The organism is Candidatus Zixiibacteriota bacterium (genome assembly GCA_034003725.1).
In the GTDB taxonomy this organism is placed as follows: domain Bacteria; phylum Zixibacteria; class MSB-5A5; order GN15; family FEB-12; genus WJMS01.
Map to the genome: position 1 here is coordinate 1 of JAVEYB010000006.1, position 57,671 is coordinate 57,671.

46 protein-coding genes (1 of these 46 running past the window's edge) are annotated in these 57,671 nt (G+C 59.0%); 23 read left to right on the forward strand and 23 right to left on the reverse strand.

Translation table 11 applies throughout. The features are described 5' to 3' along the window. Window positions 1-273: 273 nt before the first annotated feature. Complete coding sequence (gene xth / locus RBT76_08285) at window positions 274-1,041, forward strand: exodeoxyribonuclease III (protein ID MDX9857771.1); 768 nt, start codon at window positions 274-276, stop codon at window positions 1,039-1,041. Between the two features lie 687 nt (window positions 1,042-1,728). Here the strand turns inward: xth and RBT76_08290 are convergent. Together RBT76_08290 and RBT76_08295 are read right to left on the reverse strand one after the other, a co-directional pair. Continuing rightward, window positions 1,729-2,787, reverse strand: a complete 1,059-nt coding sequence (locus RBT76_08290; GenBank protein ID MDX9857772.1) for an NAD(P)-dependent oxidoreductase — start codon at window positions 2,785-2,787, stop codon at window positions 1,729-1,731. 108 nt (window positions 2,788-2,895) lie between these two features. Continuing rightward, window positions 2,896-3,420 carry a glutaredoxin family protein gene (locus RBT76_08295; protein MDX9857773.1) on the reverse strand — a complete coding sequence of 175 codons (525 nt, stop codon included), beginning with the start codon at window positions 3,418-3,420 and terminating at the stop codon, window positions 2,896-2,898. A 255-nt stretch (window positions 3,421-3,675) separates the two neighbouring features. Between RBT76_08295 and RBT76_08300 the strand changes: the two genes are divergently transcribed. Further along, entirely contained in the window at window positions 3,676-4,194 is a 519-nt protein-coding gene (locus RBT76_08300; protein ID MDX9857774.1) for a DUF6265 family protein, read from the forward strand. A gap of 15 nt (window positions 4,195-4,209) precedes the next feature. Here RBT76_08300 and RBT76_08305 read toward each other — a convergent pair whose 3' ends face one another. After that, window positions 4,210-5,295: an AI-2E family transporter gene (locus RBT76_08305; protein ID MDX9857775.1), complete on the reverse strand. Its 1,086-nt coding sequence runs from the start codon at window positions 5,293-5,295 to the stop codon at window positions 4,210-4,212. A 580-nt stretch (window positions 5,296-5,875) separates the two neighbouring features. Between RBT76_08305 and RBT76_08310 the strand changes: the two genes are divergently transcribed. Next, window positions 5,876-6,268: a hypothetical protein gene (locus RBT76_08310; GenBank protein ID MDX9857776.1), complete on the forward strand. Its 393-nt coding sequence runs from the start codon at window positions 5,876-5,878 to the stop codon at window positions 6,266-6,268. Between the two features lie 671 nt (window positions 6,269-6,939). On the opposite strand, the gene RBT76_08315 is transcribed toward RBT76_08310, so the two are convergent. Together RBT76_08315 and eno are read right to left on the reverse strand one after the other, a co-directional pair. Further along, entirely contained in the window at window positions 6,940-7,530 is a 591-nt protein-coding gene (locus RBT76_08315) for a hypothetical protein (protein MDX9857777.1), read from the reverse strand. A gap of 132 nt (window positions 7,531-7,662) precedes the next feature. Then, window positions 7,663-8,961: a phosphopyruvate hydratase gene (gene eno, locus RBT76_08320; GenBank protein MDX9857778.1), complete on the reverse strand. Its 1,299-nt coding sequence runs from the start codon at window positions 8,959-8,961 to the stop codon at window positions 7,663-7,665. Between the two features lie 192 nt (window positions 8,962-9,153). Here eno and RBT76_08325 point away from each other — a divergent pair, with 192 nt between their 5' ends. The 6 genes from RBT76_08325 (at window position 9,154) to RBT76_08350 (ending at window position 15,490) form a co-directional block, all read left to right on the forward strand. Next, entirely contained in the window at window positions 9,154-9,417 is a 264-nt protein-coding gene (locus RBT76_08325) for an RNA-binding protein (protein MDX9857779.1), read from the forward strand. Between the two features lie 137 nt (window positions 9,418-9,554). After that, window positions 9,555-10,907 (forward strand): sodium:alanine symporter family protein, encoded by a 1,353-nt coding sequence (locus tag RBT76_08330; protein MDX9857780.1) that lies wholly within the window; start codon window positions 9,555-9,557, stop codon window positions 10,905-10,907. A 62-nt stretch (window positions 10,908-10,969) separates the two neighbouring features. Then, a complete protein-coding gene (locus RBT76_08335) occupies window positions 10,970-11,158 on the forward strand; it encodes a CPXCG motif-containing cysteine-rich protein (protein ID MDX9857781.1) in 189 nt (62 codons plus the stop codon). A gap of 5 nt (window positions 11,159-11,163) precedes the next feature. Then, on the forward strand, window positions 11,164-12,600 hold the full coding sequence (locus tag RBT76_08340) for a hypothetical protein (GenBank protein ID MDX9857782.1): 1,437 nt from the start codon (window positions 11,164-11,166) through the stop codon (window positions 12,598-12,600). 6 nt (window positions 12,601-12,606) lie between these two features. Beyond that, window positions 12,607-14,064: a glycosyltransferase family 39 protein gene (locus tag RBT76_08345; GenBank protein ID MDX9857783.1), complete on the forward strand. Its 1,458-nt coding sequence runs from the start codon at window positions 12,607-12,609 to the stop codon at window positions 14,062-14,064. A 382-nt stretch (window positions 14,065-14,446) separates the two neighbouring features. Then, complete coding sequence (locus RBT76_08350; GenBank protein MDX9857784.1) at window positions 14,447-15,490, forward strand: fibronectin type III domain-containing protein; 1,044 nt, start codon at window positions 14,447-14,449, stop codon at window positions 15,488-15,490. Window positions 15,491-15,618: 128 nt separating this feature from the next. Here the strand turns inward: RBT76_08350 and RBT76_08355 are convergent, their stop codons facing one another. Both RBT76_08355 and RBT76_08360 read right to left on the reverse strand, forming a co-directional pair. Then, window positions 15,619-17,652: an SLC13 family permease gene (locus RBT76_08355; GenBank protein ID MDX9857785.1), complete on the reverse strand. Its 2,034-nt coding sequence runs from the start codon at window positions 17,650-17,652 to the stop codon at window positions 15,619-15,621. 1 nt (window position 17,653) lies between these two features. Beyond that, window positions 17,654-18,226, reverse strand: coding sequence for a CBS domain-containing protein (locus tag RBT76_08360; protein MDX9857786.1), 573 nt, complete (start codon window positions 18,224-18,226; stop codon window positions 17,654-17,656). A gap of 547 nt (window positions 18,227-18,773) precedes the next feature. Between RBT76_08360 and RBT76_08365 the strand changes: the two genes are divergently transcribed. The 3 genes from RBT76_08365 to RBT76_08375 all read left to right on the forward strand — a co-directional run bounded on the left by RBT76_08365 (window position 18,774) and on the right by RBT76_08375 (window position 22,514). Further along, window positions 18,774-19,853 (forward strand): glycosyltransferase family 2 protein, encoded by a 1,080-nt coding sequence (locus RBT76_08365; GenBank protein MDX9857787.1) that lies wholly within the window; start codon window positions 18,774-18,776, stop codon window positions 19,851-19,853. A gap of 83 nt (window positions 19,854-19,936) precedes the next feature. Next, the gene (locus RBT76_08370; protein ID MDX9857788.1) at window positions 19,937-21,676 is read left to right on the forward strand and encodes a bifunctional sulfate adenylyltransferase/adenylylsulfate kinase; all 1,740 of its coding nucleotides are present in this window, start codon (window positions 19,937-19,939) and stop codon (window positions 21,674-21,676) included. Window positions 21,677-21,707: 31 nt separating this feature from the next. After that, a complete protein-coding gene (locus tag RBT76_08375; GenBank protein MDX9857789.1) occupies window positions 21,708-22,514 on the forward strand; it encodes a 3'(2'),5'-bisphosphate nucleotidase CysQ in 807 nt (268 codons plus the stop codon). A gap of 32 nt (window positions 22,515-22,546) precedes the next feature. Here RBT76_08375 and RBT76_08380 read toward each other — a convergent pair whose 3' ends face one another. Beyond that, the gene (locus RBT76_08380) at window positions 22,547-23,404 is read right to left on the reverse strand and encodes a hypothetical protein (GenBank protein ID MDX9857790.1); all 858 of its coding nucleotides are present in this window, start codon (window positions 23,402-23,404) and stop codon (window positions 22,547-22,549) included. 387 nt (window positions 23,405-23,791) lie between these two features. Here RBT76_08380 and RBT76_08385 point away from each other — a divergent pair, with 387 nt between their 5' ends. The 3 genes from RBT76_08385 to RBT76_08395 all read left to right on the forward strand — a co-directional run bounded on the left by RBT76_08385 (window position 23,792) and on the right by RBT76_08395 (window position 29,618). Next, window positions 23,792-25,867, forward strand: a complete 2,076-nt coding sequence (locus RBT76_08385) for a fibronectin type III domain-containing protein (GenBank protein MDX9857791.1) — start codon at window positions 23,792-23,794, stop codon at window positions 25,865-25,867. A 194-nt stretch (window positions 25,868-26,061) separates the two neighbouring features. Beyond that, entirely contained in the window at window positions 26,062-27,912 is a 1,851-nt protein-coding gene (locus tag RBT76_08390) for a FlgD immunoglobulin-like domain containing protein (GenBank protein ID MDX9857792.1), read from the forward strand. 197 nt (window positions 27,913-28,109) lie between these two features. Then, window positions 28,110-29,618 (forward strand): oligosaccharide flippase family protein, encoded by a 1,509-nt coding sequence (locus RBT76_08395; GenBank protein ID MDX9857793.1) that lies wholly within the window; start codon window positions 28,110-28,112, stop codon window positions 29,616-29,618. A 74-nt stretch (window positions 29,619-29,692) separates the two neighbouring features. Here the strand turns inward: RBT76_08395 and RBT76_08400 are convergent, their stop codons facing one another. Next, window positions 29,693-31,549 (reverse strand): asparagine synthase-related protein, encoded by a 1,857-nt coding sequence (locus tag RBT76_08400; protein MDX9857794.1) that lies wholly within the window; start codon window positions 31,547-31,549, stop codon window positions 29,693-29,695. A gap of 31 nt (window positions 31,550-31,580) precedes the next feature. Here RBT76_08400 and RBT76_08405 point away from each other — a divergent pair, with 31 nt between their 5' ends. Together RBT76_08405 and RBT76_08410 are read left to right on the forward strand one after the other, a co-directional pair. Further along, window positions 31,581-31,706 carry a hypothetical protein gene (locus RBT76_08405; protein ID MDX9857795.1) on the forward strand — a complete coding sequence of 42 codons (126 nt, stop codon included), beginning with the start codon at window positions 31,581-31,583 and terminating at the stop codon, window positions 31,704-31,706. A 742-nt stretch (window positions 31,707-32,448) separates the two neighbouring features. Further along, window positions 32,449-35,523 carry a fibronectin type III domain-containing protein gene (locus tag RBT76_08410; GenBank protein MDX9857796.1) on the forward strand — a complete coding sequence of 1,025 codons (3,075 nt, stop codon included), beginning with the start codon at window positions 32,449-32,451 and terminating at the stop codon, window positions 35,521-35,523. A 51-nt stretch (window positions 35,524-35,574) separates the two neighbouring features. Here the strand turns inward: RBT76_08410 and RBT76_08415 are convergent, their stop codons facing one another. From RBT76_08415 to RBT76_08475, 13 genes are all read right to left on the reverse strand, one after another. Then, on the reverse strand, window positions 35,575-36,336 hold the full coding sequence (locus tag RBT76_08415) for a GDSL-type esterase/lipase family protein (protein MDX9857797.1): 762 nt from the start codon (window positions 36,334-36,336) through the stop codon (window positions 35,575-35,577). Between the two features lie 16 nt (window positions 36,337-36,352). Continuing rightward, entirely contained in the window at window positions 36,353-37,492 is a 1,140-nt protein-coding gene (locus RBT76_08420; GenBank protein ID MDX9857798.1) for a glycosyltransferase, read from the reverse strand. A gap of 10 nt (window positions 37,493-37,502) precedes the next feature. Further along, window positions 37,503-39,260: a GNAT family N-acetyltransferase gene (locus RBT76_08425; GenBank protein MDX9857799.1), complete on the reverse strand. Its 1,758-nt coding sequence runs from the start codon at window positions 39,258-39,260 to the stop codon at window positions 37,503-37,505. After that, entirely contained in the window at window positions 39,257-40,273 is a 1,017-nt protein-coding gene (locus RBT76_08430; GenBank protein ID MDX9857800.1) for a polysaccharide deacetylase family protein, read from the reverse strand. Before RBT76_08430 ends, RBT76_08425 begins: the two co-directional genes overlap by 4 nt. 27 nt (window positions 40,274-40,300) lie before the next feature. Next, window positions 40,301-41,416, reverse strand: coding sequence for a glycosyltransferase family 4 protein (locus RBT76_08435; protein ID MDX9857801.1), 1,116 nt, complete (start codon window positions 41,414-41,416; stop codon window positions 40,301-40,303). Next, window positions 41,413-42,612: a glycosyltransferase gene (locus RBT76_08440; protein MDX9857802.1), complete on the reverse strand. Its 1,200-nt coding sequence runs from the start codon at window positions 42,610-42,612 to the stop codon at window positions 41,413-41,415. Before RBT76_08440 ends, RBT76_08435 begins: the two co-directional genes overlap by 4 nt. Before the next feature lie 51 nt (window positions 42,613-42,663). Next, window positions 42,664-44,061 carry a hypothetical protein gene (locus tag RBT76_08445; protein MDX9857803.1) on the reverse strand — a complete coding sequence of 466 codons (1,398 nt, stop codon included), beginning with the start codon at window positions 44,059-44,061 and terminating at the stop codon, window positions 42,664-42,666. A gap of 130 nt (window positions 44,062-44,191) precedes the next feature. Continuing rightward, the gene (locus RBT76_08450) at window positions 44,192-44,416 is read right to left on the reverse strand and encodes a hypothetical protein (GenBank protein ID MDX9857804.1); all 225 of its coding nucleotides are present in this window, start codon (window positions 44,414-44,416) and stop codon (window positions 44,192-44,194) included. A gap of 139 nt (window positions 44,417-44,555) precedes the next feature. After that, window positions 44,556-45,917, reverse strand: a complete 1,362-nt coding sequence (locus RBT76_08455; protein MDX9857805.1) for a hypothetical protein — start codon at window positions 45,915-45,917, stop codon at window positions 44,556-44,558. Between the two features lie 29 nt (window positions 45,918-45,946). After that, the gene (locus tag RBT76_08460) at window positions 45,947-47,251 is read right to left on the reverse strand and encodes a phenylacetate--CoA ligase family protein (protein MDX9857806.1); all 1,305 of its coding nucleotides are present in this window, start codon (window positions 47,249-47,251) and stop codon (window positions 45,947-45,949) included. Between the two features lie 160 nt (window positions 47,252-47,411). Next, window positions 47,412-48,869: an O-antigen ligase family protein gene (locus tag RBT76_08465; GenBank protein MDX9857807.1), complete on the reverse strand. Its 1,458-nt coding sequence runs from the start codon at window positions 48,867-48,869 to the stop codon at window positions 47,412-47,414. Window positions 48,870-48,905: 36 nt separating this feature from the next. Next, window positions 48,906-50,207 (reverse strand): UDP-glucose/GDP-mannose dehydrogenase family protein, encoded by a 1,302-nt coding sequence (locus RBT76_08470; protein ID MDX9857808.1) that lies wholly within the window; start codon window positions 50,205-50,207, stop codon window positions 48,906-48,908. Further along, window positions 50,204-51,166, reverse strand: coding sequence for a GDP-mannose 4,6-dehydratase (locus tag RBT76_08475; GenBank protein ID MDX9857809.1), 963 nt, complete (start codon window positions 51,164-51,166; stop codon window positions 50,204-50,206). Before RBT76_08475 ends, RBT76_08470 begins: the two co-directional genes overlap by 4 nt. Before the next feature lie 390 nt (window positions 51,167-51,556). Between RBT76_08475 and RBT76_08480 the strand changes: the two genes are divergently transcribed. The 6 genes from RBT76_08480 (at window position 51,557) to RBT76_08505 (ending at window position 56,976) form a co-directional block, all read left to right on the forward strand. Next, window positions 51,557-52,144 (forward strand): acyltransferase, encoded by a 588-nt coding sequence (locus RBT76_08480; protein MDX9857810.1) that lies wholly within the window; start codon window positions 51,557-51,559, stop codon window positions 52,142-52,144. Window positions 52,145-52,175: 31 nt separating this feature from the next. Beyond that, complete coding sequence (locus RBT76_08485; protein ID MDX9857811.1) at window positions 52,176-53,540, forward strand: glycosyltransferase family 4 protein; 1,365 nt, start codon at window positions 52,176-52,178, stop codon at window positions 53,538-53,540. 274 nt (window positions 53,541-53,814) lie between these two features. Further along, window positions 53,815-54,054 carry a phosphopantetheine-binding protein gene (locus RBT76_08490; protein ID MDX9857812.1) on the forward strand — a complete coding sequence of 80 codons (240 nt, stop codon included), beginning with the start codon at window positions 53,815-53,817 and terminating at the stop codon, window positions 54,052-54,054. Beyond that, window positions 54,055-55,245, forward strand: coding sequence for a hypothetical protein (locus tag RBT76_08495; protein ID MDX9857813.1), 1,191 nt, complete (start codon window positions 54,055-54,057; stop codon window positions 55,243-55,245). A gap of 24 nt (window positions 55,246-55,269) precedes the next feature. Further along, entirely contained in the window at window positions 55,270-56,274 is a 1,005-nt protein-coding gene (locus tag RBT76_08500; protein ID MDX9857814.1) for a hypothetical protein, read from the forward strand. Window positions 56,275-56,292: 18 nt separating this feature from the next. Next, entirely contained in the window at window positions 56,293-56,976 is a 684-nt protein-coding gene (locus RBT76_08505; GenBank protein MDX9857815.1) for an acyltransferase, read from the forward strand. On the opposite strand, the gene RBT76_08510 is transcribed toward RBT76_08505, so the two are convergent. Continuing rightward, window positions 56,945-57,671, reverse strand: the 3' portion of a protein-coding gene (locus RBT76_08510; GenBank protein MDX9857816.1) for a polysaccharide deacetylase family protein. Its footprint extends 338 nt past the window's final position; only the last 727 of its 1,065 coding nucleotides appear in the window; its start codon lies off the right edge, out of view — the gene reads right to left on this strand; its stop codon occupies window positions 56,945-56,947. The genes RBT76_08505 and RBT76_08510 overlap by 32 nt on opposite strands.

Sequence of the window (57,671 nt, forward strand, 5' to 3'; positions counted from 1 at the left end):
GATCGATCTCACAACGGGAGCATCGGTGACACTCCTCCAACCGGTGCAGAAACAGAAACTGTAACCAATGTCCTGACACAATATGTAACACATGTCTTGACACCGTACACCGTCTTCGAACCCGCCGGCAGGTGTCGCGCGCCTGCGGCGCCCAAGCACCTGCCGGAACTTCCACTGTTCTGTCGGATGCTTCTCGTCCGCCACGGCAAACGAGTACATCCGACAGCCACAACCACCCTTGTCCTGTCCGACTATCATTCATATCTTGGACCTATGAAAATCATAACCTGGAACGTCAATTCCATACGGAGCCGTCTCGCGAGACTGCTTGCCGTGCTGGAGCGTCATCAGCCCGATATCGTCTGCCTGCAGGAGCTGAAGACTATCGAAGACAACTTCCCGCGCGATGAGATTTCCTCGGCCGGTTATCATGCCGCCGTGTTCGGGCAGAAGACATACAACGGGGTCGCGCTGCTGAGCAAATCGGAGCCGGGCGACATTCGCCGAGGGTTTGATGACGGCTCCGATGATCCGCAGGCACGGCTGATCTCCGCCGACATCGACGGCGTGCGCGTAATCTGCGGCTACTTCCCGAACGGCGGGACGGTCGGCTCGGAGAAGTGGGAGTACAAGCTCGACTGGATGAAGCGGCTTCGCGCCAAACTCGACCGGGATTTTGATCCCTCGCAGCTTTTGCTGCTGTGCGGCGACACCAATGTCGCGATCGACGATTCCGATGTCGCCAACCCGGTAAGCTGGGCCGATTCGGTCTTGTGCGCACCGCCCGCGCGTGACGCGCTGGCGCGGATATGCGATTGGGGGCTGGTTGATGTCTTCCGTCGGAAGAGTCCCGACGGCGGCGTGTACTCGTGGTGGGACTATCGACAGTTGGCCTTCCCGAAAAACGACGGCCTCCGGATCGACCACATCCTTGCGACCGCGTCGCTCGCGAAGACGTGCGTGGCGTCTCAGATCGACCGCGATGAGCGCAAGGGGCAGCAACCCTCCGATCACGCCCCGGTGATCGCCGTGTTTGAGTGAGATGTCGAACATGAACGTGCTGTCAGGCGACCCCGCCTGACAGCCCCCGTAGGGCGGTTCCGTCTTCGAAACCGCCATGCCAATCTTTGTGCGTGGTGTACGTCCTCGTGCACCGCGCAACAAGCCCCCGTGGGGCGGTTCCGTCCTCGAAACCGCCATGTCGCACATCTCCCTGCAACAACTTCTTGACATCCAATCGGAGAAGTAACTTCCTGGGGGTATAGGCGGGGATCAAAGCGCAATCTGGGCGGGAGAGTGAAAACACAACTTTTTCGTTGTACAAACGTGAATCGCCGACAGTTACGGGGAAATAGGTTCGTTTTGTCATTTTTAGGGGGCCCCCATTTTTTGTTCTCCTTTTTTGGTGGCGCGGCGGCCATGCGGCACCGCAATCTCTACATAGGAGGAGGCGCCGTTTTTACCATCAAAGGTGTAGCGAAAGTGCGAGGGGATGGGTTTGAGGAAGCACGAGCGTCACGACCGAGAGGACGAGGGTCAAATCAGAGAACCCATAGCAGCTATGTGCGACCCCTGCCGGGCGGGAGGGTTGACGGGATCCCACCTGGAAGGTGGGCCACCCGGCCGAGGACAACGAGCTTAGTTAGCGATTGAAGCCAATCAGATCCCAGCGGCGGGTTCGAAGACGGACCCACCCTACAGGGCTTGCGGCGCCGCACGTTTTCTTCCCTACAAAAACCTCTTCACCAACTTCAAAATACCCTGGTCCCAGCCGACGCGGTGCGACACGCCCGACTTCACGTGCGCCAGTTCGTCCTTGTGTTCGAGGTACCACCTGTGCGACGCAATCAGCGCGTCCTGATTCGAGAAACGCGATTTCCAGCCGAGCCTTTCCTCGATCTTCTGCGTCGACACGTACGAGTCTTTGTCCGCCGTGCCGTACACCCATTTGTACAGCGGCGAAATCCGCAGAAATTCAAACACGGCCAGAGTCCCTTTCACGAGCGCGGCCGGAGTGGGCTGCACCCGGGCGCCGTTGCCCGCGAAATCGCACAACGCCCCGACATCCGTTTTCACCTTGTCGAAATGCTGCGCGCCGACATTGAAGACGTCGTTGGCCAGCGCCGGATCGACCGACCCCGCAAGATAAATGGCATCGATCAGATCGGTGACCTCGAGCAGCTGGTACAGATTTTCGCCGCTGCCGATCACCGGGATGCGCTTGCCGGAGTCGACCCAGTCATACAGGATCTGAAACACCCCGAGCCGCGCGGTCCCGATAAAGGTCTTGGGCCGAATCACCGGCACGCACATGCCGCGCTCCCGGTACTGCGCGCACATGCGCTCCGACTCGATCTTGGTCGTCCCGTACGCCCCGACACCGACCAGCGGGTCGGATTCCACCAGGGGGTGTTTGTCCGGGACCCCGTAGACCGCGGTCGACGAGATATAGATCACGCGTTCGACGGCGAGTTCGGCCGCCAGTTCCAGTACGTTGCGCGTGCCGTTGATATTGGTCGACATGATTTCCTGCCTGGGCCAGAGCGGCAGCGCCGCGGCGGCGTGCACGATGATGTCGATTTTGTTGTCGCGGATCAGCGCGCGCATCTTCTCCTTGTCGCGCACGTCGACATTGACCAGCAGGCTGCCTTCGGGGTATTCGTTTTCGAAAAACGGCGCGATATCGTTAAACGCCAAAAACGCAACCCCTTTCGATGGGAGCTGCTGGGCGAGATGGTACCCGAGAAATCCGGCGCCGCCGGTGATAAGGACCCGCTTACCTTTCATCCGTCACCCTCTCTTAAAAATCCGGAAGCCGCCCGGAAAGCAAGAACGGCCGACCCGACCGGCAATATAGCGATTAACCTCTTGAAGAGAAAGCCGCGATCCGCCCGGTTATCGACGAGCCAGATACCGGCTCATGAGGGGAATACCGGGATTGAACAGCCGCGAGGTGTGTTCGAACTCGACGGTCGGCACGATCCGTCGCCCGCCGGACCATCGTATCAGCCGGTCGGCGAGACCGTCGACGCGGTCGATATCGACGACGGTGAATTCGAGTCCGACCATGGCCAGCCAGCCGGTCAGCGCCCTGCAGCCGCCGCAGGTCGAGGTTGTGTAGATCGTCACGGCGCCGGAGGGAGCGGCCCGGTGGTCGATGGTATCGCCGAACAAGCGCACCAGCAGCGCGCCCCGTGGCGCAAAGAAGAAGCCTCGGATCTTTTCATCGCCGATACGAAGCAACGGCAGGTAGTCGCGCCTGTTGTCGACCCACTGCAAAACGTCGGCCTCGACCTGAGTCGTTTCCTTGAGATTGACAACCGCAAGGTCGAGCTTGTATTTCCGCGCGGTTTCGACAATATCAGTGACGCCCTCGGTCCGGTCCGGGTAGTAGTATAAAAACAGCTTTTCGTGCTGCATGGTTGATTCCTCGTTCGATTCCCGAAACACGCGGCGCGGTGTTTCGGTTCACAAACTCAACGTCCGCCACGGGAGAACCCCTGATAATTGTATCGGGTTTGCTGAAATAAACCCCACCGGGGAGCTACTGCTTTTCTCCGGTCAATTCTGCTTACTTTTATCAGCCGCTGCCCGGCCCGCGCCGCCGATTGACATTGGCGCTGGCAAAAGCGCGAGGCCCTGGCTACCTTGCATAGACAAAGGAGCAACACGAACATGAACCAATTGAGTGTTATCGGCCATCGGACAGGAAAGAGTCGAGCGGCGATGGTTATCGCGGCTGCGGCGGTGGTATCGTTCTGCTCTCTCGCCGCGGCGTTTACCGGACCCAAACAGATTGCACAGCTTCACTGGCTGGAGGGTCACTGGCGCGGCATGCTGGGGGAAAACGTCTTCGAGGCCATCTACACATCTCCCGAAGGCGGCCAGATTCTGAGTGTCAGCAAGGAGTTCCCGCCCGACCGGCCGGCGTTCGTGGAGTTCGAACGTTTCCACATGGTCGACAGTTTCGTGGTGATGACGCCGTATCCCGGCGGCCGGGAAAGCGTGTCATTCACGATGACGGCGTTCGATTCGGAGGCGCGTCTCGCGAAATTCAGCAATCCCGATCACGACTTCCCGAACGACATCATCTATCAGGCGATCGGCGGCGACAGCCTTGTGATCGAAGTGACCGGGGTCAAGGACGATGGAACGCGGACGGGCTTTACGGTGAATCTGAGGCGGATTCGGTAGGACAGATCGGCGCGGCTACACCTCTTCGGCGTCCGGAGTCGAGGTCGCGGCATCAGGGTGAAGCTTGATTTCGAATATCCTCAGCAGCGTCACGAATATCGCCGCCACAATGGGTCCGAGGATCACGCCGAGCAGCCCGAACATCGCAATCCCCCCCATGATGGAGAAAAACAGCAGCAGGGGGTGCATCGATGCTTTACCGGCGATCAGCATCGGACGGAGGATATTGTCGATCTGGCTAATGACGATGGTGCCGAACGCGAGCACGATCAGTCCCTTACCCCACGCGCCGGTGAGCGCGAGTATGAAGGCCGCCGGGATGAAGACGACAAACGCTCCGAGCACCGGGATGATCGATAGAAACGCCATCACCGCTCCCCAGAACACGGCCGACGGTATCCCGACCGCCCAGAACAGGATCCCGCCCAGCAGCCCCTGGATCAGCGCGACCACTATTCCCCCGTACATGGTCGCCTGAATGATGTCGTGCAACTGACGGAACGTTATGTTGATCTGTGTCGACGTCAGCGGCATGAGACGGCGGACGCGCTCGATCAACTGCGCGCCGTCTTTGAAAAAGTAGTACATCGTAAACATCATCAGCACGAAATAGAAGACCGCCTGCGCGCCGTTGGCGAGCAGGTTTCGGGTCTGCGCCACCAGTACGCTGGAGACCGCGTCGATCGCGTCCTTGGCGATTGCTTCGATATTGATCGTGCTCACGTCATAGTACTTGCTGAGCTGTTCCTTGAGCCCCTGCATCCACGGCAGGTTGAATGAAAACATCTGGTTCAACTGCCCGGACTTGTACATCTCGTTGATATAGGTGACCGCGTCGCCGGCCTCGGACACCAGCGCCACTCCCAGGTAGCCCACCGGACCTATAATCAGCAGCAGAATCATGATGCACATGATAAGCGACGCCACCCCCTTGCGGCGTACGCGTGGCAGCAGACGTTCGTACAGCGGGTAGAACAGGATCACAAACACGCCGGCCCAGCAGATCGGCACGAAAAACGGGACGATCACCCGGTAGAACAGGTAGAACGACGCAGCCGCAACGAGGAAGAACAGCGAAATGAGAACGTGTTCGCGTTTCATGATCTGTGTGATGATCTCGCCCTTTGCGGAATAAAGGATGCCGCCGTTGCCGGGGCAAGACTAAAACAGCACGGTGCGCCGCACGCGGTGGGGCGGGCGCTCGTGCGGTGGAAAGCGGCGGACGGCGCTACTGACCGATCGGGCCGTGCTAAATAATTGAACAAATTCCGCGCGTCGTTGCGGCGCGGTTCGGCGCGTCCCGGAGCGTGCGGTCTGTCCTGTCGGGTCCGGCCGGTGTCGGGGGTGGGCTGATGGTCAACACGGACCTATATATCTATAATTACTCGCAAGTCATTGTCCTGCAATACGAACGACTGTGTCGATGCGGTCCAACCACCGGATTGTCACGCGGCCGATTGGGGCCGCAGAGCGCCTGGAGCGGCTGTACCCGCTGGTCGGGTCCGGGGGACGACCGTGCGACCGGGGCCGGGGGTCCACTCGCAACGGCAAAAAAGGTAAGCGATTGCGGTCAAGGATTTTGCGGAGAGTCCGATGAAATTCAGTAAGTTGATACAGCGGCCGCGGCTCCGAGGGGGAGGCGACGGCTGCATGCTTTAACGACTCACAAAAGGAGTAACGCATGGCTACCAAGAGAACCAGAACCGCTAAGCGCAGCACGCCCCGCAAGCAGTATGGGCGTCGCGGTGTTGCCGGTAAGCCGTGGAGCAGGGAAGAGATCGCGTTCATCCGCAAGTACTACCGCAACAACGAGACGTCGTGGGTTGCTCGTCAGCTCGGTCGTTCGGTGTACTCCGTGCGCTACAAAGCCTGCGATCTGAACATCAAGAAGGCTAACCCGTCCGTGTGGAAGGGCAACAGCGGCGTCACGAAGACGAAGAAGTCCGCTCGTCGTCGCCCGGTTACCAGCCGCAAGGCCGTCAGCCGTCGTCAGGTCACGAAGCGCCGCTGGGCGTCCTCGCGCCGTCGCGTTGCTCGTCCGAGCACCCGTCGTCGCAGCTACCGTCGTCACTAAGCGACCATCGCTGTGCGATTCTGACATCAATCGCTTGACATAAAAGACCCGTCCGCGTCCGCGCGACGGGTCTTTTTGTTGCCCGTCAGGCGACTCATCTGATGCTGCTCTCTGTTCGCTGCGCACCCGAGCGCGCTCTCCCTGCTGTCATGCTGAGCGGAGTCGAAGCATAACCTCACCGCAAGGGGACGAGGCACGCTGCGGATCGGCGACACCAAGCACCAACCATGCGAGAATAACTTCGTGGTCGTCCCGTATCGCCGATATGATGTGTCCGGGGAGCTTCCTGAATCTCATCGGCGTCATACTGACCACGGTTGCGAGTGATACGATCCGCCGTTTTTTTCGACATCAGCCCCGGGGTGTTTCCCCTCCGGGCCGGTCAGTAGCTGTCTCGTGGGCAGGGTGTCACACAGCGCAGCTGCAATCCGACCGACGGTTTCACTGCAATCTTGAAGGGAAAAATGGATACGGCCCCTTACGTAGAGGGTGGTCGTCGGCACTCTAACCCTGTCCGGCGCCGGAGCTGCCCGGTCGCCCGGTTTGGTTCATCACAAGACGACGCATTGTCAGGGAACCCCGAAAATGACAAAACAAAGCCATTTCCGCGTAAGACGCCGGCTGTCAATCTTGTACGACGAAAAATCCGGTCGGAACGACTCCCCCGAGCCTCAAAAGGCGCGCGGAAATCTCAGTTTCGGCGGCAGTTCGGTCTCGTGGTAGCTCATGGGATGACCGTAGATGTCGCTCGGTTCTTTTTCGAGCGCGCTCAGGGCGGACAGCCTCCAACCTTTCGGGCTGGCGCGAAAGAGCAAAAACGTATAGCGGATACGGTCCGGGCCGCTGCCCCAGTACCGTCCGCGTCCCACCAGCGTGACCCGGGCGTTGAGGCTGTCGTGCACGAGATCGGTAAGGATCAGCGTGTCGGGATTGGGCCAGTCCCCGGCGTGGTTATGCAGATAGGCCATGAGCGATTGAAACCCGTAATGCTGCGTTCGAAGCTGCAGTTCGCCGCGCGCATCGGGATGCAAAAACGCCTGGAATACATCGGGCCGGTTATGGGTCACCGCCACCGACATGCCCCGGAAGATATCGAGCAGGCTGTCGGCCAGCGGCGTGTCGACCCGGTTGAACCGGGCCAACGGATCGTTCGTGATCGCAAGGCTGACCGTTTTGACGACCGGCGGCGGGCCGAACGTTTTCCAGTCCACCACCACCAGCGCCAAGACAACGGCAAAATACGCAAGGATTCGTGTTCTCATGGGCTTTCCGTGCTGTCTGTCTATGTATCGGCGTCGGCAAAGCCCGATCTTTATGAGAACGTCGATGGCGGGCAAAAAGAAGACCGGAAGCCATCGGGCTTCCGGTCGATCAAGCCGCGGAATTCGTTCGACTTAGGGTCGAATGTTGTAAAATGCCGTCATGCCGGGATATTGCGCGGCGGCGCCGATTGTCTCTCTAATGCGCAGCAGCTGGTTGTATTTGGCAATCCGATCCGACCGGCACATCGATCCGGTCTTGATCTGCCCGGCCCCGCTGGCTACGACGACATCGGCGATCGTCGCGTCCTCGGTCTCGCCCGACCGATGGGACACCACCGCCGTCCAGCCCGCCTTTTGCGCCATCGCAATAGCATCGAGCGTCTCGGTCAGGGTGCCGATCTGGTTCAGTTTGATCAGGATCGAGTTGGCCGATCCTTCTTTGATGCCGCGCGAAAGGCGCTTGATGTTGGTCACGAACAGGTCGTCGCCGACCAGCTGGACGCGCTTGCCGAGCCGCTCGGTCAGCTTGCTCCACCCGGCCCAGTCGTCCTCGGCCAGACCGTCTTCGATCGAAATGATCGGGTACGTATCGCAGAGCTTTTCATAGAAGTCGATCATCTGTGCCGAGCTGAGCTTGCGGTTCTCGGCGGCGAGATTGTACTTTTTGGACTTGGCGTCGTAAAACTCGGTTGAGGCCGGATCGAGCGCGATCATGACGTCCTTGCCCGCTTTGTAGCCGGAGTTCTTGATCGCCTCCATGATCACCTGCAGCGCCTCTTCGTTGGACTTCAAATCCGGCGCGAATCCACCCTCGTCGCCGACCGCCGTGTTGTACCCCTTGCCTTTGAGCACCTTTTTGAGATGTCCGAATATCTCGGCGCCCAACTGCAGCGCGGACGGAAAGTCGGCCGCGCCGACCGGCATGACCATGAACTCCTGCAGGTCGACGTTGTTGTCGGCGTGCCTGCCGCCGTTCAGAATGTTCATCATCGGGACCGGCAGGATCTTGGCGTTGCAGCCGCCGATATACTCGTACAGGAACCGCCCGCGGCTCTCGGCCGCCGCTTTGGCGGTGGCCAGCGAGACACCGAGCAGCGCGTTGGCGCCGAGTTTCCCCTTGTTCTCCGTGCCGTCGAGCTTGATCAGGTAGTTGTCCAGCGTCACCTGGTCGTACGGGTCGATCTCGTCGGCGATCAGCGCGGGCCCGATCTTCTCGTTGACGTTTTTGACGGCCTTCTCGACGCTTTTGCCGAAATATTTGGTCGCCACGCCGTCGCGCAGTTCCACCGCTTCGTGGGCGCCGGTCGATGCTCCCGACGGTACGGCGGCCCGCCCGAGCGTTCCGTCGCTCAGACACACGTCCACCTCGACCGTCGGTGTCCCGCGACTGTCGAGTATCTGGCGGGCGTGGATAAACTGGAAATCAGACATGAATGCCTCTCCTTCAGCATGAATAACCGTATCTGCGGGCAACATAGCGGCGTCTTGTTACCGGTGCAAGTCCGATTTGAAGCGCATCGCGCCATTGACGAACGGGGTCAAATGTTATATATTGCGCTGCGCTGCGGATCACTATCAGAATACCTTCATGTGTGCGTCCACGGGAATGAAGTTGACTGCGTTATGAAACTGTACGTCGGAAACCTGGCAAGCGAGACAACCGAACGCGATCTGTCTTTGCTGTTCTCGGCGCATGGTGACGTTCGTCATGTGGAGATCGTGCGCGACCAGCGCACGGGTGAATCGCGTCGATTCGCTTATGTCGAGATGGGCAGCCCGGCGGAGTCGACCGCGGCGATGACGGCGCTGGACGGCGCCCGGCTGCACGACCGTCCCCTGAAAATACTTCGCGGCTTCATTCCGCCCGAACCGCCCCCCGTGAACTGAGCCTTCTCGGCAGCCGGCGATATTTCCGGTTGCCAATGGGCGGCCCGTATCGTATCTACCGATCATCCATGGATCAGCTCAACTACATCCTCGGCGAGATCTCCGGATTCGTGTGGGGGATCCCGATGGTCGGCTAGTTGCTCCTGACGGGCGTGGTGCTGACGGTCCGGATGCTATTCGTTCAGATCCGGGGATTCGCGCACGGCGTCGCCATCGCTTCGGGGCGATACGACGATCCCGACCACCAGGGTCAGTTGACGCACTTCCAGGCGTTGTCGGCGGCCCTCTCGGCAACCATCGGCATCGGCAATATCGCGGGTGTCGCAATCGCCATTTACTATGGTGGACCGGGAGCGGTATTCTGGATGTGGGTGTCGGCCTTTTTCGGCATGGCGATCAAGTATTCCGAGTGTACGCTGGCGATCATGTATCGGAAGATTGATCCCGACGGCAACGTGCGGGGCGGCCCGATGTATTACATTGAAATGGGCCTGGGCCGGCGCTTCAAGCCGCTGGCCTGGATGTTTGCGATTTGTACGGCGATCGCGGCGTTCGGCGCGGGCAACATGGTCCAGTCGAACACGATGGCGCATTCACTGGTGGATGCACTCCAGATCTCTCCCGAATCGCAGGGCGCATTTCGACTGGCGATCGGATTCGTGGTGGCCGCCCTCGTGGGAAGCGTCATCATCGGGGGGATCAAGCGGATCGGCCATGTGGCCTCCTATCTTGTTCCCATCATGTCGATCGTCTATGTGGTATCGGCCCTGGTGATTCTCGCTATCAACGCCGACCAGATCATTCCCGCCTTTGAGTTGATCTTTTATCACGCCGTCAATCCCACCGCCGTTGTCGGCGGTTCCGCGTCGGGCGTGACCGTGTGGATGACGATATCGTGGGGCCTTCGTCGCGGCCTGTTCTCCAACGAGGCCGGACAAGGATCGGCGGCAATGGCTCATTCGACCGCCAAGGTGGAAGAGCCGGTGCGCGAGGGGCTGGTGGCGATGCTGGGTCCGTTTATCGACACGATCGTGATCTGTTCAATGACCGGGCTGGTGATCGTCACATCGGGCGCCTGGGCTTCCGGGCAAACCGGCGCCGTCCTGACGATGGATGCGTTCAACGCCGCCCTGCCGGTATATGGCAGGTGGATGGTGGTGGTCGGTGTCATACTGTTTGCCTTCTCGACGGTTATCGCCTGGTCCTACTACGGCGAAAAGGGAATCGAATACGTCGCCGGGGACAAAGCCAAACTCCCCTACAAGTGGCTCTACATCGTATTCACGCTGCTCGGCGCCTGGCTGGACCTGGAGGCTGTCTGGTCGTATGCCGATACCGCCAACGGATTGATGGCGGTGCCGAACCTGATCGCGCTGGTTGGCCTGTCCGGGGCGGTCGTGATGGTAACGCGCAAGTACATGGCGGAGAAAGCTCGAGGGCTGCATGTTCCGTACGCTCAGCGGACGAAGCAGCCGGTCCGCGGTTCCTGACGCAGATACGGGCCCGTCCGCCTTTCGTTGACATCATTGATCCTGCCTGGCATATTCCACTCATGTATCAATCGTGGCGTTGCGCCTGTTGTGGCGAGTCGAACGAATCATGGATCGAAGCTCATACGGGGGACAGATTGTCGTTCGTCGAAGACTGCCGGGTCTGCTGCCGCCCGAACGTCATCACCGCCGTGTACAACGACCGTTCCCGACGCTTTGACATCTGCGTCTACCAGGAAGACAGGGGGTGAGGGCGATGACCCGCTATACCCGAGAAACGGCGCTGGTGATACTCGCTGCGGTCGTGGCGCGACTGGGATTCGCCCTGTATACGGGCTTCACTGCCGACGACGCGTACATCACGTTTCGCTTTGCGGACAATATCGCGCGCGGGCTCGGTTTCGTGTACAACGAGGGTCAACGCGTTTTCGGAACCACCACCCCATTGTTCACGCTCTTGATGGCGCTTGCGGCGTTCTTTCGATTTCCTCTGCCGGCCGCGGCGCTCGTTGTTTCGATCGCCGCCTCGGCGGCGACGGCGGTCGTGGTCTATCGATTTGCCGTTGCTCTCCGGTTCCGGCTGCTCGCACTTGTGCCCGTGCTGTGCTACCTTCTTTGGCCGCGTTCGCTTCCGGGAGAGACATCGGGCATGGAGACGGCCGTATTCACGCTGCTGGTGACGTCGGCGTTGTACTTCCGGTACCGCGTCTACGACTACTACGCCGTGGGCATGGCGACGCTGGCGACACTGACACGTCCGGAGGGAGCGCTCGTGCTGCTGCTGGTCGGAATCGCGATGTGGCGACGGTTTCCCCGACGCTGGTGGCATTACGGTCTGGTGGCGGTATCGCTGGTCGGTCCGTGGGTTGTTTTTGCGTGGGTCTATTTCGGCAGTCCCCTCCCCCATACCATTTCTGCAAAGATTGCATTATACAGCCACTTCGGCACAATGCCGTTTTTTCAATCGCTGGAATACCTGCTCGCCCTGCATTCACCGTTTGGCTGGGTTCTTCTGGCGGCGGCAGTGGGTGGGGCGGTCTGGCTGTATCGGAGCCAACGGTTCGGTCGGCTCGAGCTGCTGTGGCTGGCGGCGATGTTTGCGTTTTATCTGTTCAGCGGCAGCAGGCTGTTTTTCTGGTATGTGGTGCCGATCTATCCGGTGTATCTGTTGTTTGCGGCGGCCGCGCTGGTCCCGCTGTGGAATCGGCTACCGGCCAACGTTCAACATGCATCAGGCGTGCGGGTCGCGCTCGCGATCCTGATTTTGATTTTGCTGTGCGCCGGGGCGTATCGGCCCGCGATGTATTACCGAGAGTACCAGAAGTCGCTCGAGTCGATGCACCGGCAGGTCGGGTATTTCCTTTATGCCGAAGCGAAGCCGGAAGAAGTGGTCGCGGCGGAAGATATCGGCTATATCGGTTACTATTCTCAGCGCACGATTCTTGACCGCGACGGGTTGATTTCGCCGGAGGCGGTTCCGTACAACCGCGCCGGCACTTACCTTCAATTCGTTCTCGACTACCGGCCGGCCTGGGTTGTCGCTGCCGATCCCAGTCCGACAAGCCCGTTTCTCGATCGGGAGGAATTTGTCGCGCACTATCGCGAAGTGCGTTCATTCTCGACCGGCGAGTCCTCGTATCGCATCTTTCGCAGACAGCCTGACCCTGATACCGCATCGATTCCGCCGGAGTGATACCTCGTGAGAGGGGCTGTTCGAACTATCGCCGGTTTCGTCCTCGCTGTCGTGGGACTGACGGCTCTAGTCGTCTTCGACGGTCTTATTGCCCCGTGGCTCCCGCCGGGACCTGATGGTTCGGTCCACTCGTACACACTGCTGCAGGTGAGGGTTATCCTGATAGCTTTGCTCGTGCCCGGCCTTGCGCTGCTCGCGTCGCCGGCAATCGACTATTGGCGGCGACGTTCACAGCGAGTGGTGATGCGTCCGCCGGTTGACCGGTTTCTTCTGCGATGGCTGCTGGTGGCGTTGGTCATACGGGTGGCCTACCTGCTGGTGGTCGATATTCCGATTGCCAGCGACGCCGCGGAATACGATCGACTCGCGAGGACGCTGAATCAAACCGGCTGTTATTGTGTCGGCTCGATTCCGACCGCTTACCGCCCAATCGGGTATCCCGCGTTCCTTGCAGCGATCTACGGCATATTCGGCCCGTCTCCCATCGTCGGCGCAGTAGCCAACCTCCTGCTGAGTCTGGTGACCTGTATATTGGGCTATCGGCTCGCCGAGGCGTTGATCTCGGTGAAGGCAGCGAGAGTGACAGTGATCATGCTGGCGTTGTTGCCGTCGCACTGGTTGTGGACCAACATGCTGATGAGCGAGGTGTTGTATACGCTTCTTTTGCTCGCGGCGCTGGTATTCGCCACGCGCCGGTCGTTCGCGGCGACGACGGCGGCAGGAGTGTTGCTCGGCCTAGCCGCGCTCACCCGCCCCATAACGCTTCTTGTTCCGGTTGCGCTGGTCGGTTACTGGTGGGCCACGCACCGTCGCGCCGTGCCCACGGCGACCAGATTGATTATCGCCGTGCTTTTCATGGTCGCGACGACGACACCGTGGATGATTCGCAATGCGCGACAGGTGGGATCACCGACGATCGCAACCAGCGGCGGCGTGAACTTCTATATCGGTAATCACGCGGACGCCTCTTTCGGATACCAGGCGCCCGATCCGTCGTTGTTTCCGCTCGACGATCCCGCTCGCGAAGCGGAGCTGGACCGGCTCGGGTACCGTCTCGGCGTCCGGAACGTGCTGGATGATCCGGGAGCTTTTGTCGTTCGTGGACTTCTCAAAGTAGTCTGGTTGTTTGCGTTTGATCCGGAGCCATTGCAGTATGAGTTGCTTTCGGCGTCACGCGACCGGCGTGATATCGCCCTTGCCGGCGCTGTGGCTGCACAGGGCCTGTATATGCTGCTTCTGGCGGCCGCCGCACGGGGGATGTGGCTCAGTATCCGCCGTCGCGACTATCGGCTGCTTGCGAGTATCGGCGCAATAATCGTCTACTGGGCGGCTGTTCATTTCGTGTTTTTCGGCGGTGGTCGTTTCCATGCGCCGATTATTCCGCTGCTTGTCATCATGGCGGCAGCGTGGATCACTCATGACTGGTACCGCGACACCCCTCGCCGCATACGCAGTGCGAGGTGACAATCACGGTCGTCACTTACTGCGCGACTGCCGCCTGGATTGTTCTCGTTATTCCATGTCTGTTGCCTTCATTGAGCACACCCACCCTGGTGGAACGGCTCCGGACGGAAATCTGGAACGCATCGTTCCAGATAGACCGGGTCCGGTCCTTCCCAACTGACCTCCGGCTGAACGCCTGCGCTGTATCGTGTTTGAGCATTTGATCGCTCGTTGAACACAAAACGGCTGAACTGTCGGGGTTTCCCCATACCGGTGTTTCACGAAACGTGCTGTGAAACAGCGTCTTGTGAAAAGTGGAACATTCGGCCCGCAATTTGTACTAGCTGCTGCGGACGCACTCGGAAGTATGGAGAAGTATGGAAAGGAAGATGGAATGACCTCAATGAGCACGCACAAACACGGGATGACCACTCTGTGGACGATTCTTTTCGCGCTGGTGGTGAGCGCGTCGATCGCTGGATCGGTGCAGGCTGCAGGTGACGCGAGCGTCACGCTGACCTGGACTGCGCCGGGCGATGACGGATCCACGGGAACCGCGGCAGTGTATGACATTCGTTACTCGACGTCGCCCATCAACGAGGGCAATTGGAACGCGGCTACACAGGTAACGGGCGAACCGGCGCCGCAGGCTGCGGGCAGCTCCGAATCTGTCACCGTTACGGGCCTGGAATGGTCGACCACGTACTATTTCGCGATCAAGGCGGCGGACGAAGCCGACAACTGGTCGGCCCTGTCCAACGTCGCCAGTTTCACGACCGCTCCGGACGAGGTTCCGCCGTCGGCCGTAACCGACTTGCAGGCCAGCACCGGCACATCGTCGGGGCAGGTGGTGATCCACTGGACGGCGCCGGGCGACGACGGCAGCGACGGGATAGCTGCGGCGTATGACATCCGGTACGACACCGACTCGATCACGCCGGCCACCTGGAACTCCGCGACCATGTTCACCTCAGCTCCCGAACCGGCCGGAGCCGGCGCGGCTGAGTCCGCGGTCATTTCGGGGCTGACCCCCGGTACCCTGTACTATATCGGGATCATAACGTACGACGACGCCAGTAATCCGTCGGCATTGTCGAACGTGTCGTCGGCCGAGGCGTACTTCGAATTCTCGACCGACATCGATGACGAGGGCAACACGTCGCTGCCGACGCATTTTGCGCTGGCCCAGAATTATCCCAACCCGTTTAATCCGACCACGCAGATCGACTACGCCGTGCCACAGCGTTCGAACGTGCGGATCGACGTCTTCAACGTGCAAGGACAGCTGGTACGCACGCTGGTCGATCAGATGAAGGCACCGGGATACCACTCGGTCGAGTGGGATGGACGGGACAACGGCAACACGGACGTTGCCTCAGGGATATATTTCTATCGCATCGCGGCGGGCGATTTTCACGAATCCCGAAAGATGGTCATGCTGAAGTAGTCCCCCTATCTCGTGCTTAGCTGTCACCACACCCGCCGGTGCGGCGGGCGTGTCGCGAGTAACGTGGCCGGTTCTCCCTCCTCTATCCGGCCACGTTTCTTTTTCACCTGATGAGGGTCAACACCTCTTTAGAACCCGATCCATCGCCAGTACCCGAAAAACGCCCAGCCCCAGAGGACGACAAACGAAAGGATCAGCACGAAGAACCCGTGCTTGAAGAAATCGCCCAGGGTCACGAGTTGTTCGCCGGTGAGCGGGTCGCGGGCGAGCGCATAGGCGATGGCGTTATTCGGCGTACCGATGATCAGCATATGGGCAAACGAGGAGGCAAATGCCGTCGCAAAGCCGACCATCCACGGCGGCGTACCTGAAATCAGCGCCATGGGAACGGTGATGGGACCGATTGCCGATACCGTCGCACCATCGGACATGAACTGCGTGGTGATTCCCGTAAAGAGGCTGGTGGCCACGGCGAGGCCCTCGCCGGTGCGAAGCGCCTCGGGCAGCAGCGCCACGAACGCATCGGCCACGTAAAGCGCGGCGCCGGTGTCGGCCAGTCCTTTGCCCAGGGCGCACGCGCTCGCATAGAGGGCAACCACGTCCCACGGAATTCCGGCCATGTCACGCCAGCGGATCACGCGCAATACGTTCAGCGCCACCAGGCACAAGATTGCCGGTCCGCCCATACCGAAGCGGTCGCTGAGCGTAATCCACAAGACCACCAGCATGACCAGACTGCCGGCGACGACGTATTCATCGCGGTGCATGGGGCCGATTCGTTCGCTTGCGTGACGGACAATGGCGCCGACATTCAGCGTCCGGACTGCGATGCGACGCCGGAACACGAAGTAGAAGTAGCCGGCCACTACCAGAGCGGCCACGGGTACGAACGGCAGGCCGTAGAGGACCCAATGCCCGAACGTGGGCGCCGCGCCATAATCGCCGAGAATCCCGAGCATGATGGCATTTCGTCCGCCGGCCGCGGGGGAACCCGGGCCACCGATGTTAGCGGCAAAGCAAATTGAGAGGACAAACATCACGGCAAGGGCCCGGTCCCGGCGCATACCAACTGCCGTCACCGAGCTGACGTAGATCATCATAAACAGCGGCATGAGAAACGCGACAAACGCGTGCTCGGAGATGAACGAACAGCCGATCGCCAGCAACGGCAAGAAAATGAACAGGAGACGGGGCAGGTTCGATGCCGGGCCGAGCAACAGCAGGCCGATTCGGCGATCGAGACCGGATTTGCCGATCGCCGCCGCGATGGCGAGCACGCCGAATATAAAAATCACCGCGTCCTTGGCGTACGCCTGCGCGATGGCGTCGGGTTTCATTACCCCGAGGAAGTACATCAGCACACCCACGAGCAGGGCGGTCACGCCCACCGGGACAGCGCCCGTGGCCCAGAACAGGGCGGCAACCACCAGTGTCGCGAGCATGACCTGCGCCTTGAACGCGACGTCCTCAGCCGGCAGCGAAACAGTCCGGGGGAGGCCGTTGTGTCCGGTCTCTGACTGAGCGAAACCGTGCAGGCGGCTGTAGTAGGAGGCGATCGTCTCGCCGTGGGCCATCTTGCGATACCCCGCATAGCCGAGATTCAGATCGCTGATGTTGTCTGACTTGGGCGCCGACAGCAGGACGAGCAGACGGTCCGGCGGCGGCATAAATACCAGCAGCGCAAGCAGGACCATGCCGAGCATGACGACCCCCGGCCGGGAACCGTTGGATCCGACCAGCCAGCGCATCACCGATCCGGAAAAGCGGTGCGGGATTTCGTGGCGCGCCATGGCGTTCGCCTGATCTGCGCGCGCTTCACCGATTACGGAGACCAGATCATCGATACTGCAGGGTTTCTCGAGATAGGAGAATGCATCGAGACGTCCGCTCTCCACCGCGGAGCGATAGCTGCCGTGGGCGGTCAGCATGACGACATGCACGGCGGGACGGAAAGACTTGATCTCTTTGAGCAACTGCTCACCGCTCATGCCGGGGAGATTCCGGTCCAGAACGACGACGTCGATGTCACTCGAGGCGCGGACGATTCGGAGGGCATCTTCGCCTCGATCGGTGTCGACGACCGCAAGGCCGCGCTCGGTCAGCGCCGACGCGATGCGCGTACGGTCGGGCGTGTCCTGATCGACTAACAGCACTCGTGCCATATCAGTCTCCGGCCCCCGCGTCGGCGTGCCCGGCTATCACCAGCACGGTCCTGGACAGCTCGGCAAACAAGTCGGGCAGACGGAGAAGCCCGACGATATCCCCCTCGCGATTCACGGGGACGGAGAGCGCCTCCCACGTGATGAGTTTGTGGATGGCTTCGTTAAGCGACATGTTCTCGTCGATGTTTTCAGAGACGGGATGCATGATACTTTTCGCGGGAATGTTGAGCGCGGCCCGACACAGGTCGGAGAGCCGGTCCTGGAAAAACTCGTAGTGATCCATAATCGACAACAGAAATTGTTCGTTGACTCCGGCGCCGGGCACGGCGTCGAGCCCGGCGAGCATCGTGTATTTCGGTTCGAGCGCGCGGAGCATCGCGAGCTGCCCGATCTTTCCAACGACCCGTCGCCGGCGGTCCGTGACAAGCACTGTCTGGTACGGATGGCGGCCGGGCGGCAGGTTTTTCTGAGCCCGGTCGAGGGCACGGAAGATCTCCGCGAAGCTCGCGTCCTCGGACACAACCGCACACGCATCTAGCGGAACCATAACGTCTTTGACGAGTTTGTCGTCCATTGGAAAACCCCTTGTGTAGCCCGGCGGCCCGACCTGCCGGAGGAATCGTCGGGACCAGTATAGCACACTTTTTCGCCGGAATGGAAAAAAACCGAACCGGATTTTGCCGCCCCGGCCTATATTATTTGCCCGATCGAGTCGGCGGGCACCCGATCGATCGGGTTAACAACCATCCAGTCGGTTGCGCATTAAAGTCACATTCTTACGGGGCACTTATCTCAACAAGAAGTTGCCGATTGCCTCCAAGGGGTAGTTGCAGTTATGTCTCGTCTACTTGTCATACTGGCCTGCATAATACTCGCCGTTACATCTCTGTTCCCGGCGTCCAAACAGGACCCGCCAACGGGAAGCACGGAGCCACCAGCAACGACGGCCTCCTCGGTCGACCTGCCGGATTCGCTGACGTGCGGTCCGAAGAAGAACGCCGACGCGTCTATTTCGCTTCGGTGAGGCGGTCCGGGGACGCTTTTGGGTTGACAACGTTTGAAAGAACCGTACTCTTGGGCAGAGTCGTCCGACACCCGGAATACATCTACAGAGGAGTTGCATGTCCGAAACGCTTCCGATTATCTCGGTCGTCATACCGATTCGCAACGAAGAGCGGTTTATCGCCCGGACCATACGCTACCTGCTGGAGCAGGACTACCCGGCCGACCGGATGGAAGTGCTGGTCGTCGACGGGGAATCCGACGATCGGACGGTGGAAATCGTGACGGCAATCGCCAAAGAAGATTCCCGCGTCAGGCTGCTGCATAACCCCCGGCGACTGTCCTCGGCGGCGCGCAATGTCGGCTCACGGGCGGCTCGCGGGGAGATCATAACGTTCGTTGACGGCCACACGTATATCGACAACCGGCACCTTCTGCGCAACACCGCCCGGTTGATGGCGGAAAAAGACGTTCAAGTGCTGTCTCGACCCCAGTTTCTTGAAACGCTGGAAAATACCGAATTCCAGACGGCGGTCGCGCTGGCCCGACGGTCCACGATCGGCCACGGGCTGGACTCGACAATCTATACGTCGCGGGACGCCTACGTCAATCCGACGTCGTCGGGCGCGACTTACCACCGCGACGTATTCAACGACGTGGGATATTTCGATGAGCGATTCGACGCCTGCGAAGACGTCGAATTCAACTATCGCGTCCACCTCAGCGGCCGCAGTGCCTTTACCTCGCTGAAAGTGGCGGTCTACTATTACCCGCGCGAGAGTGTCGGCCGCCTGTTCACCCAGATGAAGCGCTATGGGACAGGGCGCTTTCGACTGGCGCGTAAACACCCGGCCACGCTGGCCCCGGGCACGCTTATTCCGGCGCTGTTCACGGCCGGTCTGTTCGGTCTGCTGTTCCTGTCGCTTCTCCTGCCCCATGTCGGATGGATCCTTTTGGGACTGTATGGACTTTATGCGTTCATGATTTTCTTGTCCTCGGCTACGATCGCGGGGCGTCACGGTTCTCACCTGCTTGCCGACCTGCTGGTGATATATCCAACCATTCATCTCGGGCTGGGATGGGGCTTTCTGTCCGAACTGGTGCGGACGATGATGGGCAAAGGGGTGGACATGTCGGCCGCAGTGGTTGACGAGTCGGCCGATGCCGGGAAGCAGGCGCCATCAATCAGCGAGCGGTGAGGGTCCGATGAGACGACGAGGCCGCAACCGGCAACCGAGGCAATCCTGACTGAAACACAATACTTTTGAATACAGGTGATCACGTGAAAACTCGTGTACTGAGCCACCTCATAGCTCCTCACGGTGATGAGCTGGTCGATCTGATAGTAGATGATACCCGGGCTGCCGAGCTCAAGGCACAGTCCCGGGACTGGCTTTCGTGGGATTTGCAGCCGCATCAGGCGGCCGATCTCGAACTGCTGATCAGCGGCGCCTATTCGCCGTTGCGGGGATTTCTGGTTCGAAAAGATTATGACGCCGTCTGTTCGTCGATGGCGCTCGCCGACGGCACGCTGTGGCCCGTGCCCGTGGTACTCGATGTCACCCCGGTTTTCGGAGAGAAGGTGACCCCGGGGACATCAATCTCCTTGCGTGACGCGGAGGGAGTCATGCTGGCCGCCCTGCATGTCGAGGACGTGTGGCAGCCGGACCGGGAGTCGGATGCAAAGAAGGTGTATGGAACGGCTTCGAAGGAACACGCCGGGGTGGCGCGATTCACCGGGTCGATGAACCCGGTGTTTCTCGGAGGACGGATCGAGGCGCTGCAGGCGCCGGTACATTACGATTTTCCATCGCTCCGTCATACGCCGCTGGTTCTTCGCGAGGAATTCGCGCGGCTCGGTTGGCGACGGATGGTAGCCTATCAGAGCAACCGTTTCATGCACCGGGCGGAGCGGGAATTCACGTACCGCGCATCGCTTGAGGCCAAGGCTAACCTGCTTTTGCAGCCGATCGTGGATTCGGCCCGTCCCGAGAACAAAGACTATTTCACGCGGATTCGCTGTTATCGCGAGATGGAGAAGTTCTACCCTCAGCAGACAATCCGCATGTCGCTTCTGCCGTTGTATCCGCGCTTTGCCGGGCCGCGAGAAGCGCTGTGGCACGGCATCATCAACAAGAACTACGGCTGCACCCACTTCATCGGTGATTCGTCTCTCACCAATCCTCCCGGAACCAAACAGGCGTACAAGGATTCGGCGTATGCCGAGTTGTGGGAGAAAAATCTGGACCGGCTCGGGGTGACCATGATTCCGTATGAGACGCTGCAGTATGTTGAGGATCTCGACGAGTATCGCGGCCGGAAAGACGTCCCGAAAGACACCCGGGTATTGGCCATGTCTGAGGCGGACCTGCAGGAACGTCTGGATCACGGTCGGGATATTCCGGAGTGGTTCACCTATCCGGAGATTGCCGCGCACCTTCGCCAGGCCCACCGCCCCCGCTACGAACAGGGATTCACGGTGTTTTTCACGGGGCTTTCCGGCGCCGGCAAGTCAACGATCGCAAACGTCCTTTTGGTGAAGCTGCTGCAACTGGGCGGACGGCCGGTGACGCTGCTCGACGGTGATATCGTTCGTAAACACCTGTCGTCCGAGTTGGGATTCTCGAAGGAACATCGGGACATCAACATTCGCCGTATCGGCTTCGTGGCGTCCGAGATCACCAAGAACGGCGGCATCGCCATCTGCGCGCCGATCGCGCCGTACAACGCCGTTCGCAAGGAAGTGCGCCGGATGGTGCAACCCGGGGGCGGCTTCATACTCGTCCATGTAGCCACACCGCTGGAGACGTGCGAGCAACGTGACCGAAAGGGTCTCTACGAGAAGGCGCGGGCCGGCCTGATTAAGGAGTTTACGGGAATCTCCGATCCGTACGAAGTACCGGACGATGCCGAGCTTCGGCTCGACACCACCGAGCTGGCCCCTGAAGAGGCCGTCTGGGAGATTCTCATGCACCTCGAACGCGAAGGCTATATTGGGGTCAAACCGCACGACGTACAGTAGACCGTGGAATCACGCCACCGCAGGAGACGACATGGCCGATCGCAGCGACATCATGCACCGTATACAGCAGGCGTTGGACGCCGCTGTCGCGATTTTCGAACGATTCACCCCGGGAACGATCCATGCGGACGACAAGGGAGGCGGAGATCCGGTCACCGAAGCGGATCGTGCCGTCAACAATGCGCTGAAGGAGCTGCTGCATCGCGACGGCGAGGGCTGGCTGTCGGAGGAGACACGGGATAATCCCGACCGCCTGACGCACGCCCGGGTTTGGATTGTCGATCCGCTCGACGGTACGCGCGAATTCGTGAAGGGGATTCCGGAGTGGTGTGTGTCGATCGGACTGGTCGAAAACGGTCGGGCGGTGGCGGGCGGTATCTGCAACCCGGCCACGCGCGAGACGATTGTCGGCTCTCTTGAAACCGGGGTGACGTACAACGGTCTGCCGGCACAACCGTCACAGCGGGTGACGCTCGATGGGGCGGTCGTCCTGGCAAGCCGGAGTGAAATCAAGCGCGGTGAGTGGGAGCGGTTTGCCGACGCACCGTTCGAAGTTCGGCCCACCGGCTCGGTCGCCTACAAACTCGGACTGGTAGCCGCCGGCCGTTGCGACACCACCTGGACACTGGCGCCGAAAAACGAGTGGGACGTCGCCGCAGGCGTCGCCCTCGTGCTGGCCGCCGGAGGTTTTGCGGAGACTCCCGACGGCGCCGCGCCGACGTTCAATAACCCGTCGACGTTGCTGCCGGGGCTGATTGTGGGGCCGGCAGGACTCAGAGCGGAGATACGGCGTGTCCTCTCCCCCGTTCTTGCAGAAATGAAAACGGCCCGCTCGTAGCGGGCCGACAGTCCGGCAGGGGAACCTGCTCGCTACTTCCAGAAATCCTTCCCGTAGCGCTCTTCCATCTTGCTGACGAGGCGGTCGTTCTTGTCCTCGACTTCCGCCATGTCGACGGTCTTTTTCTTCAACTCGGTCTTTGTGTTAACCCGTGACCCGACGAGGGCATCGAGCCTCCCCTGGTCGTAAACAACGCCGAGGCCTTCAAACATGGCCACCAGGGCCTCTTTGTCGTTGAGCTGTTCGGTCTTCATGGAGTGCCAGCGAACCTGCGGATGTCGTGTGCGGGCCGTCTTGACCCGAGTCTCGATCTCGTACCAGTACCAGAGACACTTGTACAGATCATCTTCGAACTGGGGGTCGCCAAGCAGCAGATCGCTGATCTGAATCTGATTGTCCTTCTGATCGGGATACAGAAGATAATCGCGACCGGTGCGTGTCTTGCCAGGAATGGAGTTGATCGCGAAAAACGATGCCGCCACTTTCAGGGGATCTCGGGCGATATGCAGCACGCGAAGTTTCTCTCCGAATTCCTCGACAGCCAGCTCGGCGAAGTTTTTGATGAACTGGTGATTCGTCTCGACATAGTAGCGGTGGCCCGCGGCTGAGCGTTTGATATTGATCCGTTTGCGGGTATGGAACAGGTGCCGAAAGTAGGCGTCTTTGGTATCCCGGTTGGGGTAGTCGGAGGCCATGATCGGATAGGGCTCGTGGAAACACACGGCATCATCGGCTGCCTGGAAGATCTTGCTGAGGCTCTGGGAGCCGCTCCGACCGGTTGTCGCCACAAACACGTAACCGTCGACCGATCCGCACTTACCGTCGAGAATCGAATCGTACAACGCAACGACCAGCGGGTTGTACTTTATGAATTCGGTCAATCCGGGCATTCGTACGGTTCCTTATCAGTTTGGTGTTTGCCGGTGGTACCGGGATTCGACAAATCTGGATCGTCGCACTCCAAGAATCGGCAGAATCGAGGCCGATGTCAATGGCGTAAAGGCTCCGGAAACAACTATCGGCGATAAGCCTGAAAAAGCTTGATTTTTCGGGCTTTTTGAATTAAACTGGGAGGAAGTAGCCTTCACCCGTACCTCACGTGAACCTACAAGACCGGATGCGCCATAGGAAACACGTTTAACGACCGTCAAGCGTAATCGTTCCGGAACCGTGCCACGACTGGTCGTGTTGCATTCGGGAAACTGAAGTTTCCGAATCTCGGCCCGGCGGGGGGAGCCAGATGGTCGTACGGTTTCGGGCATACACGGGAAGGTACTGTGACGCATCGTATCATACGTCGGATCGCACTTCACCTGCGGGTTCTCACAATTGTCGGCATCGCCTGTGTACTCGGTACCGGCGGTCATGCCGGGGCCGAAGAGGTCACCCTGCCAGTTTATGTCGCATCGTCGGGGGCGAACCGCCCCACGCTCGGCATTCCCCGGTGGAAGGGATACATGCATGAATCCAACCCCAACGTTTTCTGGATCAGTTATGCCAGCCAGTCATCGAGCGGCAGCGAACTCTCCTATACGCTCGACGCCGGTCAGAGCTGGAGCACCGAGCCGATACAGATAAGCAACAACGGGTACATGGACTTTCACCTCTCGTTGTTCGGCTACAACGGGGAGTTGTATTTCACTTTTCCGGGAGTAGATTTCCGGAAGTTCAGCAGCCCCGCCCAGGGCGAAGAGGATCGCGGTCCGCTGGTGGAGCTGGTGGGGACGGCGCCGTCATTTCGCTCCAACATCATGGTGGACGGAAACGGGAGAATCTGGATATTCACGCGGGACGGTGACAACTCGTCGGAGAATGTCCGCTTCCAATATTCCGACAACAATGGGTCTTCGTGGACCCGCGGTGTGGCCGCCGCGACCGGGTCTCCCAATGTACGGATCGGTTCGATGCCGTATGTGGGTGGTCGTCCTGCGCTGGTGGTGTTGCATCTCGATAATCCTCGGGGCTACGAGTACTTTTTGTGGAACGGCAGTCAGTTCGAGGCTCGCCCGGACCACTCGATTCACGCGCAGGATGTCGGGTACAGCCGATCGTTCAGTCACAACGTGGTCGCGGATACAGTCATGCATGTGTTCTTCAGCAACGGCAACGACCTGCACCACGTGTGGAAGAACTACAACAACGGATCGGGCGAATGGAATCGTGAGGTGATCGAGACCTCCCCGTACACCTCCGATATGGACTGGTCTCCGGCGAGTACGGTTCGCGGAAACGATCTCTATTTGTTTTATTCGAAGAAGACGTCGTCGTCCGACGCCTCGTCGCAGATTTTCTACAAAAAGTGGTCTCAGAATACGCACAGCTGGACGGCTCCGGTGCAGATTTCCGGGGGGTTGTCGAACGCGTACAATTTTGACCCCAACACGTCCTTCCGGGTGCCCTCGAGTTCGCCGTATATCCCGGTTTTCTGGCATTCCGGAGTCTCGGACCACGACATCTACTTCGCAAAGATTGTGCTCGACAGCGCCGCACACGATGTAACCCCGCCCACAACCGTTTCAAACCTGACAGCCGCGCCGGGAAGCACCCATGGCATGTATCGACTGCAATGGACTGCTCCGGGAGACGACGGCATGACCGGGAAGGCATCGCAGTACGTTATCAAATACGGCGCGCAGCCGATAACGGCGGCTAATTGGAACTCCGCAGTGACCTATCCAAATCCTCCGGCGCCGCTTGCTGCAGGGCAAACGCAGAGCCTGACGATTAGCGGCCTGACGGCCGGTGGCACCTATTACGCCGCCATTCGCGCTTTTGATGATGCGGGAAACCAGTCGGGGGTCTCCAACTCTCCATCGGGTTTTGCCGCCGGAATCCGCGTTCCCGGAGTTGTAGGGAGCGCAGTGGACACGACCCTGATGCGATTGACCGCCACCGCAAACCAGGTGAGTTCATACTACACGGTCGAATACCAGTTTGCGTTGGATACCACCAGTGCCTTCAGTCAGCCGGCTCTCAAGATCGGCCAGAAGAGCGGTTCGACGGCGTCCGTGGTGTTCAGTCAGCTTGAAAACGGCAGGAGCTATTTCTGGCGAGTCCGGGCCCGCGCTGTCGGCGTGGCGGATTCCAGCGCCTGGACGGCCCCGGTGCAGGTGTCGGTGGGGAGTTGCTGCGAGGGGACGGCCGGTAACGTGGACTACGATGCCTCACAATATGTCGACCTTTCCGACATGGTCTTTCTTGCCAACCACCTCTTTCTCGGCGGACCGGTTCCTCCCTGCCGGGCCGAAGCGAACATCGATGGAGATGATAATGGTCATGTGGATTTGAGTGACCTTATTTATCTCGCCAATTACCTTTTCGTAAGCGGACCACTGCCGTCCGCCTGCGAATAGGCCGGTCATGGCCCTCGTGTTTAATGAATTGTATATCAAGAGGTTATGGGCAGCGGTGCCCTGTAGACTGTTTCCAGAAAACATTCAGAAACAGTCAATCCCGTGCCGATATCAAGAGTAAGCAGGACAATTAGCTTGCTAAGACAATTGTGATCCTCTATGACTGTGACTGGACCGACGAAGGGATACGATATATGGCACGTTCCAAAGCCCGAATTCGGGTGCTGACGATACTTGCGACTGCTCTGCTCGGGTCGGCCGGGCAGATTCCGGCCCAGACCATTACGCCTCCGATTGAAATCGCGGCCTCGGGCTCGCGCAACTCGACCCTGGGGATTCCGCGCTGGAAGGCGTATGTCTCTCCGAGCAATCCCAACAACATCTGGCTCGGATATGCAAGTTCCGGCTCCAGCGCGTCATCGATGACCTACAGCACCGATGCGGGGGCCAATTGGAGCACGTCGACTATCCAGATCGGCGCGAACGGCTACATGGACTTTCACCTGTCCCTGTTCGGATATGCCGGGGAGCTCTATTACACGTTTCCGGGAGTCGATTTCCGGAAGTTCGATGCGCCGGCGCAAAGCGAGTCCGACCGCGGGCCGCTGGTGGAACTCAGCGGTACGACAGGGGCGCACAGATCGAACGTGATGGTGGACGGGAACGGTCGTATCTGGGTATTTACGCGCGACGGTGAGAACGCATCCGAGAATGTCCGGTACCAGTATTCAGATAATGACGGGGCGAGTTGGACGACCGGCATCGCCTACGCGACCGGCACGTCGAACGTGCGAATCGGGTCGATGCCTTTTCTCGACGGCCGCGCGTGCCTGGTCATTTTGCATCTGGAAAGCAGCAAGGGGTACGAATATTACCTCTGGAACGGCAGTTCATTTGAGGCGAGGCCCGACCATTCCATCTACGCCGCCAACATGGGTTACGAACGGGCCTTCACGCACAACGTCATCAACGATACGACCATGCATCTGGTGTTCGGCAACAACAACACCATGCACCATCTGTGGAAGCACTACAACAACGGTAACGGTACGTGGAACTATCAGACGCTCGAGAATTCCGCGTACACCGACGGCATGGAGTGGGGTCCCCATTCCACGGTCCGGGGCAACGACCTGTATCTGTTCTACTCGAAGAAGTCTAATGCCGATGCATCGTCATCAATGATCTACTACATGAAGTGGTCGCAGGCGTCCCAGAGCTGGTCGTCGCCGCAGCTGGTCTCGGCCGGGCTGAACGGCCAGTACAACGTGTGTCCGAATACGACGTTTCAGGTACCGGACGGCGGCAACTACATTCCCGTCTTCTGGACGACCGGCAATGACCCGTACTCCGTGTATTTTTCGAAAATCCTGCTCGGCGGGTCCGGAGCGGTCGATACTACAGCGCCGGGCTGGATTGACGATCTCGATGCGTCGACCGGATCCGTCGAAGGACAGATCGATCTGGACTGGACGGCTCCCGGCGATGACGGCGCTTTGGGGCAAGCCGATTACTACGACATCCGTTATAGAGCCGGCGAGTTGTCCGAACAAAACTGGACTCAGGCCACGCGCGTACTACCGTCGCCTGCCCCCGCCCCGGCCGGCTCGGAAGAAGAGTTGACAATCTCGGGTCTGATACCCGGGACGACGTATTACGTCGGCATTCGAGCGTACGACGAAGCAGGCAACAGCCCGGGCCTGTCCGTGATCGATTCGGCCGAGGCAAAGGTCGATCTGGGCACGGGGACCGGCGAAGTCCTCCCGGTCGACTTCACGCTGTTCCAGAACTATCCCAATCCCTTCAACCCGTCGACGGTAATCGAATACTACCTGCCGCGAACCAGTCATGTTACTCTTGCGGTGTTTAATATCATGGGGCAGCGGGTGCGGACACTGGTCGACGACACGCGCGCGGCTGGTCGGCACTCGGTCGTCTGGGACGGCACGGATGACAGCGGCAGATCGGTTGCGACGGGCGTCTATTTCTCCTCACTTTCCTCGGATCAGACGGAAAACCGCGCGAAAATGGTCTTGCTCAAGTAAGCGTTTTGACGTACGATTGGCCGAGCAGCCATGCGGCGGTCGCGATCCACGCGGATTTTCACTACCAGAGCCAAGTTTTCTGCATCCGGGCGGAGAGACAAGACTGTTCGGTGGGCGGCTTCCGGTGAAAGAGGTTCGCGGGTATTGAATAGTTGATTCGCGGCCGATAAACAGCACGAGCGGAGTCACGTACAGCAATGAACACTTCAGTCAGCGGCGAAGTCAAGCTGCTCGCCCGCCACGGCTCTATCTACGGCCTGGCCAACGTCATGGACCGGCTCGTCAGCTTCCTCATGATACCGATTTACACTCGGTATCTGACCCCCTCCGATTACGGCGTTCTCGAATTGATCTACATGACGTCGAACCTGATCGCCATGGTTATCGGTATGCGTATCGAAAACGCGGTCAGCCGCTTCTATTTCGATTACGAAGATCAGGCGAACAGGAACAAGGTCATCAGTTCGGGATTTTTGGGCTACGGGGGGCTGGCTGTTCTGCTGGTCCTCGCGCTGGTGCCGTTTTCCGGCGTTTTCGCCAGGCTGATTCTCGACTCAACGGATTACGCGTCGTATTTCACGGTGTCGCTGCTGACGCTGGCGATCGGTATGGTCATCCCGATCGGCAACGCGTATTTCCGCACGCGCATGGAGTCCAAGCTGTTTTTGTTCTACCGGCTTTTGAGTACGGTGCTGACGCTTGGTCTCAATATCTACTTCGTGGTCGTTGTCGAGTGGGGCGTGTATGGGATACTCGTTGCGACACTGCTTGCGCAGGTGATCGTGGGCGTCATCATGAGCGTCCAGATACTGGGCAGGACGGGACTCGCGGTTGATTTCAAACTGGTCTGGGAGATGGTGAAGTTCGGCCTGCCGCTCATTCCATCGAACATCTCCGCCTATATCGTCCACGCATCGGATCGGTACTTCATCAAGGAGTACGTGAACATAGGGTCTGCCGGTTTGTATTCTCTCGGGTACAAGATAGGCGGTCTCGTGAACCAGTTCGTCACCGCGCCGTTCAATCTGGTGTGGACACCGCGACGGTTCGAGACATTCAGCCGCGCCGATTCCGAACGGATTTACGCCCGGATCTTCACCTACTTCGTCACCACTGCATTGTTCATGGGGCTGATGATCTCGGTGCTGGCGAAAGAGATCATCAAGATCATGGCGACTGAGCCGTTCTGGCCGGCGTACAAGGTCGTGCCGGTGATCGTTCTCGCGTACACCATCTTCTCCTTCCATTACCACTTCAACATCGGCATCATGATGGAGAAGAAGACGAAATACCTGGCCTACGTGAACGTTTCAAACGGCGCGCTCAACCTTGCGTTGAATTTCGCTCTCATACCGCCCTTCGGCATATGGGGAGCGGCGTGGGCAACGGTCCTGTGTTTCGTGTTCAAAGTCTGGATGACCCACTACTACTCAAACCGGTTCTTTCCGATTCAGGTGGAGTGGCGGCGCGTGATTACGCTGTTCGGCACCGCTATCAGCCTGTACCTGATCACGCTGTTGATCGACACCGGGTCAATCTATCTCGATGGGGCAATCAAGGCGGCTATAGGCCTGTGCTATGCGGCTATTCTCTGGTTTACGTCGTTTTTCAGCGCCGAAGAAAAAAAGACGCTTCGCCGCATGCTGAAAAAGCGCAAGCTCGAAGTCGAGATGGTGGCGCAGCAGAAGCGGGAACCGCTCGGGTGAGCATGGTCGGGCCGGGATCGATCGGGCCCCGTATCCCCTGGTTTCACCGTCGATACAAAAGCGCAGTTGCCTGACTACCGGTCCACAAACTGTCTGAAAAAGCTCTCCAGTGACGACATGGCCGACAGCGCGCCGAAGTTGTTGCCGCCGCGCCACTGCCATGACAGCAGTTCCTCGAGCCCCTTCCTGTCCACATAGCCGCGGTCCAGCGTTCGTTTGTCCAGCAGCAGCGACGTGACCATATCGCGGATCGGCCGGTGCATCCGGAACCACTGGTCGTATTGGTAGTACGTGTTGAGGTCGTAGAAATTGATCAACCCCTGAGACAAGCGACCCGCGTAATACCGGAGGTCGGTATTCCAGCGACGGAGTTTTGTCCGCAGGGGCGACGGTGTCTGGTACAGATTGACGCCCGTTCCCTGGTACGTAATCCGGGCCAGATGGGGCAGCTTCGCCTTAAAGTACTCCGAGAAGAACTTGCGCGAGCACTTGATCCGGGCGGGGAGCCGGATGTAGAAATCGACGAGGGCATCATCGTAGAGCGCGAAATGATCGTGCCAGAGATACCGGTTGCAGTCGACCTGGTTCATGAAGCGGGTGAGGCGGTTGCGAATGAAGAAAATGTCTTTCTGGTGATGGAACCGGTCGGAGACTCCCGTAAATTTCGAGAATTCTTCCTCGAGACTGACGCCGTACTGCTTCTGTGCGAACAGCCGGAAAGCCGGCGCGAATTTCTCGTAGGATTGTTCGGTGGCCAGATCGCCGAACAACGACCGGCGAAGGTTTCTGAGCTGGTCTTCGTAACTGATATGATCGACAATATCGTAGGCGCGGAAGTACGAGCCGCCAAAATTCGTGGGGCCACCGAAGATGCCGTTGGCGAAGTGTGTGGTCCGCGCCGGCATGCCGTACCGTGACCCGATACCCAGCAACATGCACGGATTCGCGTTGACCATCCCGTCGGTCAGGTACACGAACCGGTCATGGTTATCGACGAACCAGAGCGGATCGATATCGATGAACGTGTGTTCGAGTTTCAGGACGCGTGCGATTTGTCGCGCAATCTTCAAGTCCATACACCCGGGCACGCCGTGCGTAAAACAGCGCGGCTGGAGTCCGAGGTTCAGGATATGCGAGGCAATGAAACGGGAGTCAAGGCCGCCCGACAGCGGCAGGATGACGTCCGTGGCGCCGTCGAGTTGCTTGCGAATCACCCCCCGGTATATCGTATCGGCCTCTTCGACCAATTCCGGGATGGAGGCGGTCGATTCGTCGCCGAATCGAAAATCCCAATACCGCGTGAACCTGGTTTCGGTCGGCGTGAGCGTAAGGATGTGGCTGCCGGGAAGGCGCTTGACACGCTCAAAGAAGGTCCGGTCTCCGAGACAGTAGCTGAAATTGAAATAGTCGGCAATCGCACGCTGGTCGATGGCACGATCGAACTGCTCGTACGCCAAAAACGCCTTGAGCTCACCGGAAAACAGGAAGTAAGAGTCATCTTCGTAGTAATACATCTGGCGATGACCCATGCGGTCGTTGCCGATGGTGATTCGTTTCCCTGCGATGTCGACGACGACCGCGTTGAAGGACCCGTCGATTTTTTCGATGCACTTTTCTCCGACCGCCCGGTATATCGCAAGGAGTCGGCCCGCCTTGTCGGAGGTCTCGGCGGCTTTTTCGGCGGTCGAATCCTTCCACCCGTAGATGTACCCCGAGAATGCCGCCGCGCCGCCGTTGGATATATCAACCACCAACCGTCGCTCGCCGGCCCGGGGCAGACCGATCGTGCCGATTGCACACCAGTCCGAAGCCCAGGCCGAGCCTTCGTAATCTTCGTTATGGGACAACCGCGCCATCATGGCGTCGATCAACCGCTGGTTCGCAGCGGCGTCATAGTGTCGCTTGCAGATAAAACCGAAAATGCCAGGCATAGAGTCTCCCTGAATTGGGCCAATGTGTGTTATGTCGCTCGAATGTGCAATCAAAAAGGACGGCGGTTACAGCGAGCGTGGAATCGCGCTTCCGGGGTGGCAGGAGGTCTTGAGCGGCCTCGCAGCCGACAACACCGGCGCTGCACGAAAACCGTGAATTGCCGTTCTGTTGGGGAAACAACGACCGAGTCAGGCCATGTTTGACAATTCGAGTCGGTCCCGGTTCAGGTCCCGGCGGGTTTTTGGGGTCTTTTTGCTGCGCAAGGGACAAACAGGGCAGCATACCGGATGGACCGGGTGTACCGTGTTGAATAACAATAGATTAGATGCATTTTCGGGTTGTCGGTATAGAATTCGCACAAAACTCCGCATTCAGAGCCGGGTGACGCCACCTAACTTGTTGTACTGCAATATGATTTGTGACAAATCAGTGGTACGATGTTTGCTTTCAATGAAGACCTGGATTGAAATGCCAACGCTGATGATGCGGAAATTTTGACCCACTTCAAACTGGTTTTTATTGTGACGGTTATTCATATTGCCGCAAGGATGGGGTTTGACGTACCTACCGGCCGTACCCAGACTTCCGACTACTTCCCCGGGGAGCGACATCAGGTCCGGACGGTGGGAATCGCCTGGTCACATCTCACCTGCTGATAGATAGAGAGAAAACGGATACATCGACTGACGGCAACTGGAGGATGCAATCCAAGAAATACCCGACCAAAACACGATGCATTAGTGAGCAAAACTGCCGACTAGAGACTATAACAGGTTATGGTCTTGAACCCCGGCCGCAATAGGACGGCCGACCTCACGGGTGTCGTGACTTGACCGGAATACCACTACCGAGAGCGGCTCGTAACGGAGGTGTCCGCTTTCCCAAGGAGGCATTGTACATGCGATGGATCTTCATACTCGGACCAGGTAGGACTGCCCTAATTGCGCTGCTGGCGGTGGCGTGTGTGCTCGGCGCAAACGTCGAAGCCCGGCAGATAGCGATTACGTCGCTGCCGTTCACCTATTCCGCGAGCGACCAGACACCGGGCGTGGTGGACACGCTTTACATTCAGGGCACGAAGCTGACGTCGACGGGCAACGGTATTTCGCTGATGTCGTCCACGTCAACGGCGCTTAATAACGTCGTCCTGAATCTCGGCACCGACACGGTGGTGTTCGGGACGGCCGGTACGCCCGCGACGGGCCTGACCGTCAACGGACCGGTGTCCAACCGTCCCCGCAACATTCGGATTCTCGGCGGCCATATTCTGCACCAGCCGTCGGATACCGCCGTTCTTGACTGCCGGGGCGTCCAGTTGAACGGACACGAGATCATCATGGATGGCACGCACGTGGTCATTCGGGGGATCGATGGCAAGGCAATGGTCGGCGGCGGGACGAACATCTACAACGTGACGGTCCGCAATTGCCGATTCGCCAGCCTCGTGACCGCCTACTACCGGCGGGACTACTACACCGGCGCGTGTATCCATTTCGACAACTGCCGGAGTACGACGATCAACACCGACTACAACGGCTCGATTGACGACTTCTTCCACCTGATCTTCGAGAATAACGTCATCGAGACGTGCCCGCATGCGGCGATGGTGCTGTATGGTCGCAGCGAGGACGGCGACTACCTGAAGATCAAGGTGCTGAACAACTCGATTACGGTCGACGCCCGCAACGACTACTACACGTACCCGAGCGGAAACATCTACTACGGAACGTCGAACGCCTACGGTATCGTCACGACCTTTCTGACGGGCGGCAGCGAGATCAGCGGCAATACGATCCGCAGCGGCACCAACCACGAAGGCGGTCGCGGCCTGTATATCGGGTCGATGCGTCTTGACGTAATGGATACGGTCAAGATCTACAACAACGACATCGACGTTCACCAGGGTCCCGGCGACTACTACCGGCCGATGCCGGCGCACGGTCTTCGTGTCCGCCAGTCCGATATCGCGAATCTGCATATCAAGGGCAACACGATCACGGCGCGATCGGACAACAACCCGGCCACGATTCACACCGACCAGATCGCGATGGCGTTCCGCTGGAGCCCATACCAGGGGTCGAGCTTCAACAACGTGGTTGAAGGCAACACCTTCAGGGCTATCGGCAACGGTACCGGCACGACCGCGGCAGTGTGTCTCGACGCGGCGATTATCGGCGGCGACGGACTCACGTTCCGCAACAACGTGCTGGAGTCGAGCGGCGCGATTATCAAGTGGGGCGAGGGCAACGCCGGTGCGCCGAACCACCTGTTCGAGCAGGACACGCTGCGGTTCATAGCGCCCGACAACGGCCACATCACCTATGATCTGGGCCATCTCGGCAATAACTGGGACTGTTCCAACAACCGGGTCCGTGACATGGTGTACCAGAACGGCACGTCCGATACCGACATACGGTTTGCGGTCGACGGTGACCTCGAATTGACCGTGGAGCGCACGCTTCAGGTCCGCGTGCTGGGCAACAACGGACTGCCGGTGTCCGGCGCCGCGGTAACCGTGCTCAACAACTATGGTCAGACGGTGCTGAGCGGGCTGACCGACGGCAACGGTCGACGCAATGGGGCGGTCTCGTACCTCTACCGGTCGCGGACGGGCGGCGACTCGACCAATTTCAACAGCTTCTCGATCAAGGTCAAAAAGGGTACCGACAGCACGATGATCACGCATACGGTCAACGCGACCTCGCAGGTGCCCGCGATGACTTTGCAGAACACGACCGGTGAAGAGGGAACCGAGGACGTCATACCGCCGGCGGCGATCGATGATTTGGGCGCGCTGCCGGGCGACGAGCACGGCGACATAACGCTGAGCTGGACCGCGCCGGGCGACGACGACAATGCCGGCCAGGCCGACCGGTATGAAGTCCGTTACAGTCTCAATCCGATTACCACGATGAACTGGAGCCAGGCAAGCCTGGCTCCGGCTCCTCCGACGCCGGCGACCGCAGGAACGAGCGAGAGCTTCGTGGTTTCGAACCTCAATCCCGGCGTGCGCTACTACGTAGCGGTGCGGTCCTATGATGAATCCGAAAACGCCTCACCGGTCTCCAACGGACCGCAGAGTTTTGCTGCCGGAATCGCATCGCCGGCCCCGCAGAATACGTCGGTCGATGACGATGCCGGTTCGGTGGTGGTAGCCGCCGGGCTGGTAGCGTCGTACTACTCGCTTCGCTACGAATTCGCGCTGGACACGGCCTCGGCATTCACGACCGCGACTTTTGCCACCGGGCTCGCGTCCGGCAGTCAGGCCACCGCGACGTTCGACAATCTGGAAGAGGACATTTTGTACTTCTGGCGCTGCCGCGCCATCGCCACCGACAATAGCGATACCAGCGCCTGGTCCCAGTCGGTCAGTTTCGACATCTCTACCGGAGTGGTGGCGACCCTGACCGAGTCGGATATGGCCTATCCGCTCGACGGCGCCGTCGTCAGCACGGCGTTGCCTTCGTTACACGTTCGCGACGTCGCCGGCGTGACCACTGTCTACTTCCAGCTTGCCGACAACGCGGCATTCGACGATGCGGTTGAATCAGGGGCTGTCGCAACCACGGCCGGACAGCAGACGGTCTGGGAAGTCCCGGACTCGTTGATGGATGACGTCACCTACTACTGGCGCATAAGCCCGGACAACGCCGTGTGGACCGGGGCAGCAACATTTACGTACGACGCTGCATCCGCGGTTGCCGCGGCTCCGGATATCCACCCATATCCTAATCCGTTCCGCCCGAGTGACGGACACACCGACGTGACGTTTACGAATCTGCTGGAGGATTCGAAACTGACGATAATGACGGTTTCCGGGACGCTGGTGTTGGTGAAGGACAACCTGCCGGCGGGCGACTGGACGTGGGATGGTCGTAACGACAGCGGCTCGGAAGTTTCCACCGGCGCTTACTTCTATTACGTCAGTTATCCGAGTGGAACGGCATCCGGGAAGCTGCTCATTATTCGGTAAAGTAACGGCGTATTCGGTAGTATATGAGAGGCCGCCGTCATAAAGTGCGGCCTAGTGTGATTTCGACGAATCCTCGGTAATCGCGGACCGGATCGCATCGGAAATGATTCGATAGCCTTCCTGGTTCGGGATTATCCCGCCGTCCGCCAAATCCACCCGAATGGCGTTATTCTCTCCCGCCATCAGCGCGTGCACGTCCACCAGTGTAAACTGATGCTGTTTCGCGTAGGCCCGCAGCCAGGTGTTGAACACCGCAAGGCTGTCGAAAACGGCGTAGTCGCTCTCGTAGGGCTCGTAGCCCCCGGTGGGAGGGATCAGCGTGGTCAAAATCGGTTTGATGCCGTGATAGTCAGCCAGCTCCGCCATGTCGGCGATGTACTCGGTCAGTTCCTCGAGCGAGTTCGGCTCGCGCAAGTTGTAGGAACTGGTTTCGATCACCACCCATTCGGGCATCAGGCGAATAACATCGGATCGAAACCGAAGCGGCATTCCGGCCAGCCGTTGCATCGCCACGCCACGGTTGATCGCTTCGTAGTCGGGAAAGAACTTTTCTACCGGCCATGTTTGCGTGACCGTCATGCCGAAAAAGACAATCCTTCCCGGCACGATCGTTTTTGACGTAAGGCGTGTGTTGTCCCGGAGATAGGTCGATCGGCTGGAGAACTCCTCGACGACATGGGTGTATTTGTACAGAAATTCGTTTATGTGGGCACGGTATTCGAGCGCCTTGATCGACGCGTAGATGCAAACCGCGACCAGCACCACGTTGATCGCCAGAGAGACCCTGAAGCGCTTGTAGTTTTTCGTGGGCATACTGATTATACCCTTCTCACTTCTCCCGTCCGAGAATCCTGTAGTAGAAGTCTTCGTGTTGCTTGAGCATCGCTTCACGCGAGTACGCGGTACGGGCCGTATCCTGCGCCTGTCGGCCGAGTTTTTGCGCCAGTTCCCTATCTGTGATAAGGCGCCGGAGCGACTCGGTCAGCAGATCGTCCCGGTCGATGGGATAGAGCAGACCCGTCCGTTCGTGGTCAATTGCCTCGCGATTACCACCCACATCGGAGGCGACAATGGGCAATCCGGCGGCCATATATTCAACCAGTGAATTGGAGAAACTCTCGGACGTCGAGCACAACACGCCGATATCGAAGCCTGAAAGGGCGCGGACGACGTCTTCGGTGCCGCCCGGAAAATGAAACCGGCCCTGGAGACCCATCTCATCGACCAACTGCAAGTAATGCTCATGCTCTCCGCCGAAGCCCTTGCCGCACCAGACAAACACGAGGTTATCGTGTTCTTTGACGAGGGTTACCGCGGCGCGCATGAGCGATTCGATGTTTTTGACTTTGCGAAGATTCGCGACCGCCCCGACGACTATGTCATTCGGCCCGACGCCCCACTGCTCCCGCTGTGTCGCGCGCAATTCAGGCGACGTACGCGAGAATTGATCCAGATCGAGTCCGTTGCGGATCACCGTTATCCGTTCGGCGGGAACGCCCTCGGTCTCAACGGTTTTCTCCACGGCAGCCATCGAATTGGCCAGATAGTGCGTCGTCCAGCGGCGCAAAAAGCGAAGCATCGCGACCTGCGCGGAATCGTGCCAGTAGCCGATATTGCGTCGACTCGAAAGAATCACCCGGCACCCGGCATAATGAGCGGCGATAGTGCCAAATACGTTGGCATCGATAAACAGCGTCTGGACGATATCGAATCGTTCTCGCTGGTGCAGTTTTCGGAAGGCCCTGAGCCCGCCGACAAAACCCGGCGAAACCAGTTTGCCGACCGGAATCTTCGTGACCGGAAAACCAAAGCGGGTGTTCGTCAGAAACTCGGTATCGCGCAGATAGACCAGATGCGGGGTGAAGCGGGCGCGATCGAGGCCGTTCAATAACATCAGCAGCTGACGCTCGGTGCCGCCTTCGGGGCTGTAGATCCAGTCGATAACGTAGGCGATCTTTATCACGGTCACTGCCTCTCTGTCACGCCTTGAACACTTCTTTTCCGAACAGGCGCAACGACCGCACCTTGCCGGTCACCACCCCTCCGCTCTTGCGAAGCACAGGGAAAACCGACTCGTTGGTGGACATGGTGAACGACAGCGTCTTGTATCCAGCGTTCCACCAGTCACGCATTGCTACGCCCAGCATCGCCGGCTGAACGCTGTACCCCCGGAACTGCGGCAGCGTTATACCATCGACAAGGGCGATTTCATCGTCTTTGAGCCGGTACGTCTTATCAATCTCGTACAGGTACGAACTTTTGTACTCGCCCCAGAGGATGCCCACGATAATGTCGTTATGAATGCCGACATAGCAGTCGGCGCGCTGCTCGAAACGATCCTGCAAAACCTGGTATTTGCGGGTTTTGGGTTCGGCCCCATAGAAGGCCGCCACCCGGTCGAGTTCATCAGCCGTCATCTTGCGAACCGTGAGAGGTATTTTCGCCTGGCGGGCCGGCTGCGGTTCTCCCAGCGTCCAGACCAGGATGACGCGGTATTCGAAGATTCGCTTCCAGATTCTCCCCGGGAGCGCCTTGAGCAGCCCGGACAAACCGTACTGCCGTTTCATAGACGCCAGCTGCAATTGAATGTTCTTCAGGGTCGCGTTTCCGACCAGCGAGCGGCCGAGCGGCGTTTGCTTGAATCGATAATAGGCGCCGATCATGCGGTGCTTGAGCCCGCTGCTGTAGACCGAAATGCGGAAGTTGCTGTAGGCCCGGTTGGTCAGCCGGCCTTTGTATTGCTCGCCGCCGCGAAGGTAATCAACCGCTTCACGGCCCCGGCGGATGTAGTTGTCCGTGATCTGATAGTACAACACGATGCCGGGCGACTTTTTGTTGTAGAACACGTCGAGCGCCGAGGTATACAGATAGATCGAGTTCTTGTAATCAAAGGCGTAGACATAGGCAACCGGGGTGTCGCCCATGAACAGAGTCTCGAGCCGGGCTATATTGAGCGGTGCAAATACACGGGTGATCTGATAGTAGAAGTCGCAGTCCGCCTGATTGAGGAATTTGCTCGGGGTCGGCGTGTCTTTCCACCGCAACCAGTGGAACTTGATCAACTGCGGCAGGCGAAACTCGATGGCGTCGCAATCAGTCAGCGACTCGTAGGACATGCCTCCGTTTTTATTGAAGTAGTTGACGGAATTGCGGAGGTTGCGGTAGTTACCGAGCCCGGCGTCGAATGACTCACGGCCCTCTTCCGGTCCCTCGTACGTATACGCATAACATTGCTCAATCTCGTCGATTCGAAACCGCAGCCCGGCATCGGGAAGAAGCCCGCGCATCAGCCCGACCGTCGTCGATCGCTCGGTAACCTGGCTGAGGACGATGTCGACCCAGTCCGAGCGGTGGCGTGCGAGATAATCAACAACAGCCGCGAGAACGTTGCGCTTGGCGGTCTTATCGGCGATGATATCGGCATAGTCGGTGTTGCCCGCGCCGATGAACTCAATCGTTCCGGGGCCGGTATCGCCCGAAACCATGAACGGCGCGATGCCTACGGTCGTGTCGCCGTCGCGGACATCGAGTATATACAGCCGTCTCCCCGCCCCAAAGACACTCCACCAGGTTCGATACCATTGGTGCATCTGGAAAACGGTGTCGAACTCGGTGCGCTCGAGCAATTGGTTCCAGGTCTGCTCCAGCCCGTGAAATCCGGCTTCGGTGTCAATCTTGTTTACGGTAAGCACGTGTGCGTGGTGTTCCCTTGTGTTGCAGGTTGCCGGAGGTGTCATGTTCGTCCCAGGATGCGCGCGATCAGTGTATACGTTCCAGAGAGGCAGAGCTTGAATTCCCACAGGGGCATGTCGGCGCCAATGCCGATACGCCGCAGCTCATAACGGTCGGTCGCGGCATCATTGAGCCCCTCGACGGTGGAAACGGCGCACGAATATCGTTCGGCAACAACTTCTTTGATCTCATCGTTAAAGTCGTCTTTCGTTCCGTTTGGATAAGCAAACAGGGCCGGCAGGCAACCGGTTTCGGTCTGAATAACGGCCTGAGAAGTGCTGATTTCTTCTATCATACGGTCGCGCGGCAGTCTCGTCAAGATTGGATGTTCTACGGTATGAGCGCCGATCGCAATGAGCGGCTCCCGGGCTATCTGCCTGACCTCGTCCCAACTCATCGGCGCGAATACGGCGGCATCCTCGGGGCGAACTCCGTTGCCGCACCGGTGTGCCAATGCGGTCAGGGCCTGCTGCCGTTCGGCGTCGGGAAGCCGCTTGAGAGCGCCGCAGATTGCCTTTTTGGCCGAGCCCCGTGACCTCCTGTCTGTAAGCTCAAAACTGCCCAATTCGTGGTCGGTGAGGTCGATGGTACTTCTATCGGTAGCCAGCAGCAGGGCATACACGTAGTCGGTCCAGATCAGCCCGTCGAAGCGATTTTGACCGTCGATGAATGACGTGGTGACATAGATTGTCGCTGGCACGCTGTGGCGTTTCAGCACCGGAAGGGCATTCGTCAGGTTGTTGTGGAAACCGTCATCGAAGGTCACCGCGGCAGCATACGCGGGCAGCGTTCGGTCATAAAGACGAGTTACGGCGGTTTCAAGATCCGCCGGGGCGTACCGCGCCCTGAGATATGCCATCTGCTCCTCAAATGCGGCGGTCCCTACCTGTGTCCAGACACCCGGGGCACCATCGCTGACCCCGTGGTACATGAGAATCACGAGCCTGTTTCTATTTGCCCAGCGCACGAGCAGCCATAGTCGGCTCAGGTACAGGCAGTAGAGAAGCGCTCTTTTCAAAGGATTTGGCACGTATGGGTAATCCACTTATTGATTATCGGCCGCCAGACTGTCGTAAACCACCCGCAGGTCGGCCATTTGCCGTTCAAAAGAGAAGGTGCTGCGAATGGTTTCCATCGCCGTCTCCGCGAGTCGTCGCCGTAACTCCGAATCGCCCGCGAGCCGCAGGAGCGCCGACGTCATTGCGGCGGGATCCGACGGGGGTACCAGAATACCGCTGATGCCGTTTTCAATGAGTTCCGGCACTCCGCCGACATCGGTCGCAATTACTGCCACCCGGAGCGCCATACCCTCCAGAACGATATTGGGAAGGCCCTCGGACAGCGACGGATTGATCAGCATGTCGGCGCCTTTTATACAACCGATCAGATTCTTTTCATGACCGGGACACAGCACATACCGGTCGAGCTTCAATTCCGCAATGCGGTGAGTGGCGGCTGCCAGATCGGGACCGCCGCCAAAGAGCACGAACCGAAGGCGGTCGTCGTGCGCGATCGCCCGACGGGCCGCTTCAATGAGGTCCAGCTGACCTTTCTCGGGACTGAACCGTCCACCGGCAACGGCCACCAGGCTGTCGGGGGGGAATCCGAAGCGGGCGCGAAGGTCCACCGGGGGCATATCATCGAAGAAATCCGGGTGTATCGAGTTGTAGGCCACCGAGACTTTCGACGACGGTACCATGAGACGAACGAGCTTGTGTTTCTGGGCGCCGCTGACCGCCACGATATGGTCCGCAAACCGGACAATGACCTTATCAATCGCATGGTAGGCTCTGACCTTGAGGTTCTCCCAGGTCCAGCCCCGGGAGAACGCCACCCAGGCCGTTCGAAGTCCCCGGGTCGCCGCCAATCCGATGACGTGAGTGCGGTAATCGTGCGTACAGAGGATGTCGACCGAATTTTCCCTGAGGTACGCACGGACTATTTTCACGGCCTGGGGATCGTAGGGGCTTTCTATATCGAAGACATGCGTTTTGATACTGTCGGCTTTGATTACCTCGATGAACTCCGGTGACCGCCCTTTCTCCACGAAGGAACTTACGGTCAGCACGTACGGCGTACCGAGCGCCTCGCGCGCATGGAGATGGAGTTGTCGTTCGGGTCCCCCGTAGAAGTTGGAGGCCCGCAGGTGTAATATGTTCATGCTCGTTTGAGAATCGTTTGCAGATATTCGTTGTAGCGGCGCCCCAGTTCCTCCCACCGATATCGCTGTTCGACCAGGCGCCTGCCGCGACCGCCCAAAGACTCGTAGGCCGGCAGATTGGCCATGCACTCCAGTATCTGGCGGGCCAGCGCCTCGGAGCCGTCGCGTATCAATAAATGCTCACCGTCGACCACTTCCAGCCCCTCCGCCCCTACCGAAGTCGACACCACCACCTTGCTCATCGCCATGGCCTCAAGAATTTTCAAGCGTGACCCGCCGCCGATCCGCAGCGGGACAATGTAAACGCCGGCCCGCTCGATATACGGCCGGACGTCATCGACCGTCCCGGTTACGGTAATGCCGTCGCGGAGCCCGAGTTCCCGTATCTGGATCGGCGGATTCCGCCCGACAACGTACACGTTGGCCCCCGGACGTTCGGCCCGGATTCGCGGGAACACGTCGTCAGCGAAGTAGGCGACCGCATCCTGATTGGGCCGCCAATCCATGGAGCCGGTGAACACCAGCGTATCGGGGTCGGGAGAGATACCGCCCGGACGGAAGTACTCGGTGTCGACGCCGTTATCGATGACGGCTACCGGGTACGGTACGCCGAAGCGGGCGATCGTGTCCGCCTCGTGGCGTGACACCGCGGTGGCGCCGGCCGCCCACAAGAAACAGGAACGTTCAAAACGTTCCACCTTGCGGAACTGCAGCGCGATATAGGCCCGTTTCAGCGGATTCGTTTCGTTCTCGAGGTAACGACGCCAGATCGAGGCTTCTATGTTGTGTGCGACCACTACCGAAGGTATTTCGGTGAGGTTCCTGACAAAACGAGCGTAGGGAGACCACTCACAGATGACGATGTCAAAATCACCTGTCGATGACCGTCGCGATACCTCCCGGGCAAAACGCCGAGTGTAATGGTGGGCGACTATATACGGATACGGGGAGAAGAGGTTGGCCAGCAGCCTGAGATAGAACCGGGGGCCGGACTTTTTTCGGCCGAGTTCGCCGACCGCAATGGGTGTTATTCCGGCGCTCTCCAAATGGGCGCAACCGTTCGACCCCTGCTCGCCGTAGGCGAGATAGGATACTCGGTTCTCCCGGCTGAGGGCGTGCGCAAGGTTAAAGGATCGAATGCGCTTACCGGTATTCAGCGGGTACGGGAACTCTTCGTCGATAATCAGAATATTCATAGCTGCGTCAGGCGCCAATATATCGCCACAACGCCACTACGAAAAGTCAAATCATTGCCCTAGTGGACCTTCGGCGGCTTCCTCCGGACTCGACCCCGGAGCTGCCAGCCGCGATACGATGTAGGGGAATTTGCCCGACGGCGAGCGGCGGATCGTCTCGACGCGGCGTAAGTCAACCGAGGTATTCTCTCCCATGAGTCCGCGCAGCAGCCGCTTAAGTGATGCGACCTGGGCGGCGTGTTCGGTTGGATCGGCGGCAATGTTTACAATTACCTGCCCGATGGTCTCCTGAACCACTTGAATTTTGGCGCAAATCCGTGAATGTCTCACCGCATCTAATACCGCCGAACCATGCACGCAACTCCCATCGGGGCGTTGCAGGACCTCGATCGTTCTCCCGCGCAGATCGACCAGTCGTGGCGATTCCAGTCCGCAGGGGCAGCGAGTTGTATCGATCCGCCCGAGATCTCCAATATCGTATCGGATGAGCGGCATTGCCGTGTTGCGGAGATCGGTCACGAGAAGCTTCCCAACCTCTCCGGGCATTCCTTTTACCGGCTCGATTTCGCAATAGACACTTTCGGAGAACAGGTGATATCCGTTTCGCTCGGAGCATTCGATCCCCGCCGTGCCGAATTCCCGCGCGCCGTACCGCGACAGGCAGCGATCGGCGAGAATCCGTTCGATCGTATCGCGCTGCGTTTCGGAGAGAGGTTCGGCGGAGCATACCACCAGAGGGACGCGGACCGCAGGCACACGGCCTTCGGAGATACGGACCGCCAAATCATACGCAAGTGTGGCATAGGCGCCGACCAGGGTCGGCCGGTGCGCGCGAGTCTGACGCACGAATCGTGCATACGTTTCATCGGTCAGGTAGGTGGTATCGGCGAAATAGAGACGGGTGGCGAGAAGCTGCACGAGTCGTGTTTTCAGATTTGAAGGATGCACGGCATCAACTGCCGCACCCCACAGCCAGCCCTGCCACTCACCATCGCGCCACCCATAATACCGGCTGAGCGCCAGATCAATACCGCGGCGGTAAAGCTGGCACCTGATGTCTCTGTAGAATTCCAGGGGCTGCCCGGTCGTACCCCCGGTTGAGGTACGGATGATATGTCCGAGACCGGGCGCTGTCGATACCGCCTTCGAGTCGGCAGCGATCAAATCTGCCTTGGTCACCGGCGGCAAAAACCGAAGATCATCGAACGAACGCAGATCGCCGGGCTGGAATCCGATTTGCTGAAACCTCTGGCGATAGAACGGCGTGTACCGGGAGGCCAGCTCGACTATCATGCGGAGCCTCTGAAGCTGCCGCTCCCGCTGCACCTCCAACGGCTGATGGATCGATTCGTGTACGTCTTCGGCATGGCGGTATTTCGGCCATTCGCCGCGATGAAAATCAAGCAGTCGAACGGCCAGTCGGCCTGCTAGTCGAGATGCCACCAACATTAATCCTCCCCGAGAGGCAGTCTTGTGCCTGACCGCAATGTTGCCCGGGATAAGCACGGATGCTCGAACGCAACTCCCGAAGGCGACATCGGTGCGAAAGTCGACGCGGGTCGGTCGGGCGGATAGCCCGTTACCGAGGCCTCACCGAGTCAAATTCCTCAGCAGTCAGCCACCGAATCTCACCGACGGTCTGGGCAAAATACAGACACAGCCCACGGTAGACGATCTCCAGCCGACCGCGATTTCGGTCACTGGCGTTGAGGCGGGCCCACAACTCACCGTTGCGGTCGGCGCATACGACTTCCGTTTCGGTCTCAATCAGATGCAGTGGAAACGAAGGAACAGCTACCGGCATGACTACCTCCCCAAAGAGATTGGTTGAATTGCCAATCCATTATGTGGGGTAGAAACGCCATCTCATGACTGTTAGCGGCGGAAAAACTGCACGTTAATGGCGACCGGTTGCAGAAGCGATGGCAGGGCGCCCGGTCTGATCAGGAGGGAATTTCGCACTTGAAGTAGCGCAATTTGCCGGACTTTTCGGGAGGGATGTCATCGACGATTTCTATGGAGACTGTCACTGCCTCGCCGATGAGGTTCTTTATACAGGTCCGGATGTGTTCCTGCAGCTCGGGAGTGGCCGGCGGGTCGTTGGTGATTTTCACGTGCCAGTCGGTCAGTGTCCGCTGGATGATCTGCGTCTTTCCCATCGGAGGTCCGGTTTCAGTGATCTGGACGCCGAGGACGAGTCCGGACCGACGGGTGCCGTCGAGCGCGACGTAAAAGTCCGACAGACGGCCGACACCGGCGGTCATCAGCGGAAGACTGCGACCGCATGAACATGTAGCTTCGAGAGGACGTCCGACGTCACTCAATTCATAGCGAATCATCGGAAATCCGTAGTTGGTCAAGTCCGTGACGAGTATCTCGCCGTCTTCACCGGGACCGACCGGTATTCCATCGCGTACGAATTCGACGACCGCGATCTCCGCGGCGATATGGTGACCTTCGTGCGCCCTGCATTCGCACGACGTATTTCCGACCTCGCGCGAACCGTACATATCATAGACGGGGGCCTGATACGCGCGTTCGAACAGCTCGCGCATGGATGGATACAGCATCTCGCCGGTTGACATGATCCCCTTGACTTTCTCCAGCGGGAGCTGCCGGGCGAGAGCGTACTCGGTAAATGCCAGGAGGCCGCCGGGAAAGCACTTGATGTAGCGCGGGCCAAATGAGCGGAAGTCCCGGTAGAAACGCTCCAGCGTATCGGCAGTGGCTCCCCCGGTATAAAACAACTGCATACGCTGCAGGTAGCGGTCTTTAACGTGCGTCAGCCAGGAATGATGGTGGTGAAAATCGATGTGGGGCGGCCAGAAAATCGAGACTTTGTCGCCCGGCATCTGCCCCATAAATCCCTCAAACCGCCAGGCCACGGCCTGTTTCATGGTTGCACCGATCTTGTCACGATACAGCGTGAGGCGACGCGTGGTGGTACCGCCGGTGCCGAATACCTGCAGGTGCTCCTCGGTGAATTTCGACGAGATGAGATCGGTGCGATGGGCGTCGATCAAATCACGCGTCAGGACGGGGAGTTTCCGGAGGTCGTCCACCGACTTGAATGAGTCGGGCGTCAGCCCGCGTTCGTCGAACACGCGCCGGTAGTACGCTGTCGTATCGTAGGCATGTTTGAGCATCTCCGACAACCGCTGCCACTGATAGTCCAGCAGGCGCTGGCGCGGCCAGTACTGGCTTTTCAACAGGAACTTCCATTGCGCCATCGCGGCATGCTTTTGTTCCCGCACCAGCAGCAGCCGCTGCGCCGTGTTGCGCAGCAGAGTCGAGTACAACGACATCCTTGTTTCCCTGTCCGTGAATTCCCGTGCTACTTCAAATGGGCGACCGGGTCGATTTCCGAAATACTGAAGCGGTATTTTCCCGACGCTTCAACCGGAATCGAATCTACCTGTTCAATCTCGTACTTCATCAGCGGGCCGAAAAAGCGATTGACCGACTCGGCAATCATCCGCTTCGAATCCTCGCCGAACGATTGATCGACAGCCAGTCGCAGCAGAAGGAAGTCTTTTTTCTTCTGCACAAGCTGCGCCTGCACGATTCCAGGCACGCGCGCGATGAAATAGATCGTCATGGCGGCGCCCGAAACGACAGCTCCTTCGGGTGTGACCAAAAAGTCCGTGACGCGCCCGCCCACGATTTCCATCATCGGCAAGGTTCTTCCGCATGAGCACCCGGTCTCAAGAAGCATCCCCATATCTTCGATCCGATACCGGATGAACGGCAGCGCGTAGTTGTGCAGATCCGTGATTACGATCTGCCCCAGCTCGCCCGGACGGCACGCCCGGTCATTGCGGATAATCTCAACCAGGAGCGTATCGGCGGCAATATGCAGACCGCGATGCGCCTCGCATTCCGACGCGATCACACTGAATTCCCGGCTGCCGTAGCGGTTGAACACCGGGCAGCCGAAGACATCCTCCAGCAGGCGCCGCTGATCGTCGGTCAGGACCTCCGCGGAGGTAATGATGCTTTTCGGGCGGTGGTAACCGGTGATTCCCCGCTCCTTGATGAAACGCGCGATCAGGTAAATCGCGTTGGCGTATGCCACATAGGTCGACGGTTTCTCTTTGTTGAGGCGCTCGACAAACCGAGCCAGTTTCTCTTCCGTGATCTCGCTGGTATCGAGGATCACGCGGCGGGAGAAAAACCGGTCGCGAAGGTTGTCCATGGTAGAGCGGGGAGCGTTCAGGTCGCGACGGTGGCCCCAGATAGCCGCTCCTTTGTGATAGGGCTCGAGTCCGGCCCAGCGGTCGTGCCTGATCGTATTGGCGATACGTCGGTAGACGCTGTCCGGGCTCATGAAGAACCGGAGGGGCGACCCGGTAGAGCCGCCGGTCTGGTTCGGGATGCGGTCAGAAATCGGCAGGCTGGCAGCCGTCAGTTCGTCCCGATGTTGCTGGATATCGCTTTTGGTGAGGACCGGCAGACGTTCGATATCACGAAGAGACTGCACCGCGACCGGATCGAACCCTGCCTCGGCAAACCGGCGGGCGTAAAAGGGGCAGTTTTTCGCGGCGTGCGACAGCAGAGCCTTCAGGCGCGTCAGTTGCAACTGCTGCAATTGCTCGGGCGGTAACCACTGAGTACGTTCGGCCTCGCGAACGAACTTCATGTCAGTGTGCCGATTTCTGATCCCCATCAAGGGGATAACTACATACCGCGCCAGTGGTTGAATCCAGTCCATGATTACGAGTGCTCCATTTCGGGCGTGCCCGGTACGGTCGGGCTTTTGATCCCGCGTGCCGCATTCCGGGTCTAACGATGTATCGGCATCAGGTGCCTGCACCTTCGGTTATCGGACGCGATTGGTTCGCCGAAACGGCGGTGTCGCCGGTTTGTTCCTGAAGCGCCGTTTTGACGTAGATGGCCGCCATGGCTCCGATCAGGCCGGCATACATGTACCAATTCCAGCGGAAAAAGTTGTGCGCCGTGCCACCGTTGACCAGCATCGCCAGCATGGAGGCGACAAATGCCTCTTTATGCGCATGATACCACCGCACCAGGTCCGGATCTTTCGGGGGGGAGTGGAGTCGGCGCGGGGTCGTCAGCACCTGGTGGAACGCGCTCGCGAGGAAAATGAAAAAGGCAAAAAATCCCACGATGCCCAACTCGGCGAGCAGCTGGACGTACAGAGAATGCGGGCTCATGAAAATCTCCGGTCCGTACTTGCCGGACCCGCTGGCCGGCGCAAATGCTCCGGAGCCACAGCCGAGAATGGGTCGGTCGGCAAAAATACGCATGCCGTTTTCCCAGATCGCCACGCGGTTGGTGCTGATCTCATTCACATCGCCTCCGCTGACCAGGGTTTCATACCGCCCCTGGTATTGCTCCGGAAGCAGGAACCAGGCGATCAGCAGAAACGCAGCTGCGCCGAGCGCCCCCGCAAGTCGGTATTTGCTGTACCAGACCGTAACGCCGACCACGGTCAGTGTAGCAAGCAGACCGCCACGCGATCCGGTGTTGACAATCATCAGGAGGAACATGAAGAGTACGCCCAGAAGAATCGTGCGGGGGATCTTTCCGCGAAAGTACTTGATCCAGGCGATGAGGAACGGCAGCGTAAAGGCGAGCGTGGCGGCGAGCGTATTGGCGCCGCTTCCAAATGAACCTCGGCCTGTCGCCCGCTGAATACCCATACGAATAACCGCACCGCCACCGTAATAATCGCGAAACGACAAAAACATCTCGCGGAACATCAAAAACAGGAAGACTCCCATGAAGATGTTCCACTTGGTCCTGGTGTCGACGGTATACACGATGATCATGTAGAAGACGATCAGTTTGAGGAAGTTCTCGATAGACTCCTCGGTCCTGACGGGATCGAAACTGACACCCCAGGAGATGATGATAACCGCCCAGAGTCCCAGCATCGTAATGAAGGGCATGTCGTGAGGCAGTCCAAATGACCCGTGGCGTTTCTTGTGCGCGAGGATGGCAGCGAGAAGCACGCCGATGCCGATGACCCGTTCCAGCGATAATGCATCCAGCGCCGGAAACATCTCCCCCGGACGAATCACGAATGTCACGAAATAGAGCAGTAACCCGACATAGGGAAATCGCACCAGCAGTACTATACCGATAGTGAGCCCGGCCAGCGCGATGAAGATCACCGGTTTCAGAAACAGCGAGCAGACCCCGACAACGAGGCTGATGAGGACGATTGTCGCCCACAGCAGATGCCGCTGGGAGACCATGCCCCGGCCGCTGAATTCCTGATAGCGATGGTTCACGTATCCGCCTTTTTGCCGGCGCGTTCTCAGCCCCGGTCAGGATCGCCCGGTAGCCACGTACTTGAAGCCGATTTCCTTGAGCGCCTTTGGGTTATAGATGTTACGCGTGTCGTATACGATCGGCGTTCGCACTAACGACTTGATTTTCCTGAAGTCCAGGTCGCGGAATTCGTTCCATTCCGTGGCTATAATCACGATATCCGCACCGGTCACCGCATCATATGCATTCTTATGGTATTTGATACCCTCGATATTCTTTTTCGCTTCATCCATCGCGGCCGGATCAAACGCGTTTACGGTCGCCCCCTGCTCCATCAGGCGGCGGGCGATATAGATTGCCGGAGCCTCCCGGACGTCATCGGTATTCGGCTTAAACGACAGCCCGAGCAGACCAATCACCTTTCCCGGTACCGATCCGAGTGCGGCTACCGCTTTCTGAACGGCGAGTTCCCGCTGGCGGGCGTTAACCTCGATAACGGCCCGGGCAAGCTTGAAATCATAGCCGACATCCTCGGACAATCTCGCCAGCGCCGAGACATCTTTGGGAAAGCACGAGCCGCCGTAGCCGGGACCCGGATGCAGGAATTTCGGACCGATCCGTTTGTCCATGCCGAGCGCCTTCGACACCTGGTAGACGTCGGCGCCGACAATATCGCAGAGATTGGCGATTTCATTTACGAACGAGATGCGCACGGCGAGCATCGTATTCGACGCATACTTGATGACCTCGGCCGTCTCGTTGGTGGTGCTGACGATCGGCGTCTCCAGCAGGAACAGGGGTCGGTAGATATCGCGCATGATGGCGAGGGCGCGCTCGGAATCGCAGCCGAGAATGACCCGGTCCGGCCGAAGGAAATCGTTGACGGCCGCTCCCTCGCGCAGGAACTCCGGATTTGACACGACATCAAACTCCACGTCGGAGCTGGCGGTCTCCCGAATCATCTGACGAAGCCGCCGGGCCGTGCCGACCGGAACGGTGCTTTTGATCGCGATAATCTTGTACTCGGTCATGTACCCGGCCACTTCCTTCGCGACCGCTTCGATCTGGCTCAGGTCGGCGTATCCGTCGGGGCGCTCAGGTGTGCCGACGGCAAGAAACACCACGAGGCTGCGATCAACCGCCTGCTTCAGGTCGGTTGTGAAGTGGAGCCGGTCGAGTTTCACGTTGCGCTGGATCAGTTCGCCGAGGCCGAGTTCGTAAATCGGAACCTCGCCCCGGTTGAGCATATCGATTTTTTCTTTGACCTTGTCGACACAGACGACATTCATGCCGAAATCGGACAGGCACGTGCCTGCCACCAGACCGACATAGCCGGTTCCCACGACGCACACATTCATTGTTGTTCCTGCTTGTTGATATACCATCGAGCAAAGCGCATCAGCCCGTCATCGATCGACACTTTGGGCGCAAACCCACAGAGGCGACTCGCCCTGGTGATGTCGGCGTAGGTCTGGTCGACATCTCCCGGCTGCGGCGGCAGCTTTCGCATGATCGCGCGTTTGCCCAGCTTCTGTTCTATCTTGCTGATGAGATCGCGGAGCGTAACCGTGTCCGAACGGCCGAGATTGAGTATCTCGTAGTCGAATCGGGACTGCCGAACCGCCATGATACCATCCACGATATCATCAATAAACGTATAATCCCTTCTGCTGTCGCCCTCGCCAAACATTGTTATCTCCTCGCCGCGCCAGATTTTCGCGGTGAACAAATGTATGGCCATCTCCGGCCGCTGACGGGGGCCGTACACGGTGAAAAACCGCAGGCAGGCGGTCGGAAAACCGTAGAGGTGGTGATAGGTGTAGGCCATCAACTCCCCGGCTTTCTTGGTAGCCGCGTACGGTGAAATCGGGTGATCGACGGAATCGTCTTCCGAAAACGGCACCTTTCGGTTGTTCCCATAGACCGAGGACGACGACGCAAACAGGTAGCGTCCGACGCCGTGTCTGCGACACGCCTCGAGCACGTTCATGGTACCGACCAGGTTGACTTCCTGATAGAGTACCGGGTTTTTGATCGACGGGCGCACGCCTGCCATGGCCGCCAGATGAATCACCTCGCCGACCGGTCCATCGGCAAAACACCGCTCGACGGCATTGGGATCTCGAATATCACCTTCAACGAGACGGTAGCCGGCCTGTTCCAGGTGGCGCCGGCAGTTGACTCGCTTGATTGCCGGGTCGTAGAAATCGTTGAAATTGTCAATTACCGTGACCCGGTGTCCGGCGGCTAGCAGCCGGTCGACCAGGTGCGACCCGATGAACCCGGCTCCCCCTGTTACCACGATCGACTCAGGCATTGAGCCCCTTCTCACAACTTTCGTTTCGGAATGACGAACGTAACCGGTCGCCCGTCGCTTTGTCAACAATTACGACCCGCGGAGCCCGACGAAATGCGGGATATGAGCCCGGGCCAAAAGCGGAGCGATACGATCCATTATCGACCGGCCGTTCCAGCGGCTTCCGTGGCATCGACGCAGCCACTCTGTAGCTTGTATCGGCAGAATCGACCCCAAGCCGGGTATTTCGAACGGTGCATAATCCGAGAATAATCGCCGCGGCCGGTCAATACTTTCAACGGCATGTTTTCTTTGGTTGATATAGCGGCGATCCCTCCGATATATTGACAAAGCGGCTGCTTTACTCTCCGACGGCGGCAGCCGAATCACGTTACGGGATTGACAGGTTTCATGCTAATTCGAGAGATAGTTCGAGCCATTTTCAACAGACAGCAGCGGTTCCGCTTCCGCTATCACCTCGTTCGCAATCTCCCCGGGGAGTACGGTTTTATTCTCCGTCGTCGGGTACTGGCGAAGTGGTTTGGATCGTTGGGGAAGAATCTGAAGGTGCACGAGGGGTTCCGTTTCCGTAATATCGAGTTGATCCGTTGCGGGAGCCACGTAAACATCGGGGTTGATGCATTCATTCAGGCGGGCGGCGGCGTGGAGATCGGCGACTACGCGATTCTTGGCCCGGGCGTCAAGGTCTGGACGCAGAATCACGCGTCCGCCCGGACGGATATCCCCATCCAACAGCAGGGGGCCGAATACAAGCCCGTGGTGATCGGGCGCGACGTATGGATTGGCGCCAATGCCTTTATCATGCCCGGGGTTACGCTGGGCGAAGGCTGTGTCGTGGCTGCCGGCGCGGTGGTCGGCGCAAAGAACTACCCCCCGTACAAGATTCTGGCCGGCAATCCTGCGCGGGTAATCGGCACACGCGAAAACAGCGAAAGTGCACCGACCGCCGCTCCGGACCCGTCGAGGGAGTCCGACTAGTGGATCAGGTCGTTCACTCCGGAAACCGCACATGACATCATCGCCCAATAAAAAAGTCCTGATCGTCTCGTACGCCTTTCCCCCGTCGGCTGCGGTCGGCGTGTATCGAGTCATCAAGTTCTGCAAGTATCTGCCGCAGTTTGGATGGGATCCGGTGATACTGACGGTCCAGGAAGCCGTGAGTTTCAGCCGCGACGAGTCTCTGCTCGAGCAGCTCCCCCGCGACCTGAAGGTGTACCGGTCGAAAGACGCATCGCCGGTGACATGGTACGAGAAAAAGACCGGACGCGGGCCGCTGGAGCCGGTGGCAGCGCCAACAGCAGATCCGTCTGCCGGAAAAACCCCCGCCACCACGCCCGTGTCGCCGTCGCTGCCGGGGCGGATCAAAGGCTACATACGCCGCTCACTCTTTACACCGGATGACAACGTCTTCTGGGTTCCGTATGGAGTATCTGCCGGACTGAAGGCGATTAAGCAGGAACGTATCGACGTCATTTTTACAACCTCGCCGCCGGCGTCGGCACATCTCGTGGGATACTGGCTGTCGGTTCTCACCGGCACGCCGCTGGTGATCGACTTCCGCGATCTGTGGACACAGAATGCCGGCTATCGGCAAAAGAACAAGCCCGCTCCCGCGCGCCTCTACGACCGGTTCCTCGAGAAGCGCTGCATGAAGCGGAGTCGATTCATCGTGACGGCCACCGAAGGGTTCACGGACCTCGTTCGCGGCAAGAACCCGTACAAGCCGGCCGACAGAATCGTCACCATCACCAACGGACTCGATCCCGATGACTTTGCGTCGGTGGAGTTTCCAAGCGCGAAAAATGAGCGGTTCACGATACTCTATCTCGGCAGCTTGTACGGCGCCCGCAACCCGTTTTTCTTCTTCGAGGCGCTGGAGCATTTCCTGGATCGTCGCCCGGAGGCGCGTGACAACATACGGGTGGACTTTGTTGGCGGCGCCAAAGGGTATGAGCATGCGACCAAAGGCAACCGATTGGAGAAGATTGTACGGTGGCTCGGACACGTGCCGCAAAAGCAGGCGCTGTCGCTGCTGTGGCAGGCTGATGTCCTCCTGCTGCTTCTGGGTTTCGGTGAAACCCACACGACCGTCATCCCTGCCAAGCTCTTCGAATACATCGCCACCGGACGGCCGATCCTTGCGTTTGTGCCGGAAGGTCAGTCGAGCGCATTGATCGAGAAATACAACCGCGGACTCGCAGTAACCTCGCCGGACAAAGACAGAGTCGCTGACTTCATAGCGTCACGCTATGACGCTTGGGTCACACAGGATGGTCCGCTGCCGTCGAAGATCGACCTGCCCGAGGAGTTTGACCGTCGAGCGAAGACGAGACACTTGTCCGAAGTGTTCGAACGGGCCCGCCAAACGCGCTGATTGCGCGATTTTCCGTCACTTTTCGGCTCCTCTCCCCTTGACAAACATAGGCTCGTAAAGTACATTATTGACCACGATACGCCGGAACGGATGTGCCGCTGTGACTGCCCGGCCCATCCGGAAGGACTCTCCTTCACTCCGGCCGCGCCCGGATGAACGGGCGCCGTTTGGGGCGGCATGCATCGACAACTCGACATCGCCAATTCGGTACCTGCCTCACGTACCCGTAGGTTGACACTGTACGTTTATCAAAACCTAACGAAGCGGAATCTCTATGTATCAGGGGATCCAACAAGAGATTGTGGCAGTCATTCGAGATGTGGGAAATCTGTCCGGCGATATTCCCTCAGACAAGGATTTGTACTCTGAACTCGGAGTTGAATCGGTCAACTCGATCCATTTGCTGCTGGCTCTGGAAGACAAATTCGGCGTGTCAATCGATGATACGCAGTTTGTCCGGGCGCGCACGGTTGCCGGGCTCACCAACCTGATTGCGGATTTGCGGGGGAGCTGAATGACCGTTATTGCTATCGAGCTTCCCAACAACATACCGTCCGATGTCGCGATTGAAATTGCGAAGCGCGCGTGTTACTGCGACAGTCGTATCACGGACAGCCGATTTGATGCCGAGCAGCGTCGACTTGAAATCCGCTGTGAGAATGGCGACGGTTCGTCCGATGTCGCGGACAAGGTGCGGCTGCTGATCGACAAGATGAAAACCGAGCGGCTCGCCGTGCAGTCGAAAGTGCTGCGATCGCGACAGGGTGGGTCGACCGATTTCGATGCCGACGTGTTTCGCTCGTTGGAGGGGGCCGGAGACGTATTTACCGAAGGTATCGGCGTCATCAGCCGAGGCGGCACGTTTCTGTCGCTGTTGATGCGGGTCGACCGGCTGCTTGAACGTATCGCCACCGACCTGTTCGGCGCTGCGACGAAGAGCTACAATACGCTGATTCCGGCCGACTGGCTCCGCCGGGCCGGCTATTTTTCTTCTTTCGCGCATTCGATCACCTTCGCGACCCATCTCTCTGAGGACTTCCATCGCATCGAACGGTTTGCCGCCCGCCACAAGAACGGGCGGCCCCTGCACTTCGAAACACTCGATGAAATCGCCACACCCGAGTACTGCCTGTCTCCCGCAGTCTGTTATCATACCTATGGAAGTATGGCCGCCATGACGTTTGGAGATACTGACGAGGGTCTGAGAACCGTCACAGCGGCAGGCCGGTGTTTCCGATACGAATCGAAAAACCTTACCGCGCTCGATCGCCTGTGGGAGTTTTCGATGCGGGAGATTGTCTTTGTCGGCGAGAAGCGACACGTGCTCGATGCGCGACAGCGGGCGGTCGATACCGTCTGGCGTTTGGTGGAGATTCTCGATCTGCACGCGACCCTCGAAACAGCCTCCGATCCGTTTTTTGCCACGGATTTCCGCTCGCTGCGGTTTTTCCAACTGGCCAACGAACTGAAATATGAGCTTCGCCTTCCGGTGGAACCGAACCGGTCGATCGCGGCAGCATCGTTCAACTATCACGAGAGCTTTTTCGGAGACGGATTCGCGATTCGCACCGCTGAGGGCGCGGCGGCGCACACCGGATGCGCAGCGTTCGGCCTCGAGCGGCTTGTATTCGCCGCGCTCGCACAAATCGGAGCGGAGGCGCTTCTGTCGCGTTTAGGTGAAGCTGAGAAAGAGTTGACACGGTAACCGATGGAGAAAGGGGCAACGATCATGCAGCCCGCAGACGGGTTTTCGTTTGTTTTTGGGCCGGACCTCGGACAGGTATCGGAGTTGATCTGCCGCACGTGGGCGCGGCCGTGCTGGCATTACGATGTCGGCCTGTTGCAGCTGCACATCATGCGGCCGTCGGGCGACCCGGAGTTGACGGTTGGACAGGTTTCCGCCGATGGCCGGCTGGCCTCGTTTCAAGCGTATATGCCGTTTGACGTGGAGTACTATGGCCGTCGCTATCGAGCCGTCTTTGCCAGTTTTCTGACCGTGTCGTCCGATTTTCACGGCAAGGGTCTGGCCGGACCCCAGCAGGGAAAGCTGATCGAAAAGGCTATAGATAAAGACTACGACCTGTACATAACGATGTGCGAGGTGGGGGCAGCCTCGAACCGGGCGGTCGAGAAAATCTTCACGAGCAAGGGACTGGACGTCAAAGTCGTCAACGTCCTGCAATACTCCGCGGCGCTGCGCGAGCTGGTAGACCCGATCCTCCCCACCCAACCGAGCGGTCATACGCGACCCTATCGCGCGGAAGATCGGTCGCTCATTCTTCCGCTCGTGCGAAACCTCGGCGGAAGCGTTCCGCTCAAAAAGATCATCCCGGACGACGACATCGACTTCCTCATGATGACTCGTCCGCACACGCGCTCGTATGTATGGGAGGAGGACGGGCGCGTTCGCGCGCTGGCCAATCTGTTGCTGCTCGAAGTGATCGAGCCCGATGAATCGAGACGCCTGCACGCGTACTTCGACAACGTGTCGTTCGGGGACTTGAGCTCGGAAGCACAGACGGTGTTCATTGCGGACATCATGATGGCGCTGCGGGAGACGAATTACACGACGGCGTTCATGCCGAATATCGGCTACGTCGCCGCCGATCCGTTCCGCAAGAACCGGTTCCGGACGGCGCCCCGTCAGATCAACCTCTATATCGCGCCGTTGCGTCCGAAAGTTCTCCCGGACGGCATAAAGCCGGTCGACGGGTTTTATCTCGATGTGTACTGATATCGGCCGGGGTCGGGGGTGAAAGAAGTGCTGAAATACACGGTGTATCTGGTCGGAACGCTGTGCGGCGGTCTGATCGGATTCCCGCTGGGCCTGCTGGCCTTCGTGGAGAAGTGGACTATTCGCACCGAGGGCGTCTACCTTTTCGGGGCGCAGCTGGTCGCCTTGTTCCCCGGCTGGCCGGGCAATTTCATTCGGTCGGCGTACTACCTGATTGCGCTCGATTCTTTTCACATCACCGCGATTATCAGTTTCGGGACTTATTTTTCGAACCGCGCGTCGCGTGTCAGGCAAGCAGCCGGAACCGGCGCATACTGCATTATCGGCATGACCGATATCGGGGAAAGCGTCCGAATCGCCAGTCGTGTGTCAATCACGTCGGGAATCCACCAGCACGGGTCGTCGGCTACGATTGGTTCTTCAAGTTCAGCGGCCGGACATCGCCGACGAGTTTCAATCGGCCGTGGGGCGTGGATCGGTGAAGGCGCCGTGATTGGTGCGGATATCGGAGCGGGGGCGGTAGTCGCCATGGGGGCGGTAGTCACGAAGCCGGTTCCCCCGTATGCTATGGCGATGGGAAATCCCGCCCGGTTGATGCCGACCGTGTCGGTAACCGCTCCCGGTCAGGTATCGGCTTCCGCCGACCTCGAGCAGCGGACTCCCCGCGAAGTTAATCCACCCGCCCGCGAATCAACCGCTTGAGCGCCAGCTTACCGACGTACGAAAATACTTCAGGTCGATTGTCGCCGTTGATGGTGAGGCGCGGGAGAGCATAACGCGCCGGGCCGGCGAGCGGATAGGTCGGGACGCCGAGTTGCGTGGTAAAGCCGACCGAGTAACCGCAGGATGGCGCTATATCAAGGACCTTTTCGCTGAACGACCCTGCCGGGTAGCAGATCGCCGTCACGGTTGCGTTCAGGTGCTTCTCGAGGTCCTGCCTGGAGCCAATCAGTTCGTCGCGAATCTCATCGGCTTTCAATAACGCGAGCTTACGATGGTTGACGGTGTGGGACTGGAAGTCGATTCTCGATGTCTGCAACGAACGCATAGTCTCCCAGCTCATGCAGCCGACCCCGATCGCATACGTCTGGTCCACATGCCGCTCGAGCTGGGCAACTGCACGATCGATCATCTCCTGCGGCTGATCGTCGAGCAGCCGGCACAGCGCTCGTCCCAGCGCCCGGCGCTCCTCGTACGTCGCCACGGAAGCGCGAGCGATGAGAGTTCTCACATCATCGGGGACGGCTCCGGGATCGGCTTTCATTCGTTCCAGAGCCGGCGTGTCGAGCTTGGTGACGACGTTGGTGATGCGCAGGTGCCAGAACCGTCTCTCGGTATCGACATAGGCGGTCGGCACGAAGACCACGGCCGGGAAATTGTGACGACGGAGCGCCGGC

Coding starts and splice junctions, on each gene's coding strand:
- xth (MDX9857771.1), top strand. CDS start 274: ATGAAAATCATAACCTGGAACGTCAATTCCATACGGAGCCGTCTCGCG.
- RBT76_08290 (MDX9857772.1), bottom strand. CDS start 2,787: ATGAAAGGTAAGCGGGTCCTTATCACCGGCGGCGCCGGATTTCTCGGG.
- RBT76_08295 (MDX9857773.1), bottom strand. CDS start 3,420: ATGCAGCACGAAAAGCTGTTTTTATACTACTACCCGGACCGGACCGAG.
- RBT76_08300 (MDX9857774.1), top strand. CDS start 3,676: ATGAACCAATTGAGTGTTATCGGCCATCGGACAGGAAAGAGTCGAGCG.
- RBT76_08305 (MDX9857775.1), bottom strand. CDS start 5,295: ATGAAACGCGAACACGTTCTCATTTCGCTGTTCTTCCTCGTTGCGGCT.
- RBT76_08310 (MDX9857776.1), top strand. CDS start 5,876: ATGGCTACCAAGAGAACCAGAACCGCTAAGCGCAGCACGCCCCGCAAG.
- RBT76_08315 (MDX9857777.1), bottom strand. CDS start 7,530: ATGAGAACACGAATCCTTGCGTATTTTGCCGTTGTCTTGGCGCTGGTG.
- eno (MDX9857778.1), bottom strand. CDS start 8,961: ATGTCTGATTTCCAGTTTATCCACGCCCGCCAGATACTCGACAGTCGC.
- RBT76_08325 (MDX9857779.1), top strand. CDS start 9,154: ATGAAACTGTACGTCGGAAACCTGGCAAGCGAGACAACCGAACGCGAT.
- RBT76_08335 (MDX9857781.1), top strand. CDS start 10,970: ATGTATCAATCGTGGCGTTGCGCCTGTTGTGGCGAGTCGAACGAATCA.
- RBT76_08340 (MDX9857782.1), top strand. CDS start 11,164: ATGACCCGCTATACCCGAGAAACGGCGCTGGTGATACTCGCTGCGGTC.
- RBT76_08350 (MDX9857784.1), top strand. CDS start 14,447: ATGAGCACGCACAAACACGGGATGACCACTCTGTGGACGATTCTTTTC.
- RBT76_08355 (MDX9857785.1), bottom strand. CDS start 17,652: ATGGCACGAGTGCTGTTAGTCGATCAGGACACGCCCGACCGTACGCGC.
- RBT76_08360 (MDX9857786.1), bottom strand. CDS start 18,226: ATGGACGACAAACTCGTCAAAGACGTTATGGTTCCGCTAGATGCGTGT.
- RBT76_08365 (MDX9857787.1), top strand. CDS start 18,774: ATGTCCGAAACGCTTCCGATTATCTCGGTCGTCATACCGATTCGCAAC.
- RBT76_08375 (MDX9857789.1), top strand. CDS start 21,708: ATGGCCGATCGCAGCGACATCATGCACCGTATACAGCAGGCGTTGGAC.
- RBT76_08380 (MDX9857790.1), bottom strand. CDS start 23,404: ATGCCCGGATTGACCGAATTCATAAAGTACAACCCGCTGGTCGTTGCG.
- RBT76_08390 (MDX9857792.1), top strand. CDS start 26,062: ATGGCACGTTCCAAAGCCCGAATTCGGGTGCTGACGATACTTGCGACT.
- RBT76_08395 (MDX9857793.1), top strand. CDS start 28,110: ATGAACACTTCAGTCAGCGGCGAAGTCAAGCTGCTCGCCCGCCACGGC.
- RBT76_08400 (MDX9857794.1), bottom strand. CDS start 31,549: ATGCCTGGCATTTTCGGTTTTATCTGCAAGCGACACTATGACGCCGCT.
- RBT76_08405 (MDX9857795.1), top strand. CDS start 31,581: ATGTCGCTCGAATGTGCAATCAAAAAGGACGGCGGTTACAGCGAGCGT.
- RBT76_08410 (MDX9857796.1), top strand. CDS start 32,449: ATGCGATGGATCTTCATACTCGGACCAGGTAGGACTGCCCTAATTGCG.
- RBT76_08415 (MDX9857797.1), bottom strand. CDS start 36,336: ATGCCCACGAAAAACTACAAGCGCTTCAGGGTCTCTCTGGCGATCAAC.
- RBT76_08425 (MDX9857799.1), bottom strand. CDS start 39,260: ATGACACCTCCGGCAACCTGCAACACAAGGGAACACCACGCACACGTG.
- RBT76_08435 (MDX9857801.1), bottom strand. CDS start 41,416: ATGAACATATTACACCTGCGGGCCTCCAACTTCTACGGGGGACCCGAA.
- RBT76_08440 (MDX9857802.1), bottom strand. CDS start 42,612: ATGAATATTCTGATTATCGACGAAGAGTTCCCGTACCCGCTGAATACC.
- RBT76_08445 (MDX9857803.1), bottom strand. CDS start 44,061: ATGTTGGTGGCATCTCGACTAGCAGGCCGACTGGCCGTTCGACTGCTT.
- RBT76_08450 (MDX9857804.1), bottom strand. CDS start 44,416: ATGCCGGTAGCTGTTCCTTCGTTTCCACTGCATCTGATTGAGACCGAA.
- RBT76_08455 (MDX9857805.1), bottom strand. CDS start 45,917: ATGTCGTTGTACTCGACTCTGCTGCGCAACACGGCGCAGCGGCTGCTG.
- RBT76_08460 (MDX9857806.1), bottom strand. CDS start 47,251: ATGAAGTTCGTTCGCGAGGCCGAACGTACTCAGTGGTTACCGCCCGAG.
- RBT76_08470 (MDX9857808.1), bottom strand. CDS start 50,207: ATGAATGTGTGCGTCGTGGGAACCGGCTATGTCGGTCTGGTGGCAGGC.
- RBT76_08475 (MDX9857809.1), bottom strand. CDS start 51,166: ATGCCTGAGTCGATCGTGGTAACAGGGGGAGCCGGGTTCATCGGGTCG.
- RBT76_08480 (MDX9857810.1), top strand. CDS start 51,557: ATGCTAATTCGAGAGATAGTTCGAGCCATTTTCAACAGACAGCAGCGG.
- RBT76_08485 (MDX9857811.1), top strand. CDS start 52,176: ATGACATCATCGCCCAATAAAAAAGTCCTGATCGTCTCGTACGCCTTT.
- RBT76_08490 (MDX9857812.1), top strand. CDS start 53,815: ATGTATCAGGGGATCCAACAAGAGATTGTGGCAGTCATTCGAGATGTG.
- RBT76_08495 (MDX9857813.1), top strand. CDS start 54,055: ATGACCGTTATTGCTATCGAGCTTCCCAACAACATACCGTCCGATGTC.
- RBT76_08500 (MDX9857814.1), top strand. CDS start 55,270: ATGCAGCCCGCAGACGGGTTTTCGTTTGTTTTTGGGCCGGACCTCGGA.